Here is a 45620-nt window from a genome sequence, read left to right as displayed (position 1 = left end):
CAGTTTGTTTCTGTACATTCCTCAAAATACCGGTCTGCAATATAACCGGCAGATTCTGCCCATAGGGTGTTCTCCGTGTTCTGAAGGGCTTTGTATGTTTGGGATTCATAAAAAGCCAAAGTCGCATCCGGGAAATTTAACCCGGTTGTTTCCTGAATAATATCAATCACATCCCGAATCTGGATGAACATATTCATAGTAATATCTTTTCCATTAAAAAAATACTTTCCTTCCACCATGAGCGAACCTCCTTGCGAATTTCAAATATGGTTATCTCCATAATTGTAAATTTATTATAGCAAAAAGTTTGCGCCTATCCAATTGAAAAAGCAAATCACGGTTTTTCGGGCTTTGCTGACAGAAATGAGCCGCCCTGAAATCAAGCGGCTCAGTATATATTTGTTTTTTTGATTTATCACAGGTTGGATATTGGAAGTTCCAACTCCGTAATAGACCATTCCATCCAGTCACCTTGTATGACAGCCCTGGCACTGTATCCGCTCAGATAGGTATTCTCCTGTTCTTCTTCTGTCTGGGAAACGTGATCCCGTGTCATGCGGAAACTTTTCTCCATCTTTTCATAGAGTTCCTGATAATCTGTGGAGACATCGGGATCGTTCAATCCATCTCCATAACTGCATAATACATATAGCTTCATACATCATGCCTCCTCGTCTGTCAGTCATTCAGGGAATAAGGATCTTCAAAGCAGTGAACCTCCATTCTCGTATCTTCCAAAAGCGTCTCCAGCATTTTCAGTGTATCTGCAGGATATCCCATCTCGGCAAAGTGTTCCAGCAGAGCGGCATCCGTAGTAAACAGTTCTCCATATTCCAGTTTCTCACTCACCGGAATACCTGTTGGTGTCAGGAAAGTTTCGTCTTGTATGGATACTGCATAATGGTCTGGGAAATACTGGCCGGAATGATCGGTATTGATATAGGTCCTGCAACCCGGCTCGATGCTCTGCATGACAAAATCCACCTGATAAGCTTCGGCAATCGCATGGTATGCCCCATAAAGCGGAGACCATGCGGCAGAAGTACTGAGAAGGATATTATCCGGATTCCGTTCCATAGCGATGACCGTTCCCCGGAGGGAGAGACTTTCTGTGGGAATACCCTTTAATTCAAACAGGTTCCTGATCCCTGCCAGATCTTCATTGCGGCAGAAAACGATGGATGTCTCCAGGTCTTCCCACAATGCAGCCAGATGTTCCGGATTGGATTGTGAATAGAAATAGACGTCATCACAACAGATATTTGCCATTACTCATCCACCTCTGTTTCCATTTCCTGCTCATAACCTGGCACATGCAGTGAGTAACTGCAGTTTTGAAGGCCGGGTTCTTTTAGGGCAGCATCATAAGTAGAAGAACGAAGCTCGGAATCCGCATAATTTCGGTCCAGCTCAATAATGTCAATCTGGATATCCGGATCCGATGCCAGCACTGTACTGACAATTCCGTCCTCAATGATAATAACAACCCGTGGATTTCCGGGAGGTTCCGCAGCAGTAACAATCCGGTTATCCTGTATCCGGCGTTCAATCTCATCAATGACAAGATCAAGTGTCACATTATAGGCCGTATTAGAGTCTTCCATATTGTTATAGAGTTCATAGGCCAGGTCAAGAAGCTTTTTCTCCTCCGGAAGCGTTTGGTAAGGAAGGTTGCATAAGCCAATTTCTTCCAGTTTACGTTCCCTGCAGCGGCTGATAAAATCCATTTCCCAGTAAAAACGCTGCCGTATGCGGTAGATTTTCTCCATTTCTTTATCTGACAGGCGTGCAGTTGTTTTCCGTTCCATTTGTGTAGTCATAGTGATTTGTCTCCTTTTCTTCTTTGGGTAATTCATTGTCTGGATAAATCCTTGTATTTGGGTAAAAGATAAATTTCCATTGAAGATCTAATTCCTGATTCGCCCAGACTCCGTTTCTTAAAATTTGTCTGGTTAAAGTATTATAGGTAACAGGTTCTGTTTCCGGATTGTCCAGATCAAACACCAGGCAGGTTTTCAGGTCAATGTACGGCCATAAGGCACATTCTATTTTCCGCCGCAGTTCCAGAGCCATCTGGTAAAGCTGGTCTGAATTGTAAGTTCTGGAAATGCAGGCACTCATCTGTTTTTCCATGCCGGAGTCTGCAATCACCTGGTTGATGAGAGCCGCCTGCTCTTCTATGGAAATATCCGGATTCAGGATAAGCCGGTCAGTAAGCACTGCCTTCACAAATGCAGATGCAGTCCCGTTGATCTGCTGGATCAGAGCATAATAAGGCTGCCGGTAATGGGATCTCAGAATTTCAAGGGAAATCATTTCCCGGTTTTTCTTTAGGGTGGAAAGCAGCTTTTCAAGGCTGCTTCCCAGTTCCTGGATCTTTGTCAAGCGCACATCACCCCGCTCTCCGTAGAAATGGTTTCGTATCTGAGATGGTAAATGGTATTACAGGTCTCAAACTTTATGCCGTCCTCCGCCACTTCCATAATCTTTAAGACCATAGAAGTTGTAAAGAGCTGGTGACGGGTACGGATCCATGCATGCTCTCCGATACAGAGAGGCAGGGACGGGGTGCCGGTCATGGTGACGATTGCTTTCTTGACATTCTGTAAAGGTTCTTTTCGGTGCCTTTTCATGGTAGATATCTTCCTTTCTTTGGGTGATTGTGTTATATTTCTATGCCACAGCATAGTTTAAGCGGTAGCATCCCTAGGCTGTCCTGAGATACTGGTCCGGATGCTCGTAGATGGTTGCCCGGATGCGGTCCTCATAGTGTGGATTCTTCCGTGCTTTGGGATGATCCCGCAGCAGGTCATACAGATCCGACAATGCGGCTGTTCCGCCAATACTTTCCATGGTCATCCGGATCAGATGGTGCCAGGTGATGGTCTGAAGGTCTGTACAGCTTACCGACAGGCAGCCTTCCTGCCTGCAGGAAAAGGGAACCGTCAGGGAATCGGCTTTCTTAAGTATCAACACATATTCCGTGACGACCGGTATAAACGGTTTCTTGTACCTGCGGTTATCGGATACGCAGTTGAACTGGCCTTTTACAAGAAAAGATTCAAATTCGCCCATGCGAATAAGGTCGTTCTGCATGCTGTAGAAAAAATGTCCGTCTTTCCGGATGTCCCCCACCAGTACCGCGAGCCTGCCGTCTTTCCGTAATGCAAAGAAGAACTTCCGGATACAGTAATTTAACTTTTCCAGGAAATCCTGATAGTTCTCACATCTCGACAGGTCATCCGGGTGGGGCCTGCCCCACATATTTCCGCTGTATTTGATGATGTCGTGGTACGGCGGATGGAAAAAGATCAGGTCGGCCGAGTCCTCCACATCATTTCTTAACGCGTTCCAGTTTCCATAGTCGTAAGCAGGTGCAGAATTCAGGTCGTAAAGTAACGACCGTACCTGGAAATGATCTGCCACAGCCTGGGAAGTTCCGGAACCGCTCATAGGATCCATCAGGGTAAACTGGCTTACATCCTTGCCGTAATAACGCTTGCAGTCCAGGACATAGCGCAGGATGGAAGCAACCACTTCCGGAGAGCAGTTGCCTCTCCAGTGGCTGTTCCCGCCGTTTCCGCGTTCTGGAAATGCCATAAAGGAAGTAAGCTCTTTGCCTACCCGTTTCCGCAGTCCCTCCGTGCCGAGCATTCCGGCGATGGCCTGCCATTCTGTACCAAATTCCTTTTGCAGAAGCTCTGCTGCACGCTGTATCTGTGAATCATTCATAGCAATTCTCCCCTACATTAGTGCAAGTGCCCGCAGTCTCTGTCGCATCCGGCTGAAACGGCTTTCCACACCATAGACTGAGATCCTGCATTTTTCTGCAATCTCCTGATATGTATAGCCGTCTGCCTTTAGACGGACAACTTCCTGCTCTTTTGGAGTGATATAAGCAAGCAGTTTGACCAGCAATTTCTGGTTGTCCAGAGTTTCCGCCGCCCGCTGCATCCGGTTGGGGAGAAGTCTGTCAATAGACAGATACTCCTCATCCAAAGGGCTGGTTGCTGCTGAACGCTTCCCCCGGTTCCAGTAGGTATATTCGTTAATCAGACAGTCATTCATGTTCCGCCATGCAATGGTATTGAAGGCGTAGTTGTCGGTTAACCTGGGGTTTTCCAGATATTCCTGTACGGCTAACAGATAGCCGAAGATGACCACATCGTAAAATTCGTCCGCATCCAGTCTCTTTCTGGAGAGGAAACACTCTACGATTTGATGGTTTTGTTCTGCAAACTGCTGTTGCTTGGGGGTTAATAGATGTATTTTTTTCATAGTATTTTTATCCTTTCTTTCAGTTAGATTTTATTTCTTGTTCAAATTGTCTTTGACCGATAAATTCATGTGTAATTGTGGCTGCCACTAACCTTGCACATCCGATCTCCACCTCGGTAAGCGGCTTTGCAGAAAGTACTGCTAATGCCAGAGGCTTTTCGGCGTGGACAGGGAAAAGCGCAGCGACTGGTGTGCCTGGACAGGAGGTAAGATAGACTGGCCTGCTCATGTCCGGGAGATATTCTTTTTCAGCCTGGATGCAGGCAGAGAGTTCCTTGGAGACAGGGGTTCTGTCTGGAAGAAAACTTCCTACCGCGCTAACGACCTGTGTATCGGAACAGAGGGCAACGGTGTGCCGGCTGCTGTTGTACAGGATGGTAAGGAAAGATGCGAGCCTGTGTGTGTCTGCAGGCAGATCTCCGCATTTCCTGAGATGGATTTCCTGGCCGGAAAGCTCCGCTTCCAGAGAGTCCTGATTCACAAGGTTTAAAATCTTACGCATCTTGGTCGGGATCACGATCCGTCCTTGTGCATCCAGTGTGCAGATATCGGTATATTTCATAGATTCACCTTCTTTCTAACGGAAAGGAAGCCGCCATAGGGCCGTTTCCTTTTCCAAAAATGATCGTGCCTGAAATCTAAGCGGCATAGGTGTTTCCCTGCCCCTGATTTTGGTACTGGTTATTCTGTGTATTATTTTGCATATAGTACGGAGCCTGGTTTTGGTATTGTCCGTTCTGTGTATAATTCTGATTTTGCCCTTGGTACTGATTGTTCTGGGAATAATCCGGATTCTGCCCCTGATATTGCCCGTTCTGAGCGTACCCTTGATCCTGCCCCTGATTCTGTGCCTGCCAGTCCTGCTGCTGTTTCTCATATGCCTGCTTTCCATTTGCGATCAGTGACGGCGCCATACACGCTTCCCAGTTGGTGATATAGGAATCCGTGCGCTTTAGGAGCGTATAGAGGTCCATATCCGTCAGCTGGATAAATGCGTTTTTCTCTGAGAGAAAGCTTCCGGATTTCATATAGGAACCGCCTTTCTGGTTCTGGACTTTCACACCTTTTCCATTTACGATCTGGATCCGCCACGGGCTCTTCATCGGCCGCCCGCTGGAATCGTTCGTGTGGCGCGAAATGGAAAACTGCTGCGCCGTAGAATACCCCTGTGCATCAGGTGCGCCGTAGATCTTGCTCTGGGACCACTCAAATTCCTGGAACCCTGCAGTGATCCGGGTTAAGATAAACTGGATCTGTTCGGGAGCCAGATTGAACTGGGCGATTATATTTTTATCTCCGGTGCCGTTGGAATAGTCCTGGATGGTGAGTTTGATCAGGGAATTTGCCTTATGATCATTCTCCTTATATTCACCTTTTGCGTGGAGCTGTGCATAGTGTGTCAGCGCCGCGCATTTCAACTGGTCATAGACGGCGATTAGCTTCCGGTCGGTCTGGACTTTGCAGATCTGAGGGGAAATCCTCGTCTGATAATTCTGATTCATGAATCAATGTCCCTTCTTTCTTTGTTGAGATTCCAGTGCTGTATTACCGTTTTAGTAATGGACAGCATGGTTTATCATTCCGCTTATTATTTCAAATATTGCTTTACCAAAAGCGCCATATTTTTTGGCAGTTCTTCAAGCCGGGTGATATCAAGGAATCCATCCTGATAGATCCGTTTGATGTTCTCCTTGTCTGAGCCGATAGCTGCAGCAAAGAGGACGATCCCCTTCTTTGAATATTCCTTCTTGATCCCACGCAGGTCTGCCTCTGCTTCCGTACCGCTGTATCCGTAATCCGCAGGCTGCCCGTCGGAAATGATGATGAGCAGCTTCTGGTTTTCCGGACGTTTGCTCAGATGCTCTGCCACATAACGCAAGGCGGCGCCGTCCCGGTTCCCGTTTCTGGCGCTCATGTCCATTAAACGATAGCGGTCAGAAGAGTCTATGGAGTCAAATTCTGCATAAGAGTAAAGCGCTACTCCGGCCTCACAGTCTGGCGTGGTATGTCCGTAGATGGTGACCGGGATCTGCAGGCTCTGGCAGAAATCATAAAGGACAATCGCTGTCATCCTTGCATAAGTGATCCGGTCGGAGCTGCTCATGGAGCCGCTTTCATCAATCAGGAGACCTACCGCCAGTTTCTGTTCTTCCGAAGGGAGCCTTGTCCTTGTAAAAAATGTACCGTCCTCATGGTGCAGCGCTCTTGTATCCAGGCGTTTTCCAAACTGCAGGTTCTTTAATTTCCCGCCCTCGCTTTCTTCCCTCAGGAGAGGGGCGATGGTTTTCTGCAGTCTTTTGGAAGCCCTAAGAAGCGGCGGTGCAACGGACTGGTATGCTTTAATTAAGCTATCCGGTACACTGTACATCCGGTTTACCGTTACATGGATACCTGCATGGGCGTTTCCATAATGGATATCATTGGCCGCTTTCTGCAGTTCCTCCGTCATTTCCTGCTGGTATTGTTCCTCCGCTTTTTCCGTTGCTACACTGTTCAGGATGCGGAAAAGGTCGCTGGCGGATTTCTCATAACCGGAACCCAGATACTGGTGGTTATAAGTGATGCCCGGATTGTTTCCTTCTAAGATTGTGGAAGTCTTTGCAAGCTGGATCCGGTCGCCTTCTTCAGTCACCACATCCTGCACACCGGACATGATATTTTGGCGTGTCTGTGGAGAAAACTGCAGAGGTGGATTGGAGCTTTGTGCTTTCTTTCCGGCTTCCGCCTGCTTCGGCATAGCTCCGCCTTTTCCGGAAGGCAGAGGGGTGCCGCCCTGGATCTGGTCGCCCAGAATCCCGCTCAGCAGTTTTTTCACATCCTCCTCCGAAGCCGCTTTTAGCTTCTCCCTGGTGTCCTCCACCATTGGTTTGATATACTCCCAGAGAATCCCCAGGATATGGTTGGAGGCATGGAGCCGGTCTTTCACGTCATCCGAGTAGATAGATTCCTCCACATATGGTACGCAGTCCTCCAGGTAATCCAGATAGGGACCGGTGTAACCATGGAGATTATTAACTGTACCTGCCCTGCAGTATTGCAGGAGAAGGTTTGCCACAATGGAAAAATCAGAGTATTCATTGTCAATCTGGCTCTGAAGGGACGGCATCAGTTCATTCATCCGCAGGCAGTTCAGCTCGATCCCCTGCTTAAAAATGCCGGAATAGGCGTCACACATGCGGGCTTCGATGTAAATGTCTTCTAAAATGTTGCTGATATGGGAGGCGCATTCAGAAAGCGTCAGACATACAGCCTTGTCTTTTTCATGCACGGCTTCCAGCATTTCCACACAGCTTTCCTGGTACTGGTCATCGAAAGACGGTTCTTCTGGATAGAAGGAGCCGTTCTCCATGCTGCGCAGATATAACCCAAGGGTTGTAAAGTCCGTAAATAAGAGATGGGCCGTTTCATGCCCGTTCATCCCCACAAGGCTTTCAGAGCGCAGCATCCGGGACGGGAAACTCTGGGTAATGTGGTTGCCGGCATTGATGTGGATCTTGTAGTTATCCGTGTAAGCAAGTCCGGCACCATCGGAAGCGTCCCACTCCATCAGTGTCTGCAGTCCTTGGCGGTAGCGGCCGGTAGCCGCTTTCGCCATTGAGGACAGGTATTTCTGGTAGGCAGAGGACAGGAACAGCTCTTCATCCGTCAGGGTAAGAGTCTGGTCCTTGATCATCTGCTGTAGTTTTTTCTGGTTGCTGTTCAAAATTCATTCATCCTTTCTTTCCATTATTTTTTATTTGTAAACGCAAAGGCTTCATACAGCACATATTTAAAACAGCTGTACGGCTGTTGCGCTTAAAATACCTTCTCCGTCAGAAGTTCTTCCATGGTACAGCAAAAATACAGCGCCATACGGTAAGTGATATAGGTCGGCGGAAGGACTTTGCCGGATTCGTAATTCATGATGGCTTTTCTCGGTACGTGCAAAATTTTTGCCAGCGTTTTCTGGGAGAGCCTCCATTGTTTGGATTTCCTGAGATAAGAAAGATTGGCGGCTAACACGCCCCGCATTTCTTCCTCTGTAATCTGATAATCCCTCATAAAAAGCCCCCTTTACGCCGCAAGGATGGAATCCAGACAGCCGTTCTCCACTTCCTGACGGCTCTCCGCATCTGCCGAAACAGAGGAGAGGACCGTGTAGCGGGCGGCTTCCCGGATATCCCCGCAGACCATGAAGGACTGCACCCAGGAGATCAGCTCCCGGACTCCGCAGCATCCGTCTGTGATCAGGTTTTCCCTGCAGTATTCAGATACGGCTTTGACAATCTTTGCCATGGTTGCTACTGTTTTCTTATCTGTACAGCCGGTAATGCCAAGGACTCGTTTGACTAAGGTATCCTCGTCCGGTTCGTCCAGGTCAATGACCAGGTTCATTCTGGAGATGACAGACTGGTTCATCTGCTTACAGCCCGCATAATCATTGTTGGTAGTTACGACAATCGTGGTATCCGGGTGGCGGTTAATGACCTCTCCGTTTGGCAGGAACACGCTGTTACAGCGGTCCAGCAGGGAATTTAAGCCTACCAGCACACCGGGATTGGCAATGACCGTGGGCTCCTGTAATTCCACAAGATAGCCGTAACGGATCGCTTCTACTAGCGGAGTGTCCACATATTTAAACTTCTGGTGGGAATCCTGCTTTGCGTAGTGGTCGTGCATTTCATCGAAAATGGTATCCACCAGCTTCTGATAAACCGCGTCCTCATCCACCGTTTCATCATAGGTGCCGGTCAGCTTCTGGTAAGCCGTTGCCGGGTCCATCATGATGTCCTGGAAGGTGGGATATTCGCTCTGGAGAGCGGAAAGCTTCCCGTCTACATCAGGCAGGATCTGCCCGAGCAAATCGAATATTTCTGTGTTTGCGGAACAGGTAATACACCGGTAAGGGAGATGGAGGCCGGAGGCGATTGCTTTGGCGCCTTCGGTCTTTCCTGTCCCCGCAGGTCCTCTTAATAAGAAGTTCCGCATGGGTGACACGGTATTTGTGGTTAATTTTGCGTGTTCGCAGATCCGTTTGATCTCGGCCGGTATGATGTACCAGTCAGGGAGCTGCGGCACAGTGAGTTCTTCCTGGGGAGTCAATGTCCGGGATTCGGACAGGATGTATTTGCCTACAAAATCATGTTTGGAAACGCTTGCGGTTACTTTTCTGGTAGAAGTACCAGGCTTGATGACCTGAAAGGCTCCAAGAATGACATCCGTTGGAGAATAGGTGCCTTTCTGTATCGTAAATGCCTTTAGCTGGGGGATAGAGCCGTTGGTTGGCGTATCGCTTGGAATTCCGCCGGTTGCCAAGGAGGTTCCATAGCGGATGCGCCGGTAGAGGTTATCGCAAAGGACTGCTGCGGTCTCCACCGTATCGTCAATGTTTGGATAGCCGTTATCCCGGTCGCTTTTCAGTTTCTGGTAATATTCATTGAACTCGTCATCAGCCATAGCAGTTGGAAGGAGTGTAAAGATCAGGGCAGCGCCGCTTTTCTCGTCTTCCTTCAGCATATATTTCTCCGGACTGCTTTCCGAATCCGGCGGCGTCTGGTAACAGCCGACGGTAAACTTGCCGTTTGTCCGGTTGTAGACTGCTACGTGGAGTTCTCCGGTTTTGCTCGGATATTCCGCAATCGTAAAGTTGTTGCCCTGGCTTCCGACTGCACCCAGTTCCTCCGGCGGCTTTGCGCCTGTTGGGGATTCTAATTCCATATACGCCAGGATTGCCCGGAGCGTTGCCGCATGGAGCGTGGAGCGCTTCTGGGGCTGCGTGCAGTACTTGGAGTAGACATTTTTACATACCGGGTCGTCTGTGTAATCCTCGAACGGTTCCGGCAGCTTCCGGCGAAAAGACCAGTTGGGTAATAAATTTCCATTTGCCATAATCAATCGCTCCCTTCTATGCCCATGATAATTCCAGTGTGTCATTGGTTTCCTTTGCGTTCAGCTCATCCCGGATAAAGATATCCGTGAGCGCTGCCCAGTAATCTCTGGGCGGGAAATGCTGGAAAGTATCTTTTACTTCTGGTGTATGGTTATTCAAGATAAAAATTTCCCCGGCTTCATTGATATACAGCTTCTGGTGTCCCCTTGCCTGCAGGTCTCCGATCAGCTCCGTCAGTAACGGCTTCCCGATGAGGGAATACCAGGATTCCGGATCTACATGGACAGGAGGTTCTGCCGGATTTTCAGGATGATCAGTCTTAGTGCCATCTGGATTCTTCTGTCCCGGAAGGGGCGTGAAATCCGTAATGGTCATCATGAAGAGCTTCAGATGCCCGAACTGGTCCAGGGAAACATCCGCAAAGTTGTAATCTCCCGTATGGAAGGTTCGGATGCGGATAAGGTCGCAATTCAGCAGGGACGCTGCTTTGATAGGACGGGTATACTCCCAGGATGCCTCCGGGTAAGCCGCCTTGATCTTATCCGTGACCTGGTAACTGATCTGTCGGATCAGCAGCGTCTCCATGTCAAAGAAAGGGGCTTCCTTCTTTTGTTTCTTATGCTTATGAGTGTGAGTATTTCTTAAGGAAGACGGGACTGAGACGCGCGGCAGCATGGGGAGCAGGAGAAAAAGAAAGCTTCCTGCAATCCCGGTGATCGCGATGCCGGCAATGACAGACCGGTTCCTTTGTTCCGGAGTAAAGAGAAGCGCCAGGAATAAAATAATGGCGACTGCTTTTATCATCTTGATACTTCTGTGTTCTTCTTTTCTTGTTTTCATTGTGGATTCCTTTCATAAAAATATTTTGCAGTTCGAATTGTTTTGAAAAAAAGGAACTGCTGTGTTGAAACGTAAACACGCAATTCCTTTCCTGAAGTGATCTGCAGGAGCGGCTGCCACTGGCAGGCTCCGTAACCGGGTGATTCTGAAGTTATGCAGTGAAGGGAAGCTGTGAGGCCATACCTTCCGGGATGTTGGTAAACCCGTCTCCGGCAAAGCCGCCCTGCGGCGGTGTCTGGCCGTACTGGGCATTCCCTCTCTGCTGCTGGTACATCTGATTTCCAGCCGAACCATTCTGTGCAGGGGCGTTTGCCTGGTAAGAACCGCCTTGCGGGGGTCCTCCGTTCGCAGGCTGCGGGCTGTTGCCCATGTTGCTGCCTCCATTCGGATAGCTGGTGCCTGCAGTACCATTCCCGTTATTTGGATAGCTGGCACCTGCATTGCCGTTACCAGCATTGGAATAATTCCCATTCGCATTGCCATTGCCGCCATTGGGATAGCCACCTCCACCGGAGGGATTGCTGCTGCCCGGATAGTTCCCGTTTCCGGCAGCATTTCCATTGGCAGGATATGCGCCTCCCTGTGCAGCACCGGCAGGATTCTGATAACCGCCGTTTTGCGGACCTGAAGTTTGATATCCTCCGGCTCCCGGCGTAGCTGCGCCTCCATTGTACGGCGGTGTGCCTGCCTGATTTCCGCCTGCATCTCCTTCTGGCTTGTTGGAAAGACAGAACTGCCAGTCCCGTACATTGATCCTGGCACCGGAACCGGCCTGGCCCGCTCTCTGTCCCTGACTGTAAACAAAGGGATGGAGTTCAAGCTCTCCATAGATATACAGACAGGTTCCTTTCTTGACTCCCGCCTTCGAAAGCCGTTCTGCCAGATGCTTGTTCAGATAGCACTGATAGAAAACAGATTCATATGGATTTTCCGGGTTATTCTGTGCGTTCTGGCTTCTTTGTGAGGTGGCAAGGTCTAAAGAAATATACTCCGTTCCGTTGTTCCTCCCCTGCTGCATGACGGGATCTCTGGTGACCCTTCCCATGAGATGAATGATTGCTGACATAAAATTTCTCCTTTCTGCCCTCTTAGGCGTTGAAATAATAAAGATAGGTAAAAGAATAGGAAATCCATGTTTCAGATTTCCTAAAAAATAAAAAAAGAGCCATTAAACGACCGCAGGGTGCGGCTATCCTAATGACTCTGATTTCCAAACTTAAACTCGCGTGTGCTCTGGAGGAATGGTCCAGACTCCCGATGTGGGATAACACAAAAACTTAAATACATGATTATAATAACACAAGATATAGCGATAGTCAATGGAATAAATTCTATATATAGATTTTTGGCTAAGTGAAGAGTAAAATATGATAATTTCGAACGATTTTATTGTTGGAATCGTTCAAATAGGATATAATAAAAGTAATATGAGATGAAGGAGGGATTCACAATGTCTATTACGGCTACAGAATTAAAGCTTAATCTTGGCAAGTATCTGCTTCTTGCAGAAAAAGAAGATGTTTTTATTACAAAGAACGGGAAAATAGTTGCAAAACTGACGAATCCATTTCAGGACCGGGTCAGCATGGCACAGTCATTATTTGGCAGCGTACCTGCTGAAATGACACTTGAAGAAGCTCAGGAAGAAAGGCGAAATAAAATATGAGAGCATTGATAGATACCTGTATTGTGATTGATGCACTGCAGAGCCGGGAGCCTTTCTTTAAGGAGGTCCAGGAGATATTTCTGGGAGCGGCAAATAAGCAGTTTGAAGGATTCCTGACTGCTAAATCTGTTACTGATATTTACTATCTCACACATAGATGCACACATAGCGATCAAGAAACCAGACAAATTCTAAACAAGCTGTTTTGCCTGTTTGGATTACTGGACACGGCTGGAATGGACTGCCGTAAGGCAATATCGTCCAATCTTTCGGACTTTGAGGATGCAGTTATGACAGAATCTGCGATCCGTGAGGAAATGGACTGTATTGTTACAAGAAACCTTGGCGACTATAAAAAGGCAGCTCTAACAGTATATAGTCCTGAAGAATTTTTGTTGAACATGAAATAAGCCAGCGAAATCTCTGTTTGGCTTTGTCCTGATTGGTGCAGGTACTTCCGTTATGGTCATATGAAAAATCAATACATGAAGTAGAAGAAATTGCAAGAGTGGAACTGGAATTCAAACAGTGGTGATTATGGGAAGAAAAAATAAGGGTTCATCGAAAACGATGAGAAAAGAAATACGTTTACAAAAAGCAAGACAATGGATTCTGACTTATAATGGGACACCGAAGCATATGGCAAGGAATTACCGGAAGCGGTTCCACGTTGATATCAATACAGCGCTTTCTGACCTTCAGGCGATAGGCGTGGAATTTACACAGGAGTATCTGGAGGCTGTAAAGCGCAGCGAGGAGGAACGGATCCGGCAGAAACATGCGAAAAAAAGACAGAAGCTGATGGAAGAAGAAGCTTTTTTGTATGCAGATTCGGATGACAGGTTTGCCTTTATTGCAGGATATACAAGTGGGGGCATGCCTTATGGAACGACATGGGAAGAGCTCGGACTGGAACCGTATGCTTCATATGAGCAGCTAATGGAGGCATATGCCAGCCTGGAAGGCATAGGAGAAAAGGGTGATCATGATGATGCGGATAAGGGCGAAAAGGAATTATGTGAACTCTATTTTAAGTAATCAGGACAGGAAGGGTGGTTGAACAGATGTTAGAATTTCGGTATGATACGCAATTATTGATTGAAGGAGAAGGCCTTGATGAAGATGTGATAAGTGAATATTTTACGGAGAACTTTAAGGGGGATTGTCTGCTGGTGGTTGGGGACGAGGAATTAATAAAAATCCATTTCCATACAAATGAACCCTGGGAGGTGTTGGAATATTGTGCTTCCCTGGGAGAAATTTATGATATTGTTGTGGAAGACATGGACAGGCAGGCAAGAGGCTTGAAAGGATGACAGAATTAAAAGAACAGGCAGAGTTATTGTACAAGCATTTATCCGAAACTGATGCGAAACGGATTTTGGGAATTGCAAATGGGAAATATAAGATTCCAGATGATATCGACGAATGTAATGACGAGATAACAGAAATGTTTGAAATGAAGAAGATATGAAGATATGGGGAAATTTTATTTGGTCCTTTGAGCATAAGTTTATAAAAGAATATATTACCAGTATAATGACAAAGCGTGATATTGGTGATATAGTGAGTACAGATAAAAATAAAGCGGACGAAAATAAGTCCAGAAAGGAAAGAATCATGACAACAGTTAATTTCGTATATTGCCTGAATAGTGAACATTATGAGACGCTGCACAGTAAAGAAAAAAAGCAGGGTTTGATTTTGGTACGCTCATGTAAGGTAAGAAAACGGAAAATAACTGTGTGATTAAAAAGCTGTCTTTCTATACAGGAGACTGACAGATAAAAACATGGATATCAGATGCCACTTATCTTGTATGAGGTAGGCGGTATTTTTTGTCTTAGAAAGCAGAAAATTCCAACGGAAGGTTTTCTGTACACGCTCCATTAGCTCAGCTGGCAGAGCACTCGACTTTTAATCGAGCGGCCGTGAGTTCGAATCTCACATGGGGCAGTACCGCCTGGATATTTGTAAAATGACAGGAGGTGAATGAACATGGATCTGCCGACAATAAATATGATACGGACAGGAAAGAACATTAACAGGTTGAGGAAGCAGGCAAACTTATCAGTAAAGGATTTGCAGAATATTTTCGGATTTGCCACACCGCAAGCGATATACAAGTGGCAGCAAAGCGCAGCGTTACCATCCATAGATAATCTGGTCGTACTTGCAGCAGTGCTTCAGGTAAGCCTGGATGATATTTTGGTGGTAAATACAGTAATTCCGATGCAGATAGGTGCATGAAGAAAATAGATAAAATATGCAGGTGAAAGCCTGCAGTAGGGTCCCCTAGTTTAAAAGGTCAGGACACCGGCCTTTCAAGCCGGAGATATTGGGTTCAAGGTCTCCGCGCTGCTTCGGTCGGTGCTAAGCATGGTCCACTGGAAACGCCACATGGGGATTGATGTGGCCATAGATAACGGTAGTCCAGCAGATCGTGAATCTGTTTTAGAGCGCAAGATATCGCCGGACATCTTGCGCCCTAACCCATCCACTTTATGTTTACGTGTCTGAGTGGTCGAACGTGCAATCATGCTAAGATGGTGTGCGGCAACGTACCGAAGGTTCGAATAATTCAGCAAAAGTTATAAATAGCAAAGAGAGTAAAACATGTTAGCTTGAAAATTCGTTATAATGCTTTCTACATTTGTGAATTATATTTTTTATATAATCCTTGCAATGAAGTAAAATCTCCATTCCGTACATCATTCCAAGTGATTCCAAAAGCCGATAACTTGTCTGTATCTAATTTATATAGCCAGTCCTGTTCATCTGTATAAAGTAACTTTTCCATTAAAAGAAAGTCCAAGATTTTTCTTTTTCCCTCATTTTTATTAATAATTCTGTTATCAATAAAATCCATCTTTCTTGCCGGTGTATCTTTACTATGGGATCTTAAACAACTAAAAATACGTCTAATAATATATGAAAAATTAATAAAACCAACATCTTCAGATTCTAATACATTATCATCTTTATATTTTAGTAATTTATAATAATTTCCTAAATTACTTGCCGATATTTTTAAGTTTGTTTTATTATCCACTTTTATTTCAAACCTGGGATTAATGTTGGAAGATACCTCAAAAGTATTTCCAATTAAAATACTCTCTCCTGGTGAATATGCTTCAATCAAAATCTGTTCACTACTCCAAATCAATTTATCACAAATAATAACAGAGTTATTAATTCTTGCTTCGCCGGAAGCGTTACCAATATATACACTTCCAGCAATGTCAATATAACAATTTTGTAGTTGACTAATATAGATACCTTTTTCAATATCATTTAGCAAAAATGTCGTATTATATATATCTTTATCTTCCCTTTTTAAATTGAATTCAATATAACATTCTTTTTTATCACCACTTATATATAATGCCGTCATGTCACCTAATTGAGCGTGCGCCTTAAAAGAGTTATACATTAATGGAATATATTCTCCTAATATCAATTTTTTAGAGAAAATCTCATAAAATTCAATAAGCATCTGTGATGGACAATATTTTGAATTATTTGCCAGAAATTCATTAACAAATTCAGACATTTCATTTGAAGCAAGACCATAAGCAATTACATAATCTTTAAATGCTGGACCTGTAAATTCATAAATCGCGTTATTATCTATATTTTTTACGCGTAAAAAAGGATGTTGAGGTAACTGTGTATTAATAACCTCTAAATATTCGTCTCTATAATCTATGGGTATTGCTTCACTTATTTCGCCAAACATTGTTGTGTCTTCGAATAACATCATTCCAATAATTCGGTAAAGTTGTTCTTCTTTTTTATATAAAACATCCCATTCTATATCTTCTTCAATTTTTGAAAATTTATTTTTTAATGCCTTAATAAATTTGTTATGTTCTCTTTGCAATAAATCATCTAAGATTTTTAATATTAAATTACAACTATTTTCACCGCTTGTAATATTTTTTAACAAATTAACAGTGTTCTTTTCCTTGCTATATGACGCTGCTAACGCATCTAAAACAGGAGCATATCCCAAAAATTCATTTGCACTACCATTCTGAAAAATTCTATGGATTTCACGAAATTGCTCATCAATACATTCAGTAACAATCGTAGATATTTCAACTTTATCTCTTTCTAATTTATTTTGTATATAAAATTTAGAATTATACTCTGCAAAATATCCAATTTCATAATGTGTAAAAGAAATATTATTCTTGTACATAAAGTCTTTAATAAAAATTGCGCTTTCTGTTCGAGCTAGAAGAATAGCGCATGTTTCGTTACTTTTTTGGGTTACATCATTCAAATCCCTCAAAAAGTATTCAACACCGGACCTTCCTGAACTGGCTTCTGCTTCATCAAATGCGTCTATAACTAAAAAATTTTCTCCATCTACAATACTTTTTATAAAATCGCTCATATTTTCAAAACCCACGGATTCCGCAATAGCACCTTGAAAACTATATTCCGCAATCTTATTTTCAGGCAAATCCCAGTATATACCATTTTTTGTATAGCAAATATGTTTAGCTAATGCCGTTTTTCCAGTCGCTCCCGGTGCGGAAAACAATAGAAATCTAGACTTATCTATTCTTTTTCTAAATGATTCAATAAATTGAGGTTCTATATATTTATATACATCTTCGCGATATTCGTTTTCTTGAATATACCGTATGGTCTGATTTTTACTTTTTAATTCAAAACAATGTTCTTTTTTAGTTATATTTTTAAGTATACTTTCTAAAGTCATCAGATAGTTTTCCTTTCTTATTATCTTTTTGTTCAAAGTATACTCCCAGTTTCCAAGCATGTCAAACCTCTTTTCTGTTTACAGTTATCATAGAAACAACTTTCTAATATATTATATGTCCTATTTTTTCCTTGATGATATAAATTGTATTCCAAACATGACTAATAGCAAAGAAAAAGCCGACTGCCGCTTGGGCAATCAGCTTTGATAATAATGGTTTTGGCATAGTTCTCCTTTCAAAACTGCTGAAATGAAATCTGTTTGTTAAGGTATAGGTTCCCGATTGCCTGCAGTACCGGATACTGGACGTGGAGAAGCTGTGCCTCATCTGCCAGTGATTCGTAGGTCGCATCCGTATCTTCATAGAGCAGATCCCATACTTCCTTCGGGTTTTTTGTTTTTGCCCCCTGTTCTACACAGGCGAGCAGTTCTGCGGTGGTAAGTTCCGTCGCTTTAGCGAGTTCCAGGACAGTATCTTCCATTGGATCGCATTTCTCTTTCCTCAGATACCGCCCGAAATCACGAAACCTTATTTTCCCCTCCAGATAGAGCTGGATGCAGGTGAAGAGCCGTACCGAAAAATGGTCAGTAATCGGCTGGATATACAGTTTTCCAAGGAGCCGGTACAGGGCGTCCACGCCGGTCAGCCCGTCACCCTTTACGATCAGTCCCCGCAGAAGCAGGCGGTTTAAGTAATGGGAAAAGGAAAGTCCTTCCGGGCGGCCGGAATCTGCAAGCCGTTTGCTATACGCCTTCTCCAGTTCATAGATCTGTAGGATCTGGAAAGCAAGACAGCTCCACAGTACAAGTTCATGTTCGGATAATCCATATTCCTGCCTGTTATTGATGACTACCGGTACTGGATTTCCCATCTCATCCCTTTTGATTTTTAAGTTTCCGATTGCGGTGTATAATGTCAGCATAAAAAGTACCTCCTCTTTTCATGTGTTTTCCGTTAGAATTACGCTAAAAGCGCATATAATTCCTGATCTTCTCTCAACTGTTTCCTTGCTTTGCTCTGCCATGCCCGGACATGGTTGGAAGGGACTTTGTAGAGCTTTGCCACTTCCGCGCTGGTGTATCCGCTCTGCTGGAGACGGAGTGAGATAATCCCTTTTTTCAGGTGATTACTGCCTGCACATTCCAGTCTCTTCAGGTAAGAGTCGGATTCTTTCGACAGCACCGCCTGTTCTGGGGACAGTGCGTCTGTTTTACAGAGCATAAATTCCGGTTCATAGGTACTGCCATCTTCGGCAGTAAGGATTGCATCCAGAGAGCAGAACGCGCTTTTACGTTTTCCGCAGTCCCGCCAGTAATCATAAATGGCATTCCGGATTGCCGCCCTTGCATATGGCGGGAACGGCTGTGTGGGACTGCATTTCATGGCGGCATTGCACAGGGCAAGATATCCGGTCTGTGTCAGCTCGTCAAACTCATCCTGAGACAGATGGGAAAAGCTTCTGGTAAGTGCCCGCACCATCCGGGGAACAAGGCTTAAATGAGTGGTTACAAGCTGTTTCTGTTCATAACTCATGATTCCATCCATGGTATCCCTCCTTTATCCGGCCATACCAAGCGGTATGAGGTTATTCTGTAGAACTTTGGAAGCTTCCTGTATCAGCTGGTCGCACATATAATCGCTGAAATTCCCGATATGTGCCTGACGCGTTTGCAGACAGAATTTATCTCCAATCCACCGGTAAGCCTCTTCGCGGCTGAAGATCCCCTTTCTCCAGAGCTGGTCGAAAATCTGATGTGCCTGGATGCGTTTCTTACGGAGCGTACGGTTCGCCAGGGAGCCTTTCGGTAAGGATGTCCCCTGATGGACGCCTACATAGGAATCACAGGCCGGAAAGCGGCTGCATACATAGACCCTCCCCCCGGATGAATGATGGCCATATACATAGGAAGCATCTTTTAAGATTGCAGGACTGCCGCAGTATGGGCAGCGTATTGTCTGTTTTTTCATAAATGTTCACCTCTCTTACGTTTTGTATATGTATAAAATACTTAAAAATAACAATTCTTACGTTTTATATACGTATATTATAAGTAAATTGACAAGGGATTCCTATAAGTCAAGAGTAAAAACAGGTGCCAATTTGGGACTTTTCCCCAATTTCCTCCAGTTAACACGTTAATGTAATAAAGTAAAAGAATAAGCACTGAAAAATTGTGCTGATGCAGAACCTTCCAATGCTTATTTTGGATGCTTTCATATGCGATTTTATGTAGGAAAGGGATTTTTGTCAGATCCCAATCACCTTATGATTTTCTTATCCTTCCTTGCCTGAAAATTTAATTTGCTAAAAAAGCTTGCTGTCCGCTATCATATTTCCGGATAAAATACTGCCTGGATTAGAGGAAACAGGCCGCTGTCTGTAAATCTCGGATAGTTGATTGCGGTAAAAATAAATTTATCACAGAAATACCGGAGCAGGAACAAAATCACCAGTATGATACATACCCGGTAAAAAATGCGCATGCGTCTGCTTCTTTCTTTGGAAGGAAAGAACCTACAGTATAAAATAAAGCACATGGGTATGAAGATTAAGCTGGTAAACGTCTGGTCAATGAATTGTATGATAGTGGTAAGATTTTTCATAGGTCATCCCTCCGGTTTTTCTTTTCTCTGTACGTGACAGGCAGAAAAAGTGCAACGGATCGATGTAAAAATAAATATATCTGCTTTATTACCAGTCATAGCAGTCCTTATTCTGGATGTCTAACAGCGCCATACAGGGACAGTCCGGAGAGAGGATCTTCTGTTCTTTTAGGAATTGTGCATACATATCCAGGAAGACAGAATCTTTAAATACTGCAAGGCATTCTCCAGGTTCCGGACGGCAGGCGAAAAGTATATCTGCATCCGAAAGAGGAAGAACCAGCGGAACCGCCCGGTAATCCGGACAGAACAGGAATCCAGACTGATTGCAGGGATTCTTTACTCTGCAGTTGGCACATTCTACATAAATACAGCGATGCCAGTTCCCGTCACAGGCATCTAAGAATCGGCGGATATGTTTGGCATCCGTGAGGCAGTGTGTTATCTCCATAGTTATCTCCAGATACAGGCAGCCCGTAAAAAAGCTGCCTGTGTTGAAATTAATGCCGGTAGATGCGGCAGTCAGTGATTCATCTTGAAGCCTGCTAAATCTGTCGGCATAAAGTGAATGAGTTACCCTATCAAAATTACTTCTCATGCTTACGTCTCCAGTAGAAAACAAGCCCGCTGATAATGATAAGAAGCAGGGAGCCTGCAGCAATACAGATGTATAGCAGGATCGACGCATCATCCCCGGTCTTGACAGGAGAGGAGATGTCCGGTTCCTTTGGCTCGGTCGGTACTTCCGTCAGCTTCACGGTCTGGCTTTTGGACTTGATGTCTTCATGGCTGGTCACTTCTACCTCTTTCTCTTTGTCCTCTTCCTTCATCGTAACAAAGAGTTTCTCAAAGACAACCACATCATGCCCTTTCAGTTCTGTCGCGTCAAAGGTAAATGTGACATCCACGGAGCCGCTGGATTCTTCTGGCTTAAAAGTGGTTTCCGCAGTAACCGGCTTGCCGTCCATCAGGACTTCCTTGCCGGTTTCCTTATCCATTAAGGTTCCCACCAGACAGTAGGAAGGGCCTCCGTCAACCAGATCCTTATATTTTACGGTATCTATGATCTGTGTCTCCTTCTCCGCCAGGGCTTCCTGATCTCCCTCCTTACCATCCTTGGCAGTAGTGCCGATTTCCGGGATATAGATGCTCTGCGGCTCGGACTCGATATCTGCATGGACAGCGACTTCTTTTTCCTGATAGGAAAGGGACTCAAAAGCAACGATAGTTTTGCCTTTCAGGGCCCTGGAATCAAAAGTAAAGGAAAGCTCCACGCTTCCTTCCGCTGCTTCTGGTGTAAAGACAAGCTCCGAGGTAATTATTTTCCCATCAACCAACAGGAATTCGCCATTTTCCTGATCCATGAGGGTGCCGGTCAGTTTGTATTCCTTCCCCGGAACCAGACGCTGGTAGGTAACGGTATCTACAATCGTCAATTCCTTCTTAGCAGGCGCCATCTGGCTTCCGGTTTCCGGGCAGGAGGCTTTTGTGCCAATCTCCGGGAAATAGATGGTTTGCGGTTCGGATTCGATATCAGCATGAACCGTAAGTTCCTTCCCCTTGTAAGAAAGAGATTCAAAAGCAACAATCGTTTTACCTTCCAGTGCGCTTGCGTCGAACGTGAAGGATAATTCCACCGTTCCATCTGCTGTCTCCGGTGTAAATACCAGCTCAGATGTAACAGGCTTCTTATCAACCAGCAGGGGCTCGCCGCTCTCTTTATCCATAAGGGTGCCGGTCAGTTTATACTCTTTTCCCGGAACCAGATGCTTGTAGGAAACGGTATCTGCAATCGTTACTTCCTTTTTCGCAGGCGCCATCTGGGAATCTGTCTCAGGGCAAGAGGCTTTCGTGCCGATTTCCGGGAAATAGATGCTCTGGGGAGTGGATTCAATGTCTGTATGGACAGCGATCTCTTTCTCCTGATAGGATACGGATTCAAACGCGACAATGGTTTTGCCCTTCAGGGCGCTTGCGTCGAATGTGAAGGATAATTCCACTGTGCCTTCCGCCTCTTCCGGTGTAAAGACAAGCTCGGAGGTCATCGGCTTTTCGTCAATCAGCAGAGGCTCGCCGCTTTCCTTATCCATGAGTGTTCCCGTCAGCTTATATTCCTTTCCCGGAACCAGATGATAGGAAACGGTATCTACTATCGTAAGATCCTTCTTTGGAATCGCCATCTGGGAATCTGTCTCCGGACAGCTTGCCTTTGTGCCGATTTCCGGGAAAAACATCTGCTGATCTTTAAATTCCGGATCTGCATGCATCCCCACCTCTTTTTCTTCCTGGGTGACGGATTCATAGATGACCGTATTTTTCCCTTTCAGGGAGCTGCCGTTAAATTCAAATACAACGTCAACGGTGCCTTCGCTGGCTTTCGGGGTAAAGGTGGTCTGTGCCGTGATCGGAGTGTCGCCGTCTAAGAGAGGTTCTTCTGTCTCCACATCCATCAGCCTTCCGGTCGCAACATACTCCAGATTTGGAACCAGCCCTTTGAAGAAAATGGTATCGGTAAGCTGTACCTTTTCATCTGCATTAGCGATATTCTCTTCGGTATCGGAGTCCTTCGCCTTCGTGCCGATTTCTGGGAATGAGATCTGCTGGTCTGTATCCTTTAAATCTGCATGGACAGCCAGCTTCTGCCCGTCCTGATGCAGTTCCTCAAAAATGACCGTGGTTTTGCCCTCCAGAGAGGTTGCGTCAAACATGAAGGTAACCTCTACGCTTCCGGAGGACATCTTTGCCGTAAATTCCGTTTCAGCGGTCACAGGCTTTCCGTCAATCAGGATTGCTTCTCCGGATTCGGCATCCATCAGCGTGCCGATGACCTGATACTTCTGGCCCTTCTTTAACCCGGAATATTCCACAGTATCAATCAGTGTCACTTTCTTTTCCGGTTTGCTCATATGGGTTCCGGTATTCTTATCCAGGGCGGTGGTGCCGATCTCAATCTTGTCATCGGTCAGCGTCCCTAAATCCACACTGACGGAATCCTTATAAATGGTGACCTCGAACTTCAAGAGATCCATGCTCTCATTCGCCTTGCAGCGCTGTTCTTCTATGATATAGGTATCATAAGGAAGCGCGCCCTTGGAATCTTTTGGCTTAGATGTCCCGAACCAGATTCCGTCTTCGGAGGTCTTCCCCTGGTTGGTGTTGTGGGTGTGCTTATTCCATTTGGAAGCAGTGTTGGCGTAACCGTTCTTGTCGGTAACAATCGTGTGGCTTTCCCCGGTGGTAACGGAGGTGATAGAGAACGGGATATCAGAAAGCCGTTTCTGTTCTCCATCAGCGACCTTGACGAGTTCCAGATCTCCGCGGATAATCTGGTTTGATATGGCAGCCTCTTCAGAAGTCAGGTCCACGATCTCGCCGTTTTTTGTGATATCAAATTCCACAGAGAGCTTTCCTTCATTCAGATAGCCTTCCGGAGCCTTGGTTTCATCTGCCCGGTAATGCCCGAAGGGAAGCGCATCTTTCTTTGTGGAGATAGAGCCTTTGCTGTCTGTCGTCAGGCTCATAACCACCTGGTTCTTGGTATAGGATTTGCCGTCAACAATGACAGGATTTTCATTTAAGGACGTGATGGTAAATGTCGCGCCTTCCAAAGTGGCAGATCCCTGGGGTTCCGCTTTCTTTGTCTCAAAATCCCGTTTCTGGAGTTTTACACCGCCCCGATAGACCTGTTCTTCTACGGAAGAGGCGTTATAGCAGGATACAGTCTCCGCTTTGCCTCCTGCTGTAATCTTCTGTACAAACACGGTATCATTGGCAAGATATCCGGTCGGAGCCTTTGTCTCCTGTACCGTTACGGTGCCAAGGGGAAGACAGGGGGTTTTCCCGTCCTTCTGGGTATAGAACTCATCCCCAGAAACCAGATAATTTTTGGAAAATTTTGCTTTCCCTTCGGAATCTGTTTTAAAGATCCAGGTACGTGCAGGTTTTGCACCACCAGCAGCCGGATCTGTATCAGACTGTTCGGTATAAAATTTCACCGTAAACTGAGCCTCTGCCAGAAAAGCTTTGCCCTGCGGCTGTGCGGTCTTCAGTTCTTTATCAAGCTTCTGGAGCAGCAGGTCCATGGGGTCGTTCTGGGGTATTTCCGTTACATTTAAGGAAGCCGTCTTTTCTGGCTCTACCGTCACATTATGGGCAGTTACATCAATAATGTAGCCTTTGGATGCCTTCAGCTCCTTGACCGTATAGCTTCCGGATTCTAATTCACCGGATTTTGCGTAACCGTTCTGGTCAGTGGTCAGTTTTCCAACCAGTTTTTCTCCCTTATAAATGCCATACTCCGCACCTTTTAAGGAATAATTGCTATTCCCGTTAGAGACGGCAGCATTTGCGGATGCCTTGTGAAGCTCTATGTAACCGTAGGGGATCTGATACCAGCTTCCAACTAAGGTCTGGTCGTTATTGCCTGGAACGATGAAAGCCTTGAAGGTTGCCGGAGGATTAGGAAGTCCCTTGATGGCATTTGCTATTTCCACAGATTTATCAATATAATTCTGGGGCGCACCATGGAAGGCGCCGCTGTCTGAAGCATAGCCTGCATAGATGTAGGCGACCACCAGATGGCCGATGACATAGGAATTATCATCCGACCATCCGCCAAGATACTGGTTTTTGATATGTTTGTCATACCCGTATCCGCCATTCAGGTAATATAATGCTTTCCGGATGGGAGAGTCATTGCCAAGCAGTGTGTAGGCATAGGTTCCGGATGAGGGCGTAGGCTGTAACGGCTCTACGCAGTAGGCGGTGTTGCTGCCGTCAAAGGTCATTCGGGAAGTAGAATAGCTTCCGTATTTGATAGAAGCTCCGGCTTGGTACTGGATGGTGCCGTCTGCGGCATGGACAGGGACACTGCCGGAGAGGCAGGTGCCTGCGGTAACAAGGACTGCCAGCAGAAATGCAGACAGCCGCTTTGTAAGGTGTTTTGCTTTTTGTAACATAGGTTACCTCCTTGGAAATAAAATTTTGCCATCTCTACGGGATCCACCGTTGGCAGATTCCCCTCGTAAGATGGCAAAGAAAAAAGCAGCCATATCAGCTGCTTCATCTACGGATTATTTAGTTGTATTGGGCGGATGTTGGTTCTTTTAGAATTACTCAAACATCAGAAACATACCGCTTTTGTAACTGCTTAGTGCTTATACAGTTACATATAAAAACTTTGGCGGGCCACGATTCCTCCATAGCCATAAGCTCTGCACTATAAATAATATATTTTTGCGCGTATTGAAATCTTTCTCCATAGAATTAACCTGCCTTCTGTTTCTGGCGTGCCAGGATCTCTAAAAGTTCCTGACGGTCGGTGGTGATCAGTTCCTTTTCCAGTGCAGAAGCTTTAAACTCTACGGTGATGTTATTGTTGTTGGTTGAAATTAAGCCATTCCCCCGCTGAAAATGTGTGATGTTCATGACCTCTGTTTCAGAGAGATGAAGAATGTGCTTCACCCTCTGGGCTTCTTCATCCTCCATGTTCAGGATGATCTTGGTCTTACAGTTGTTGATGATTCCTTTTCCATATTTGCCGTCATCTAAAGCAAAGAAGTCATTTAAGTCCTGGGTGGCGAAGATCCCGGCTCCTGAGTATGCACGGATGATCTTGGCAATCTCCAGCACGAATTCCGCAGCCAGACGGTTGCTGGAAGCTCCGATTAACTGCCAGACCTCATCCACAAAGATTGCCTTTTCCTCCGTCCGGTTCTCCTTCGCCTTGTCCCAGACATAATCCAGCGCCACGAACATGCCGACCGTTAAGAGGTCGCTGGAACCGGTCAGCTCCGAGATATCCAGTACCGTATATTTATTGGTCAGGTCTACGTTGGTCTGCTGGTTGAAAGAGGAAGCAGAGCCATGCACCAGGCGGTTCAGGATGTGCGCCAGCCGTTTCGTATCCCGGCTTTCCATCAGGATATCATAGACATCCTCCAGGATTGGCATTTCCTTATATTGGCCAGGATGTTCCGGGTCAAGCAGGGATTCGTTCTTATGGGTGATCCCTTTTCTGGCATAGGTTTTGATCAGAGCCTCATCCAATAATTGTTTCTCCTCGTGGTTCATATCTGGAATCAGCAGGCTGAAGAAAATATGCAGCTTCTGGATCTTGGAAGCTAATGCCGAGGCATCCAGCGTCGGGCCGTCCAGCAGTTCATTGACGGAATTATCGACCTTCCGGATCTCCATGATGTTGATGCAGCTCCGGCTGGCCGGAGAGATCTGGATAAATTCTCCGCCTACATTTTTACAGGCGCGGTAGAACTCATGCCCCTTTAAAGGCGCGATGATGAATACCTGAATGCTTTTGCGGCGCATCCGGAGCGCCATGGTCTGCATGGTAAAGGTCTTTCCGGCTCCGGAGCAACCCAGGATGCAGATATTGGAGTTCTTATACTGCTTGGAATCGAAGATATCCGCAATGACCAGCGAATTATTATGCTTATTGACTCCGAACAGGATGCCATTATCATCGCAGATACTATAGCTGGTAAATGGATAACAGCTTGCGGCTCCAGTAGTCAGCACGTTCCGCTTGGACAGCTCATAAAGCTTTTTATCCAGAGAAGCCAGCGGCAGGGAAGAAAGGAATCCCTGTTCCTGTAGAAAATAACAGGAACGTAAGTCCATATCCTGAGAGATCAATAATTTCTTCATCTCCTGAATCCTCCACTGCAGTTCCTCCAGGTCTGACGCCGTAATGGTAATGAGTAGGTTCATGTAGTAGAAATCCTCATTATTGGCAAGCCCTGCTTTTAAGAAATAGCCGGAACGGATCGCAGAATCCAGATCGTCAAAGTCTGAGTTGGTATCCGAGGCATCCTTGATCTTGGAGCGGTTGATACGGATCTGCTGTCCCAGACGCTGCTGGATCTTGTCCTTCGGCTGTTTATGCAGGTAGAAGTCAATATCAATCCCTTCCCCCGCATTGATGAGGAGGGAGAGCCAGCCGGGAGTGACTTTATTCTTATAGCCGTCTGACGGAACCATGAGGTAAGTATGGTAAAGCCCGTTAATCCGTACATAATTGCTGTGCTTCAGATCCAAAGATTCCGGTGCGGTAAATGCATTGCAGTGGATGGTATCCACATCTTTACCCTCCGCCATGCGCTGTCCCAATACTTCGGTAATCCGTTCCGGAAGAGGCTTGTCGGTACATAATGTCCGGTTCAATAGCGTATAGAGTACATCCGTAGTAAACTCATCTTCATTTTCATGTGCGACCACATTGTTGCCGCACTGATAGAGAAAAGTCTTTGCCGTCTGCGCCGCCGTCTCCAGCGCCGCCAGGATTTCCTTTTCCTCCGTCTTCCGGTTTACATTGAACGGCTCGTACTCAAAGATAAGAAAAAAACGGCGGGATACCGCTTCCCTGGAGCTTAAATGCCGGACAAACTGGATATAATCCCGTTGAAGTTCCCGACATCTGGAATCTGATTCCCGTTCCAGCTCTCTTGCAGACTGCTCTAAGTGCCGGTTGATATCCGCTTTCTTGGAGATCATCTTAATTTGGAGCTTCACAGGGCTGATCTTTAAATAAGAAATAAAGCTGTAAATGATGCTCTGCTGTTCTCTGGCGCTTCTTAACAGGAAGTTGATCGGTTCAATCTCCAGGATCTTGACGTAACGGTGGTCGGTCGTATAGACAATCCCGTTGGCAATCTTTTCGATGGGAAGATAGTCCTTCAATGTCTGATATTTCCGCTTCTTCTTTTTCGCCGGGGAGGAAGGCGGGCTGTCCGGATGTTTCTTCCGGTAGGCAGCCTCCCTCTTTGCTTCCTTTTCAAGCCGTGCGGCTTCCTGTTTTTCGTATTTCTCCCGCCGAAGGGCTTCTTTCTTCTCATACTTGGCTGTGCGGACGGCTTCTTTTTTATCCTCCTTTCTCTGCCGTTCGCGTGCGGCCTTTTCTCTTTTGGCATCTTTTAGTGCCTGAGCCTGTGCTTTCTTCGTCAGCTTCCGTTCTACTTTCAGGATCCGTATGTCTTCCTTTGCCTGCTTTTTAATGCCGCTGCTGGTAGAAGTATCGAAGATCCGGCGTTCCCGTTTCTTTTCTATTTTCTTACGGACAGCCTCTTTTTTTCTGGCTTTCCGGCTGGAACGACCAGCTTCCTGAACTCCTCCAAAGTTTGATTGAGAATCCTGATCGGTATTTTCTTCTGAGATATCGTTATCATGACTCTTTTGCTTATCAGCGCTTTGCTTTGTGTTTCCTTTATTCTTTTTCCGCTTCTGGCTCTTTGGCTCCCGATCCCTTGCATGCCGTCTCCGTTTCCAGTAATCCGGCATAACATCAGAACGGTAGATGATCCTCCTATTCTTCACAAACCGGAGGGCATTCATTAAAAATGCAGTCAGGCTTTCCCCGCCAATCCCGATGAGGGCAACCATGGCGGCCGGGAGGGAAGTCATGCACAGGATGATAATGCGTGTGGTCAGGGACAAGGGCAGGTGGACAACCGGAATCCCGATTCCGCCTGCAAGCACAGCCCCTTCAATGGCATTTCGGATCTTGAACATCCCACCCATAAAAGTATCGCGTTCCATAAAATTGCGGGGGATCAAAGCGACCTGCTGTTCTTCCGTGCTGCTCATGGCGTCACCCCCTCTGTGTTATTTCCTGAATGGTTTATAGTGCCATCATTTTGATTACCGCTTACGGTGGAATCTGAAGCAGTATTACTATCCATATTTTCCGTATCTGCATAACCGCCTTCCTGCATGGCTTCAATCTCCTCCGTTGTTACGGCAGGGAGAGTATCATCTGTCTGACGTGTGTAGATACGTGTATATGCAGTATCGGATGTGGATGTCTGCTGGTTTTCCTCACCAAATGTAAATGTCCCGTCTGCAGTAAGGCAGGTTACAGGAAGCTTGCTGCCGTCTGATAGGGAGAACTGAAACAGGGTTTCTCCATTGGAGGGATAAGTGGTCTCATCTGCAAGAAAGGTTACGGATGCGATATTTATATATCCCGTCTCCTGTAAATAAGAAGCCAATTGTGTTTTTAAATCCTCTATCTGGATAAGGGGGAGAAAGGTCTCCAGATTTTCAAACCCCAGGTACTGTAATCCGGACAGAGAAGATTCTTCTTTGATAGGTGCTGGTTTCGTTGTTTTCCCGGCAGCCGGAAGAGATTTCTTTCTTGCCGGCTGTCCTTCCGTCTGATTCCGGTGCATGGCCGGCAGTATAATGCCGACTGATACGAGTGCAGCCATCAGAAAGATGGATAAAATAAATTTTTTTCTGCTCATAGGTTCTCCTTTCTATTTCTTGTCAAAAATCCAGTATGCGTTAGAGGTAGCATGGACTTCGGACATCATGTCAAATTCCCGGTTGATATAGTTCTTGGAAGCGCTGTCATTGGGATCGTTCACCAGAACCTTTCCATTAACAGTGACTCCCCGGAGGACGATGAAATGCCCGCCGCTTGTAAATAGCCCCGCCCGTTGTGAACTGATGACGGGATGTCCCTCGGATAATGCCTTTAAAACAGCATTTGCATCCGTAGTCTGGATAACGGAACCGCATCCGAAATGGGATGCCGCCGCCCCGAAATAAGACCAGTAGGTTCCCACGCCTGGTTTATAATAGGAATTCCCGCACCAGGAAACCGCGTCTACAGGGGTAATCGTTGTTCCTGTCAGGTAACTTGCGATCATGGCAAAACTGGTAGGGCCGCATCCGCTGGAAGCAATGGAGCCTCCGCCGTAAGGGATATTCCCGTAATCCGTCTGCAGGTAATGGGGAATCTGCATTCCGTTTGCCGGATAGGTGCCGCCTGTAGAAGTGACGATATAATAGCGAAGGACGTGTTCCACATACTCCTTGTCGCCATAGACAGAATAATGCCATCCCGGACGGGCGCACATCATATCGGAGTATGCAATGGCATTTTCCTTGGTGTACCCGCCGTCCCTTGCCATCGCCCAGTCAATATAGCCGGAGCCGTAATTATACCCCTGAAGCGCCAGCTTGATCCGGTCCAGGTCTGTCGGCCCGGTACATCCGGCTTTGGTGAGGACGTGTTTCAATGCCTGAATCCCGCACTCAATGCTGTATTCCGGATCCGTAATGCTGCCCGGCGAATGGGAATACTTCTGGTTATAACCGCTTTCCGATGCCTGCATGACATCGGTTCCCCGGCCTCCGGATTCCTGCATCATGACTGCCAGGATCAATTCCACATACTGGCTCATGCCATATTTAGCGGCAATCCGTTCTACCGTTGCCCGGTAAGCCAGTACCTCTTCGGATACATTGGCAGTGGCAACCCCGGAAGCAGATGAGCCGAAAAAGAGTTCAAGGTTTTCCGCATAGGCTTCAGCCAGCTCTTTCTGTTTGTCCGTCAGATGGAAGACGTGGTCTGCAAAATAGGTATCACCGGCATATTTCACAACATAATTGTGGCGCGTAAACGTGACTGTTTTGGTCTGGGGTGCTGCATTAGTGTTTCCTGCGGTTGCACCATCTCCGGTACTTCCATTCCCGGACTCGCCTTCTGCACCTGCGTCAACTTTAACTTCCATGGTGACAGTCTCCGTTGAGACATCATAAGAAAAAAGATCATCCTTATTTTCCCGGATGACCTTCTGAAGCTCTTTTATATTTATTTCTTTGTAACTTTCCCTGCTGGCACAGAACTGCGCGATCAGCAGGTTGGAATTGACGGAAATGGAAGCGGCATAAGGATCGGTGATGGATATGGTATCTCCTTCCGGAACTTTGGATGCTTCCTTTTGGATTTCCGCCAGCACCTCATCGTGGCATTCCATTAAAACCTCCACGATTGCCTGGTTTGCTTTCTGCAGGTTCTCATGGATCAGGGTGCCGCTGTTTAATACGCCGGAGTTCTCCGATAAGTCCCCGAAGGTAAGTCCGGGGAGCATGGTCAGGAACAATACCGGCAGCATCAGTGCTGCAGTAATGGCGATGGCAGATTTTTTGATTTCTTCCTTATACGAAAGAGCCATGCCGATTGCAGCACCTGCAGCGCCGCCGACTCCGCCTTTTACAGCCTTTGCAAATGGAGCCGCCTGTTTCAATCTTAGCAGATCAGAGACAGCCGTGCCTACACCGGCTGCTTCAGACAAACTGCTCTGCCGTTCTGCCAATTAGATGCGCTCCTTTCTCTGAGGAGCCTGCGGAAGTTTCTGGACAATGGATTCGTGGTAGGCAACTTTTCCATCCTCCGTTTCATAAGGCGTTTTATTGACGGCTGGTTGGGCGTACTGCTTGTACCAGGTAGCGCCGTCAACCGACTGCACGGTATCGAATGTCCCCGGTGAGGGAGCCATATACTGGTCAGCGTGGTAGAGTGCAAAATCCCGGCTCCCGGAATCTGCGTTTGTTTCTGTCCCGGTGATCCGTCCGCCGCCAATCTCGATGTTGGTGTATGATGGGATTGGCTGGATGGGATCAGCCGGGTTCGTACCGCCACAATCGAAACCAGTCTGGTTTGTTCCATTATGGCCGGTATTTGTCTGATTTGTATTAGGCTGGATTGTACCCGCATTGATGCCCATATAGGAAATGAACGCTTTCTCTGCCTCTTCCCCTTTGATGGAGCCGACCTGGCTGTAATCTCCCTGGGCGATGTTGCTGATGACGTTGTTAGCGAAGTCCCCGCCCTTATTTAAGGAAGAATGGTACATGGCGCTTCCGATACTGGAGTGTTCCGTATATCCAGTCACATGATTGACAGCGCTCCGTTCGGTCTGCCTTCCCACAGACCCGGCGAGCCCGCCAGACAGGAAATTCCCCCCTACGGCTGCATCACCCGGAGAAACGGATTTCCGGTATCCGCTGCCTCCGCTGCTTCCGCCGCCCTTTAAGTGCATGGCCCCGGTCAGACTCCGACCGGCAATCAGAAGCTCCGCCATCATGTTTCCGCCTGTATTCCCCACATTGATGCCGAGGCTTGCCATGAAGGAGTCAATCTTTTGGCTGACCTTTAGAAAGGCAATGGCGCACAGGAACCAGATGAAGACATTTCCGGTCACGGCTTCCTTTCCCTGGTCTGCTACCGCCTGCTCGACATCAGCTTCCGTCAGCTCTGAGGCAAAGACTGGCATGGAGAAAAGCAGTACCATACAGGCGACCAGCAGGATTATATACAATAGTTGTTTCTTATGTTTCATCATCTTCTCCTTTCATCAGATGGACAGCGGGTTCGCAAGGAAGGTGCCGACCATGGAGGTGAACAGCCTCAAACACCAGGCGTTCATTAATAATAGGAAGAACTGTCCTCCGAGCATCCGGCACCAGCTCTTGAAAATGTTTCCGGTGGACTGGGAAGCACCTGTGGCAAAGGCAACCGGAGCCGTAAAAACCAGAACCCCTAAAAGGATGTACCGTTCCGCCGCTTCAAAGAGGAGTTTGATGTAATTCCACGCCAGGATCAGCACCAGGATTAAAGCAATCAGAGCCACCGCCCCGTTTGCACAGACTCCTAAGATAACGGTAATGACTGAGTTAAAGTCTGCAAACTTTAAGGAGGGCAGGTCGTCAGTCAAGATCCAGCTGTAAGGCGTTCCCGCGATATTCAAAAGCAGGTCCACAATATCCTTTGCATAAAAAGTCAGGAACAGGAAGAGGAAGGTCCGCATGGATAATTTCAGCGGATCCTCCGCCTCCACCCCTGCCCCTGCAAAATAATTTTTAAAGAGCTGCCAGACCCAGTTTAAGAGGATGAGTCCGATGGCCAGGGCCAGAAAGATCTGGTACATGCTCTCGGCTGCCGGGAAGTAGCGGAGGAAGGTATCCATGGAACAGCCCAGTGCGCCCAATACTGAAGTGGTGATGAGATCCAGGATGTTCATAACCTGCTCTGCGATCCATTCCACGATTCCGTCTAAGATCTTCATGCGGATGCCTCCCTTCTTATCCTAGCCATTCCACTGGCCGCCCGCGAAGAACGGGGTGATGTAGGCCATGATGAATCCAAGCCCGTTTAGGATTGCCCAGGTGATGATGATCCGTTTGAGCCATGCGCGGGACTCATCCACGGTCTTGCCGGATTTAGAGAAGTTCATCATCAGCAAAGCGACAGATGCAGTCACTACGGCGGCAATGGTGGAGATCAGGACGATCTGGTTGTAAACATCCTTCATGATCTCCTTCGCCTTATCCCACACGTTTGCCGCCATGACCGGCTGTACGCTGCAGGCTAAGAGCGTAAATAAAAGGGCCGCCGTATAGAGGTATTTCATGTAGTCGATATGGCGTTTTTCACCATGCGGACGATGAAAGCGTTTCATGAATGATTTTGGATTCGGCGGTGTTTCCTTGACTTTGTGTTGTCTCATATCAGTGTTGTCTCCTTATTCTGAATCAGGCAGGGAGACTTTGTGTCTGCCCTGCCTATGGTTAATACCTGAAATCAGGATTCCTGCAATCTGCCGTTCGATCAGGAACGGAAAAACTGCATCCTTTATTAAAAGGATGTTATTCCTGTTTCAGGAAGGTTTCCTGCCTCTGGCCGGATTTCCCGGCAATGCAGAGAATGCGTCACTGGCGTATTCTCCTGCATATAATAATGTAAAAAGCAGCCCGGTCAATACAGGCTGCTTCTTATGGTTCCATATGAAGTTGTAAGTCTATTTTCACCTCCCTGCAGCAAAAAACGCAGCCAATATCCAGGGATGAGGCAATGCCCCCGATACTGCTGCGCTGTTTCTGCACATAATTTTGACAATATCAATTTTAACATATGACTTTTACGGTGTAAATCGCACAACCGTGCCAGTTTAAGAAATTATTGTGCCATTTTTATAGCATGTTCCAAAAGCGTTGGTACAAACTCTGTTGGATACTGTTTGCGGATTCCGGGAACAAATATACTGATAGAAATGGTATACACGCTTTTAGCGTTGGCTGAAAATGGAGGTCGAACAGATGCAGGGATTAGGGAAACGGATCCAAAAATGCCGGGAGAAGGCAGGAATGACGCAGGAAGCGCTGGCAGAGCGCGTGGGGATCAGCTGGAACTATCTTGGGGCGATTGAACGGGAAGTGAAAACACCGAAGCTTGCTACCCTTGTCAAAATCATCAATGCCCTGGAGGTATCAGCGGATGATGTAATGCTGGACGTGCTGCGTGTCGGGCGGAAGGCGCGGTGCACAAAGTTGGAGGAAAAGCTTCAGAGTCTTCCAAAAGAGAAACAGGATAAGATCCTGCGGATTCTGGACTTTCTAATTGAGGAAGAGAGAAAATAGCCTGTGCAAGTGTACGGGTTATTTTTTTGAATATTTAATTGATGCGCAGTATAATACTGGAAAAATATAGAAATCAAGTAGTATATGATGAAAATACGGTCTATGTTTGCTATACTGATTCTAATAGCGTTGGGACTATATCTATTAGAATCAAGGAGGGAGTATGAGCAGAAACAAGACAGTATTTGGAATCGGCATCCTGTGTTTTACTGCAGGGATGTATTTTGGAGGAGTTTTAGCAGGGTTTAAGAGGCAGGAATTCCTGGCTGAAGAACAGGAAACAAGGAGGACATGGGAAAGGCAGGAACAGTCTCCGGCAGACAGTACGCTGGCTGATCCGGCAGAGTGTTATCTATGCGGGAACCATAACCGGAGTCTGATGAGCATGTTCCGGGGAAGGGACGACCTGGGAGTGATCTGTGTCAATGACTGGTATGTGATGGATATGCAGATCCGGGATCTGGACGGGATGGGCGGAGGCGGTTCCGGCTGGACTGTTGGTGCCAAAGGAGCCTGCAGCTTCCGGACGGACCGGAATCCGGAACGGGGTATCTCAGAAGTAACGGTAGAATATGGCGAGAACAGCATCTTTGACGTGAAGAAGGTGCAAAGCCATTTGTGCCAGACCTGTCTGGATAAGCTGCTGGAGGTCATGGATAGTTATAGCGAGGAGGGGAAGGAATCGGGGGCAAAGGATGTATGCCTGGTGGATTTTCAGACGCTGGAGCTTTACTCCCTGCAGGAACATTATATTTCCCATTACATAAGGGATTATTATGTACAGATTGATGGACGGGACGGAGACGAACTGGAAGTCATCGGAATCTATGCACCGGTACTGGAGAATGGGGAACGGGTGGAGGAATGATTGCGCGGGATAAAAAAGAAGGATATAATATAAGAAGAAAGATGCAGGAGGGAAAGATACAGTGGAAAACAATAAGAGGATCTGCCCAAATTGCGGAAGAATGATGAAACAGCAGTTTATTGGACTGAAGCATTGCAAATGCGGAATGAGCTGGAAACTGGATATCGGTTATTTTGAACGCACAGGAGATATGGTTTTTGCATTGGAAAGAAGAGAATGCGGGAAAAAGTGGAAACAGGTGCCTGTAATCAGATATAAATAATGGAGTTACAAAGTGAACAGGAAAGGATTAGCATGAAAAATATGAGATGGAAGAAAAGAGTAATTATTCCGATAATAGGTTTTCTCTTAATCGCAATCATTGGTATCTGGTATGTAAATGACTACTATCATACAGATGAGAATGTACAGGAATATTTGCAGAAAAAAGACTCCGTATTGATGACGGAGATTTCAGACGGATTATATCTGGATGGATCGGGAAACGATACGGCATTGATTTTCTATCCAGGAGCGAAGGTGGAATATACCGCATATCTTCCATTATTGAATGACTTGGCAGAGCGGGGAATCGACTGTTTTCTTATCAAGATGCCGTGTAAACTTGCGTTTTTCGGGCAGAATAAAGCTGAAAAGATTATGGATTCTTATGAGTACGATCACTGGTATCTCTCCGGGCATTCTCTGGGCGGGGCAATGGCGGCATCCTATGCGTCCGGACATCTGGAGAGTCTTAATGGTCTGGTGCTTTTGGCAGCATATCCAACGAAAAGCCTGAAGTCAGATTCTTTTTCTGTTCTGTCGCTCTATGGAAGTGAGGATGGTGTCCTGAATATGGAGAAGGTGGAAGAAGGAAATTCGTATATGCCTGCAGATTATACAGAAATCTGTATAGAAGGCGGAAACCATGCACAGTTTGGAAATTATGGGGAGCAAAAGGGCGACTATACTGCAGAGATCAGCCGGGAGAAACAGCAAGCGCAGACCGTGGAGGCAATTTTGGATATGATGGAAGCTCATAAGGATCAGAAGCAGGAGGAAGCAATGATGACTTATGAGCAGATTAGCCCACAGGAGGCAAAAGAGAGAATGGATAAAGAGGCGGATGTGATTATTCTGGATGTCCGGACGCAGGAGGAATATGATTCCGGACATATCAAAAACGCCGTATGCCTGCCGAACGAAGATATTTTAAGTGAACCGGATATACTGCCGGATAAAGGTCAGCACATTCTGGTATACTGCCGGAGTGGGAACCGAAGCAAACAGGCGGCACAAAAGCTTGTAGATATGGGATACGAAAATGTTCTGGAGTTCGGCGGGATTCTGGACTGGCCTTATCCGGAGTTGGTAGAATAAATTAATTTATGAGGGGAGACCAAAATGATCAATAGGGAAGATATGCTGGAACTGACCAGGCGGATGACGCCGGCCCGGACATCCATGACGAGGATTGCCGGGTGCTACATAGACCGGGACGGGGAGTTTGACGGAAGCTTTAATACTAATTTCCTGAAGCTGTCCGGTTCCGACAGAGCGAAGAATCTGAAACTGGCAAAAACAGCGCCGTTTTCTGATACGAATAAGAATCTGAAAAAATATGAGTTCGCACCGAAAGCGCAGAAGCCGGGAAGCATGTGGCAGTTACTTATGGCCATGAAGGAATGCGGGCTGAAAAATGATACATTGATGGATACCTTTTACGATGTGGTGATGGAGCGTTACCACGCAGATTCCGAATATGCCATCCTGATATTTCATGATCGCTACGATATTCCGGCGAAAGCGTCGGATAAAGAACGGCTGGGAGAATCGGAGGAAGTGTTTGAATATCTGATCTGCGTAATCTGTCCGCTTTCCGGTGAATATGAGCCGGGAGAACCAGATTGTGGATTCCTGTTTCCGGCATTTACAGACCGGTGCGGGGATCTGAACCATGTAAATGTCTATCAGAAGAATCCTGACAGACCGCATATGGAACTAATAGAGAAAATTTTGCTACTTTAATTTAGAAGTTCGTTGGTGAAATAAATGCTTATGAAAAATTTAATAGATGTTCAGGAATGACTGCGATAAATAGTATTAAAGAATATTGAAAAGAAGTGTAAAATATAGTAGACTAAATATTAACGCGTGGTTAGATTATGGACTTGTGTTTCGCAAGTATTGATAGAAATGGTGGGAGGATATGCACACTCTTAATCTCTTTTGACCTTGATTATAATATATTATGGTCTATGCATCGCATAATGAGTAATCACGCGTTATTTGGGTGAATAATATGCAAATGATAAACGAAATAAAGAATAGGAACGAATTGGCAGATTTTTTGGCTGTTCCACGAAAAAAATTGACATATATTTTATATGTGAAAAAAATTGATAATTATTATACTTCATTTGATATATCTAAAAAAAATGGTGGAGTTCGACATATTTATGCACCGTATCGTGATCTGAAAAATATTCAACGTAAAATTGGAGATGCTCTTTGGAAATATCAAAAAGAGATTTGGAAAAAGAACAACATAAATCCCATCATTTCACATGGTTTTGAAAAAGGAAAAAGTATTTTAACTAATGCAAAAGTACATAGAGATAAAAAGTATGTAATGAATATCGACTTGGAAAATTTTTTTGATTGTTTTCATTTTGATCGAGTAAGAGGTTTTTTTCAAAAAAATATAAATTTTCAGTTATCCAAAGAAGTGTCAACGGTTTTGGCACAATTAGTTTGTTATAATGGGAAATTACCACAAGGGGCGCCTAGTTCTCCAATAATAACTAATATGATTTGTAATATATTCGATATAAGGATAGCTAAATTAGCAAAAAAGTACAAATTAAATTATACACGGTATGCTGATGATTTAACCTTTTCAACAAATGATAAGAAATTCATTGAAAGGTATAAAGAGTTTTATCAGGAGTTATTACAGGAAATCGAGAAAGCAGGCTTTATAATAAATACAAAAAAGACAAGATTATTTTATAAAGATTCTCGTCAAGAAGTAACAGGTCTTGTAGTCAATAAAAGAATTAATGTGAATAGGGACTATTATAAAGAAACAAGAGCAATGGCACATGAATTATATAAAAAAGGTGTTTTTCAAATTAATGGAGATGAAGGGACGATACATCAGTTAGAAGGACGATTTTCTTTTATTAATCAAGCAGTACGTTATAATAATATTCTAGATTCAGAAAATCATAGTTTCTATAAGCTTAATGGAAGAGAAAAACAGTATAAACAATTTTTGTTTTATAAATATTTCTTTTCAAATCCTAAGCCGCTTATTGTAACAGAGGGCAAAACAGATATTGTCTATATAAAGGCAGCATTGAAAAATTTATACAAAGAGTATCCCCAATTGAAATCAAAAATGAAAAAGGGCAGTTTGAATATAAAATTTCCTTTTTGAGAAAAACAAAACGTTTGGAATATTTTCTAAATATTAGAACAGATGGCGCAGATACAATGAAAAACATATACCAGTACTATTTAGATAAAGGAGATAAAAATTATCCCAATTATTTGAAAGTATTTAAACAACTGAGGGAAGGGGGTGGGAAGCCTAGTAATGCTGTAATTTTGTTATTTGACAATGAATTGAATTCTAAAGAAAGACCTGTATATAAATTTATAAATGATAAATTAGTTAAATTGAATGATTCTCAGAAAAAGGAATTGGCTAAAGAAGAAAGAATTATTTTAACTGATAATTTGTTCCTTTTGGTTACTCCTGCTGTCCCTCAAAAAGAAATAAGTGATATTGAAGATTTATTTGATGAAGCGACTCTGAATACAGAGATCAATGGAAAACATTTTTCGAAAGATGATAAATATGATATAAATTTATACTACGGTAAAGATACGTTTTCGAAATACATAATGAAAAATTATGAAAATATAGATTTTTGCTCTTTTAAAAGATTGTTAGACAATATCAAAATGATAATATCTACGTATGGTGAGAGGGTTAAAAATTCGTCATGAATAAATAGATAATTTAATAAAAGGGGGTTGTCGGGAAATGACTGTATCTCTACAATAAATTGCTGGTTCATTATATCGTATAGCAATATATTGTAGACAAACCACATTTCCCGACAACCCCTTATTTTGATATCAAAGATTCTGTCGGATAATCCGGGAAATCAATCCTACTGCCACATTCCGCTCTTCATCAATATGAGTCACGACAAAGGAAACTTCATCCTTCTTTCCCACCGTCCGGCTGTCATAGCAGGAATGAGCAATGGCATTGACTCCAATAGAGAGCCGGACAAATACTGTCCCCTTGTGGATATCTTCCACAGTTCCGGCATATTTCCCCTGAATCTTGCATTTCTTCATGTTCTCCTTGCTGGTATTACCTTCCACGCTCTTGACATCTGCCTTGACTGTGATCTTATCCAGGCTTTCAGCAGTCACGGACAGAATACGCACCAGGATATGCTCGCCTACATGGAAGCGTTCCCGCGCGTCCCCTAACCAGTCAAAGGACAGGTCGCGTGCCAGGATGGAAGTCTCCACGCCAAAGATCTCCGCCCGTACAACCTTTTCCGCCACAGCGACAACCCTTGCCTGCACGATACGGTCTTCATAAATCTTAGAATTGCCTGACGCATCCCGGTCGAGATAAAAGATCTGGCGTTTCTTCAGCATAGCCTCTTTCCGGCTGGCAACCACGCTCCTTGACTGGGCATCCAGTCCCTTCACAATAAAGTCGATCTCACAGCCGAGCATGTTGTTAAGGACTTTGTTTTGGCGAAGGGAAATGTCACCGTAATCGTGTGATTCATCCTGTACCAGGTTGATCATCATTTCCGTAATCGGGATAACGGTACGGAAGTCCTTATAGTAGACGATAGCAATTAAGCTGCCATTCTCCGTCTTTTCAATTCCGCCTAACATCCCGGTCAGGATCTTCTTTGTGCGGTAGGCATTCTGGATCTCGTGCCAGATGAGGTCTGCCTTTGACTGGGCCGTTTCCAGCACAGCATCGGAATCCAGGGTTAATACAGGTACGTTTGTGATTGTGTTCTGTTCGTTTTGCATAATTGATCTCCTTTTCTATGACATGATTGAATTTTTATCTAATGGAACCATTTCCGGTTTATCGGACCATGGGTTATCGGATGGCCTATCTGAAGAATCCGGATCTAGCGGTTCCTGATAAACATGCTCTTGGGTTACATGTATCGGCATTGCAGGCGACGTTGGTCCTGGTGGTTTGCGGGGAACTGAAGCTGAAGAGCTATTCCTTTGCCTGCGTGGTTTCGGAGGCGCTTTGGGAAGATAATCATATTCTTCTGTTTTTCCCTCTTCTTGCCATTTCGGGATATGTTCTGCCGCCTTTCTCGTCACCAGCTTTTTGGCATCTGGATGCAGTGTGTAGTCGTATTTCTGTACCTTGAGCACTTTCTGTCCCCTGAGAATAATAAGTGCAGTATCCAGCGGGAGCCGCAGGATCTCATCCGGCGTCAGGAGCTTCCGCTTGCCGATGGACTGGGTTTTCCGGTACTCCGGAGAGTAGTCAGACACCCGCCAGGTATTGAGCTGCTTCGCTTCCGAACTGACACCCACCGTTACGTCTCCGGAACGAGAACTGATAAATTCAGCCGTTACTTCGTCCGTGCATCCTAAGAATAACTGAGTGTCGCAATTCCCTATGATTTCCTGCCACTGGTTAAAGGGATAGCGGTTCTGCATCTGAGGCAGGTTTTGGAAAATGCACGAAATACTTAAGCCTCTGGACCGACAGACCGAGATCTTCTTATTTAATTCCAAGATTGCCCCGGTATTTGCCAGCTCATCTGCAAGGATATGTACCGGAACCGGCAGATGCCCGTCTATCCCCTGCTTATCTGCAAACCGCACCAGTTTAATAAACACAAAGGTCATAAACAGCGATGACAGGAAGTCGAAAGTGCTGTCCTGGTCGGAAGTGATGCAGAAGTACGCGCATTTCTGTTTCCCCGGCAGTGTTAGGTCAATCTCATCATAGGAAGTAATCTGCCGGATCAGTTTATTCTGGAACACTTGAAGCCTGGCTCCAAGCCCGATAATTACCCCGGACCGCACGGTATCACTTGCCTGCTTGTAGATGCAGTAAGGAACTTTTGCCGGGTGGCTCACCGGAAGCAGGTCAAAGAGGCTGTTCAGTTCCTTCTCCGAACTGAGTGTCAGTAATTTGTATACCTGCCCGATGTTCTTGGACTCTGGCGGGAATCCCTGCTCGACATAGAGAACCAGCGCCTTTAGCAGGTTTAATTCCGCATTATCCCAGAAGTGATCCCCTTTGGCAGAACCCGTATTTTGGATGATAACATCGGAGAAAACCTGTGCCATAGTCTCCTGACCATCAATCTCCATCAGACAGTTCCATGCGTCGGAGTTCTCCGGGTTTACAAGGTTAAAGCATCTCACAGTGTAGCCCTCATTTTCCAGATAACCAGCCATGCTTTCGTACAATTCACTTTTGGGATCGGTGATAATCAAGCTTTCCCCGACTCCGCCATTTTTCCCGCGTGCGACACACTGGAAGATCATATTACGGGCAAATGCCCTGGATTTCATAGAGCCGCTGGCACCATAGACGGCAATATTACGGTTCATACGTGTTTCATAAGGAAGGCAGACCGCCTTCCCGTTCAGCTTTCCAAGGATCGTCCCTTTGGTTTTCTTTACATGATCTGTCAGCTCCAGCACTTTGTACATTTCATCCGGCGTCATAAATCCGGATGTTCCATAGGTTCCTTTCAGGGAATAATTCAAGTTCCGCTCCTTATCAAAGACCTCTCCGTTCCGGTCAACGCCCATCCGCATCAGCAGAAAGACTAAGAGTCCGAGCGCAAGAAGGCAGAGAAAAATCCCATACAGGTTATATGGGAACTGAGCCAGTGCTGATAGGCATGCTATCGGGTGCAAGGAGGGAGCTTTCGGGTAGGAACCGTTACCGGCGAAGTTGCCGGCACTGGTCCAGATCTTGTAGTTACAGATAAATTGTGCGATATAGCCTCCAGCATATAAAATGCAGAGGAAGATCGGAAGCACGAAAATGAGTTTCCACCATTTATAATTCATGTAAAAACTCCCTTCTGAACTTGGACAGGTCAATACTGGAGAATTGCACCTTATCGCCCATATATTTCTCCAGAACTGGAATCTGAAAATCAAAACAGATCACGTTCCCGGACAATTTTAATACATTTAATCCCGTATTGAACCGGTTGATTCTCTGCATATCAAAGTCATAAGCGAGCAGTGTCGGGCAGCCATCCGGCGAAATCGCATCGTGTTCCATGGGAATGTCTCCCCGGCGTTTCTCTTGGTCAGATAATAAAAGCTGGTTTAACTTTGTAAGCAGCTCTGGATTTGCCAGCAGCTTCAGGATAGGTTCGCCCTCCTCGCTGTTTGGGAGAAAATGAAAGAAATCAAAAGCTTTATCCAGCATAAACAAGTCTCGACGAGACCCTCCGGTACTGGTCATAAGCTGTAGGGCGACATCCATCGTATCTCCAAACATAATAGCCCGGATTGGGGGATGCCCGGTATACGGATAGCCTTTGAGGTAATGCTGCAAGAAAGCAGTCAGCCGCACTTCTGTCCGGTATTCCCATTTCATAACAGCGGAACCTGTATTGTAAATACAGTAGACACAATGTCCGGCCAGCAGACTCCCAACACTTCGGGAATTCCTGATCTTTGTAGTTGCGTCACCAAGCTCCTTGATCTCCCTGGAAGAATAAAAACAGGGGAGACTTGATAAGATGGTATCCGCATTTTGTCGGTCTCCACAAAAGACAGGCGGTTTCTCATCAGGAAGAAACGGGATTGCTGTATGGGAGAGCGTTAAATAGGTCTGCGCTTTCTGATGAAGTCGGATCCTTCGCTGTGGTTCACTGCGGATACTGTTTGTTTCCACATTACCATCCAGATAGCAATGAAACCGGGTAGGGTTGTAGTACAGCAACATTTCCTTGGCACGCTTTGTCAGCCGGTAGCCTCTCAGCCCATCCTTATAATGGCACCGGATAAAATGGTTTGCCTTCAAATCTGTGATCATCTTCTCTGTATAAGCCGGGGTATCAAACAGCCTGGATAATTGGCTGGCAGGAAATTCCCCGCTTATCCCGATCATTTCTAACAGTTTATATTTCTGGGTATTTGGTTTTAGCAAAATAGCATCTCCTTTAAAATGTTTTTAGTAGTATTTTTACCTTTAGAGAGCCTGCTTCGGTATTTTGGAAATTTCCTCTTGGAAGCAAATTGCAGGAAAAATGCAGGCTTTCTGGTAAATTTACCGTTATCGGCACAAAATTTGCAAAAATCACATGTTTTCGGATAAGGTATTTTTCGTTTTCATGTGGTTCCCAAGCCAGTCGGGAAACTTATCTTTTTCCATGATATAGATGATTGTCTGGTCGGTTTCACCCAGTTCTGTAGTATGGTGGTCGTCGCAATATAATCCGCTGTCATCAAACAGCGCATAAGATGAGATAACATCCAAAATCAGTTTGAGTTCCATGTTGTCGTAATCCTTGATCCGGCGTTGGGGCAGTTTCTGGTCGTAGACCAGACAGAAGCAGATGACACATTCTTTAAAAGGAGCCACATCATGATTTGTAAAAAATTCCTTTAATGCATAGTGCAGCGGATCATGTAAAAATGCCGTACTGCTCCGGATTCTCCTTTTGGGAAATAGTCCTGGCAATGTGACAGAAAGGATGCCATCTTCATAGGAAGCCTGTATTCCCAGGGCGTTTACAGCTTCCTTCATATAAGCGGATTTTCCGGTAAGATCCGTAATCCGTATGAGATTCCTTAACCGGCAGGCGATCCGCTCTGCACAAAGGGCGGCATCTGTGCTTAGTTTCTCATAATTTGCCCCATGTTTTTCCATGTCGGTGTTTTTTAGGGCAAAGATAGTGTTACTGAGTTTGTCAACTTCATTTTCGATACTATGAAGTCTCTGATAGATTGTTATAGAGTCCATACAATACCTCATTTCTGTTGTTTTTGATAATAGTTTACAGTTCCATCTGGGTTTACCAGGCAGTAAGCGGTTACCCCGTCAAGAGAGAGACGGGATGCCTGCTGTTCAGATTCCAGTATAACCAGCCGGTTTGTATCATCTGCAGGAAGACTATTCAGGACATGATTGATCAGAATTTCCTGCTCTAAGCCGACATAGATGACCTCATAGGCTTCATTTTGCGAGAAAAAATGGAGTTTTACCGGAAATTCTCCGCTGGTGTGATAGACAACTGCCTCTTTGAAGTCCAGAAGAACCCAGACGGCGGCAATTGTGCCGTAATCCGGGGAATCAGAAGCTTCCAAACTGTCACATAGGAGGTCTCTATCCTGGTCATAGTAGATACGCCCCTGCTTGATCAGGCTTGTAATCAGGGATTTCATGGAGTCCCTGTTACGAATAAAAAACTGCAGTACCTGTTCGTACTGCAGCGCATGGTAGGTAGTAATGAGTTTTAGAAGACGCTCACCTTCCCCTCTGTAAATTTGGTTTCTTGATTTCATGACGTTCTCCTTTGTTACGTGGATTGGCAGGTCTTTACATAAGCTGTACGTCTATGTACGCATCATATACATATGATGTATGTACAGTATACGGGTTGTGCTCGTATTGTACTGATTTTTAATAATGGTATGCATAGTGTACGTACAGCCTATGTATCAGCCTGCGGTCAATCATCGGTTTACGGGGTACAAAAAAAGCACCGGCGAGGGTGCTGTAAAAAAGTATAACTTTAACCAATATCAATTATAACACGCATGGATATACGCTTCAATCGCAGAACTGTGCCAATGAATGTCAATTCTGTGCCAATTCTAAATATTACATAAAATCAGCCTGCAATCTGCATTAAAAACAGCATAAAAGCGTGTTTTATCTTGAAACACGGCTTCGTGCAAATGCTGCCAGAACCTTCGGTGCATAGCGCTGGCTCATGTGAAGCTGGATATGATTGGTTAAATGAATGGTATCGTTGCAAATACTATGGATCTTCTCCAAAGAGACAAGGCAGTTTTGCCGGCATCTGATAAATCCATATGGTGCCAAGAATTTCAATTCATCTGCCAGGGAACCATATTTTTGATATGTTCCATGTCCTGTGTGGATTGTGATGGTATGTGTCTGTATTTCCAAGTAGTAGATGTTATCCATTTTTATTTTGGTAACGGTAGCCTTTGTTTTGCAGATGTATTCTGCCTGTGTGTTTGAATAAAGCTGCAGGGCCTTTTCTAACCCGGAAAGCCCATGCTGGTCTAAGAAAGCATTCAGAGAACAGCATAAGGATTCATTATATGTTAATTCCTGTATCCAGTCCATGTTTACACATCCTTTTTTGCATCGTTCTATATATAAAGACAATTGAGTTGTCAAAAACTGACGGCATTTGAGAAAATTTAAGATATTTTTTATGATGTGATGTGAAAAGATACGGATATGATGTAGAAAATTTGCCAAATTATGGAAATAATTGTATGATTAGTGTAAAATAAGGGGTAGAGTAC

The 45620-nt window shown here is 45.4% G+C and carries 47 protein-coding genes and 1 tRNA gene; 14 read left to right on the top strand and 34 right to left on the bottom strand.

Features of this window, described 5'->3' with window-relative positions; all coding sequences use genetic code 11:
• The 15 genes from VSQ62_RS32075 to VSQ62_RS32005 form a co-directional block, all read right to left on the bottom strand.
• The coding region (locus VSQ62_RS32075; protein ID WP_334638749.1) for a hypothetical protein at positions 1-239 on the bottom strand (239 nt) is incomplete at its 3' end.
• Between the two features lie 176 nt (positions 240-415).
• Positions 416-658, bottom strand: a complete 243-nt coding sequence (locus tag VSQ62_RS32070; RefSeq protein ID WP_125129217.1) for a hypothetical protein — start codon at positions 656-658, stop codon at positions 416-418.
• 20 nt (positions 659-678) lie between these two features.
• Positions 679-1269 carry a hypothetical protein gene (locus VSQ62_RS32065; RefSeq protein WP_125129216.1) on the bottom strand — a complete coding sequence of 197 codons (591 nt, stop codon included), beginning with the start codon at positions 1267-1269 and terminating at the stop codon, positions 679-681.
• Positions 1269-1820 (bottom strand): hypothetical protein, encoded by a 552-nt coding sequence (locus VSQ62_RS32060; RefSeq protein ID WP_285825885.1) that lies wholly within the window; start codon positions 1818-1820, stop codon positions 1269-1271. The genes VSQ62_RS32065 and VSQ62_RS32060 overlap by 1 nt, the downstream gene beginning before the upstream one ends.
• The gene (locus VSQ62_RS32055) at positions 1774-2391 is read right to left on the bottom strand and encodes a hypothetical protein (RefSeq protein WP_334638748.1); all 618 of its coding nucleotides are present in this window, start codon (positions 2389-2391) and stop codon (positions 1774-1776) included. The genes VSQ62_RS32060 and VSQ62_RS32055 overlap by 47 nt, the downstream gene beginning before the upstream one ends.
• On the bottom strand, positions 2382-2633 hold the full coding sequence (locus tag VSQ62_RS32050) for a hypothetical protein (RefSeq protein ID WP_285825887.1): 252 nt from the start codon (positions 2631-2633) through the stop codon (positions 2382-2384). Before VSQ62_RS32050 ends, VSQ62_RS32055 begins: the two co-directional genes overlap by 10 nt.
• A gap of 73 nt (positions 2634-2706) precedes the next feature.
• Positions 2707-3732, bottom strand: coding sequence for an SAM-dependent methyltransferase (locus VSQ62_RS32045; RefSeq protein WP_285825888.1), 1026 nt, complete (start codon positions 3730-3732; stop codon positions 2707-2709).
• A gap of 12 nt (positions 3733-3744) precedes the next feature.
• Entirely contained in the window at positions 3745-4278 is a 534-nt protein-coding gene (locus tag VSQ62_RS32040; protein ID WP_285825889.1) for an RNA polymerase sigma factor, read from the bottom strand.
• A 19-nt stretch (positions 4279-4297) separates the two neighbouring features.
• The gene (locus VSQ62_RS32035) at positions 4298-4840 is read right to left on the bottom strand and encodes an AbrB/MazE/SpoVT family DNA-binding domain-containing protein (RefSeq protein WP_334638747.1); all 543 of its coding nucleotides are present in this window, start codon (positions 4838-4840) and stop codon (positions 4298-4300) included.
• 76 nt (positions 4841-4916) lie between these two features.
• Positions 4917-5780, bottom strand: coding sequence for a hypothetical protein (locus tag VSQ62_RS32030; protein WP_285825154.1), 864 nt, complete (start codon positions 5778-5780; stop codon positions 4917-4919).
• An 86-nt stretch (positions 5781-5866) separates the two neighbouring features.
• Positions 5867-7981, bottom strand: a complete 2115-nt coding sequence (locus VSQ62_RS32025) for a vWA domain-containing protein (RefSeq protein ID WP_285825155.1) — start codon at positions 7979-7981, stop codon at positions 5867-5869.
• A gap of 92 nt (positions 7982-8073) precedes the next feature.
• The gene (locus VSQ62_RS32020; protein WP_285825156.1) at positions 8074-8319 is read right to left on the bottom strand and encodes a helix-turn-helix transcriptional regulator; all 246 of its coding nucleotides are present in this window, start codon (positions 8317-8319) and stop codon (positions 8074-8076) included.
• Between the two features lie 12 nt (positions 8320-8331).
• Entirely contained in the window at positions 8332-10146 is a 1815-nt protein-coding gene (locus VSQ62_RS32015) for a P-loop NTPase family protein (protein ID WP_334638746.1), read from the bottom strand.
• A 16-nt stretch (positions 10147-10162) separates the two neighbouring features.
• On the bottom strand, positions 10163-10987 hold the full coding sequence (locus VSQ62_RS32010; RefSeq protein WP_285825158.1) for a hypothetical protein: 825 nt from the start codon (positions 10985-10987) through the stop codon (positions 10163-10165).
• A gap of 151 nt (positions 10988-11138) precedes the next feature.
• Positions 11139-12053, bottom strand: a complete 915-nt coding sequence (locus VSQ62_RS32005; RefSeq protein WP_334638745.1) for a single-stranded DNA-binding protein — start codon at positions 12051-12053, stop codon at positions 11139-11141.
• A gap of 384 nt (positions 12054-12437) precedes the next feature.
• Between VSQ62_RS32005 and VSQ62_RS32000 the strand changes: the two genes are divergently transcribed.
• The 7 genes from VSQ62_RS32000 (at position 12438) to VSQ62_RS31970 (ending at position 14903) form a co-directional block, all read left to right on the top strand.
• Positions 12438-12653 (top strand): type II toxin-antitoxin system Phd/YefM family antitoxin, encoded by a 216-nt coding sequence (locus VSQ62_RS32000; protein WP_125129195.1) that lies wholly within the window; start codon positions 12438-12440, stop codon positions 12651-12653.
• Positions 12650-13063 carry a PIN domain-containing protein gene (locus VSQ62_RS31995; protein ID WP_285825160.1) on the top strand — a complete coding sequence of 138 codons (414 nt, stop codon included), beginning with the start codon at positions 12650-12652 and terminating at the stop codon, positions 13061-13063. The genes VSQ62_RS32000 and VSQ62_RS31995 overlap by 4 nt, the downstream gene beginning before the upstream one ends.
• A gap of 127 nt (positions 13064-13190) precedes the next feature.
• Complete coding sequence (locus tag VSQ62_RS31990; protein ID WP_125129193.1) at positions 13191-13691, top strand: hypothetical protein; 501 nt, start codon at positions 13191-13193, stop codon at positions 13689-13691.
• Between the two features lie 26 nt (positions 13692-13717).
• Positions 13718-13969 carry a fatty acid kinase subunit FakA-related protein gene (locus VSQ62_RS31985; protein WP_285825179.1) on the top strand — a complete coding sequence of 84 codons (252 nt, stop codon included), beginning with the start codon at positions 13718-13720 and terminating at the stop codon, positions 13967-13969.
• Positions 13966-14127 carry a hypothetical protein gene (locus tag VSQ62_RS31980; RefSeq protein WP_170178105.1) on the top strand — a complete coding sequence of 54 codons (162 nt, stop codon included), beginning with the start codon at positions 13966-13968 and terminating at the stop codon, positions 14125-14127. Before VSQ62_RS31985 ends, VSQ62_RS31980 begins: the two co-directional genes overlap by 4 nt.
• A 409-nt stretch (positions 14128-14536) precedes the next feature.
• Positions 14537-14609 (top strand) — tRNA-Lys (locus tag VSQ62_RS31975).
• Between the two features lie 42 nt (positions 14610-14651).
• Positions 14652-14903, top strand: a complete 252-nt coding sequence (locus tag VSQ62_RS31970) for a helix-turn-helix domain-containing protein (RefSeq protein ID WP_243127784.1) — start codon at positions 14652-14654, stop codon at positions 14901-14903.
• A gap of 397 nt (positions 14904-15300) precedes the next feature.
• On the opposite strand, the gene VSQ62_RS31965 is transcribed toward VSQ62_RS31970, so the two are convergent.
• The 13 genes from VSQ62_RS31965 to VSQ62_RS31905 form a co-directional block, all read right to left on the bottom strand.
• Entirely contained in the window at positions 15301-17445 is a 2145-nt protein-coding gene (locus VSQ62_RS31965) for a hypothetical protein (RefSeq protein WP_285825161.1), read from the bottom strand.
• Positions 17446-17488: 43 nt separating this feature from the next.
• Positions 17489-17611 carry a hypothetical protein gene (locus VSQ62_RS31960; protein WP_279229980.1) on the bottom strand — a complete coding sequence of 41 codons (123 nt, stop codon included), beginning with the start codon at positions 17609-17611 and terminating at the stop codon, positions 17489-17491.
• 10 nt (positions 17612-17621) lie between these two features.
• Positions 17622-18308, bottom strand: coding sequence for a cell division protein (locus VSQ62_RS31955; RefSeq protein WP_285825162.1), 687 nt, complete (start codon positions 18306-18308; stop codon positions 17622-17624).
• 38 nt (positions 18309-18346) lie between these two features.
• Entirely contained in the window at positions 18347-18931 is a 585-nt protein-coding gene (locus tag VSQ62_RS31950) for a sigma-70 family RNA polymerase sigma factor (protein ID WP_125129189.1), read from the bottom strand.
• 12 nt (positions 18932-18943) lie between these two features.
• Entirely contained in the window at positions 18944-19354 is a 411-nt protein-coding gene (locus VSQ62_RS31945) for a zinc-finger-containing protein (protein ID WP_285825163.1), read from the bottom strand.
• A 724-nt stretch (positions 19355-20078) separates the two neighbouring features.
• A complete protein-coding gene (locus VSQ62_RS31940; RefSeq protein WP_334638744.1) occupies positions 20079-20588 on the bottom strand; it encodes a hypothetical protein in 510 nt (169 codons plus the stop codon).
• Positions 20578-24948, bottom strand: coding sequence for a VaFE repeat-containing surface-anchored protein (locus tag VSQ62_RS31935; protein WP_334638743.1), 4371 nt, complete (start codon positions 24946-24948; stop codon positions 20578-20580). The genes VSQ62_RS31940 and VSQ62_RS31935 overlap by 11 nt, the downstream gene beginning before the upstream one ends.
• 307 nt (positions 24949-25255) lie before the next feature.
• The gene (locus VSQ62_RS31930) at positions 25256-28588 is read right to left on the bottom strand and encodes a TraG/VirB4 family ATPase (RefSeq protein WP_334638742.1); all 3333 of its coding nucleotides are present in this window, start codon (positions 28586-28588) and stop codon (positions 25256-25258) included.
• Positions 28585-29247 carry a DUF5038 domain-containing protein gene (locus VSQ62_RS31925; RefSeq protein WP_125129183.1) on the bottom strand — a complete coding sequence of 221 codons (663 nt, stop codon included), beginning with the start codon at positions 29245-29247 and terminating at the stop codon, positions 28585-28587. The genes VSQ62_RS31930 and VSQ62_RS31925 overlap by 4 nt, the downstream gene beginning before the upstream one ends.
• A 12-nt stretch (positions 29248-29259) precedes the next feature.
• The gene (locus VSQ62_RS31920; protein ID WP_334638741.1) at positions 29260-31107 is read right to left on the bottom strand and encodes a lysozyme family protein; all 1848 of its coding nucleotides are present in this window, start codon (positions 31105-31107) and stop codon (positions 29260-29262) included.
• On the bottom strand, positions 31108-32133 hold the full coding sequence (locus tag VSQ62_RS31915) for a hypothetical protein (protein WP_285825180.1): 1026 nt from the start codon (positions 32131-32133) through the stop codon (positions 31108-31110).
• 15 nt (positions 32134-32148) lie between these two features.
• Complete coding sequence (locus VSQ62_RS31910) at positions 32149-32859, bottom strand: hypothetical protein (protein WP_125129181.1); 711 nt, start codon at positions 32857-32859, stop codon at positions 32149-32151.
• Positions 32860-32880: 21 nt separating this feature from the next.
• A complete protein-coding gene (locus tag VSQ62_RS31905; protein WP_285825167.1) occupies positions 32881-33300 on the bottom strand; it encodes a fimbrial protein in 420 nt (139 codons plus the stop codon).
• 589 nt (positions 33301-33889) lie between these two features.
• On the opposite strand from VSQ62_RS31905, the gene VSQ62_RS31900 reads away from it, so the two are divergent.
• The 7 genes from VSQ62_RS31900 to VSQ62_RS31870 all read left to right on the top strand — a co-directional run bounded on the left by VSQ62_RS31900 (position 33890) and on the right by VSQ62_RS31870 (position 39074).
• Positions 33890-34210, top strand: a complete 321-nt coding sequence (locus tag VSQ62_RS31900) for a helix-turn-helix domain-containing protein (protein ID WP_285825168.1) — start codon at positions 33890-33892, stop codon at positions 34208-34210.
• A gap of 163 nt (positions 34211-34373) precedes the next feature.
• The gene (locus VSQ62_RS31895) at positions 34374-35078 is read left to right on the top strand and encodes a hypothetical protein (protein ID WP_285825169.1); all 705 of its coding nucleotides are present in this window, start codon (positions 34374-34376) and stop codon (positions 35076-35078) included.
• A 61-nt stretch (positions 35079-35139) separates the two neighbouring features.
• Entirely contained in the window at positions 35140-35340 is a 201-nt protein-coding gene (locus VSQ62_RS31890; protein WP_334638740.1) for a hypothetical protein, read from the top strand.
• Between the two features lie 32 nt (positions 35341-35372).
• Positions 35373-36437, top strand: a complete 1065-nt coding sequence (locus tag VSQ62_RS31885) for an alpha/beta fold hydrolase (RefSeq protein ID WP_285825170.1) — start codon at positions 35373-35375, stop codon at positions 36435-36437.
• Between the two features lie 24 nt (positions 36438-36461).
• Positions 36462-37085 carry a DUF4317 family protein gene (locus VSQ62_RS31880; protein ID WP_285825171.1) on the top strand — a complete coding sequence of 208 codons (624 nt, stop codon included), beginning with the start codon at positions 36462-36464 and terminating at the stop codon, positions 37083-37085.
• Between the two features lie 274 nt (positions 37086-37359).
• Positions 37360-38499: a retron Ec67 family RNA-directed DNA polymerase/endonuclease gene (locus tag VSQ62_RS31875; protein ID WP_334638739.1), complete on the top strand. Its 1140-nt coding sequence runs from the start codon at positions 37360-37362 to the stop codon at positions 38497-38499.
• A 14-nt stretch (positions 38500-38513) separates the two neighbouring features.
• Positions 38514-39074, top strand: coding sequence for a hypothetical protein (locus VSQ62_RS31870; protein WP_334638738.1), 561 nt, complete (start codon positions 38514-38516; stop codon positions 39072-39074).
• Positions 39075-39206: 132 nt separating this feature from the next.
• Here VSQ62_RS31870 and VSQ62_RS31865 read toward each other — a convergent pair whose 3' ends face one another.
• The 6 genes from VSQ62_RS31865 to VSQ62_RS31840 form a co-directional block, all read right to left on the bottom strand.
• Positions 39207-40139, bottom strand: coding sequence for an RNA-binding protein (locus VSQ62_RS31865; RefSeq protein ID WP_285825173.1), 933 nt, complete (start codon positions 40137-40139; stop codon positions 39207-39209).
• A gap of 15 nt (positions 40140-40154) precedes the next feature.
• The gene (locus VSQ62_RS31860; protein WP_285825174.1) at positions 40155-42167 is read right to left on the bottom strand and encodes a VirD4-like conjugal transfer protein, CD1115 family; all 2013 of its coding nucleotides are present in this window, start codon (positions 42165-42167) and stop codon (positions 40155-40157) included.
• Positions 42157-43263 (bottom strand): hypothetical protein, encoded by a 1107-nt coding sequence (locus tag VSQ62_RS31855; protein ID WP_285825175.1) that lies wholly within the window; start codon positions 43261-43263, stop codon positions 42157-42159. The genes VSQ62_RS31860 and VSQ62_RS31855 overlap by 11 nt, the downstream gene beginning before the upstream one ends.
• Before the next feature lie 150 nt (positions 43264-43413).
• Positions 43414-44079, bottom strand: a complete 666-nt coding sequence (locus tag VSQ62_RS31850; protein ID WP_285825176.1) for a DUF6100 family protein — start codon at positions 44077-44079, stop codon at positions 43414-43416.
• Positions 44080-44087: 8 nt separating this feature from the next.
• A complete protein-coding gene (locus VSQ62_RS31845; protein ID WP_285825177.1) occupies positions 44088-44621 on the bottom strand; it encodes a DUF5697 family protein in 534 nt (177 codons plus the stop codon).
• A 370-nt stretch (positions 44622-44991) separates the two neighbouring features.
• Positions 44992-45435: a LytR/AlgR family response regulator transcription factor gene (locus tag VSQ62_RS31840; RefSeq protein ID WP_285825178.1), complete on the bottom strand. Its 444-nt coding sequence runs from the start codon at positions 45433-45435 to the stop codon at positions 44992-44994.
• Between the last annotated feature and the right edge of the window lie 185 nt (positions 45436-45620).

Source organism: Sporofaciens sp. JLR.KK001 (assembly GCF_036941055.1).
Lineage (GTDB): Bacteria > Bacillota > Clostridia > Lachnospirales > Lachnospiraceae > Sporofaciens.
Note: the sequence above shows the minus strand (reverse complement) of the source record. Positions and strands in the feature narration are given on the sequence as shown.

Bases quoted from the DNA above. Each gene is read 5' to 3' on its own strand.
- VSQ62_RS32070 (WP_125129217.1), bottom strand. From the start codon at position 658: ATGAAGCTATATGTATTATGCAGTTATGGAGATGGATTGAACGATCCC.
- VSQ62_RS32065 (WP_125129216.1), bottom strand. From the start codon at position 1,269: ATGGCAAATATCTGTTGTGATGACGTCTATTTCTATTCACAATCCAAT.
- VSQ62_RS32060 (WP_285825885.1), bottom strand. From the start codon at position 1,820: ATGACTACACAAATGGAACGGAAAACAACTGCACGCCTGTCAGATAAA.
- VSQ62_RS32050 (WP_285825887.1), bottom strand. From the start codon at position 2,633: ATGAAAAGGCACCGAAAAGAACCTTTACAGAATGTCAAGAAAGCAATC.
- VSQ62_RS32045 (WP_285825888.1), bottom strand. From the start codon at position 3,732: ATGAATGATTCACAGATACAGCGTGCAGCAGAGCTTCTGCAAAAGGAA.
- VSQ62_RS32040 (WP_285825889.1), bottom strand. From the start codon at position 4,278: ATGAAAAAAATACATCTATTAACCCCCAAGCAACAGCAGTTTGCAGAA.
- VSQ62_RS32035 (WP_334638747.1), bottom strand. From the start codon at position 4,840: ATGAAATATACCGATATCTGCACACTGGATGCACAAGGACGGATCGTG.
- VSQ62_RS32030 (WP_285825154.1), bottom strand. From the start codon at position 5,780: ATGAATCAGAATTATCAGACGAGGATTTCCCCTCAGATCTGCAAAGTC.
- VSQ62_RS32020 (WP_285825156.1), bottom strand. From the start codon at position 8,319: ATGAGGGATTATCAGATTACAGAGGAAGAAATGCGGGGCGTGTTAGCC.
- VSQ62_RS32015 (WP_334638746.1), bottom strand. From the start codon at position 10,146: ATGGCAAATGGAAATTTATTACCCAACTGGTCTTTTCGCCGGAAGCTG.
- VSQ62_RS32010 (WP_285825158.1), bottom strand. From the start codon at position 10,987: ATGAAAACAAGAAAAGAAGAACACAGAAGTATCAAGATGATAAAAGCA.
- VSQ62_RS32005 (WP_334638745.1), bottom strand. From the start codon at position 12,053: ATGTCAGCAATCATTCATCTCATGGGAAGGGTCACCAGAGATCCCGTC.
- VSQ62_RS32000 (WP_125129195.1), top strand. From the start codon at position 12,438: ATGTCTATTACGGCTACAGAATTAAAGCTTAATCTTGGCAAGTATCTG.
- VSQ62_RS31995 (WP_285825160.1), top strand. From the start codon at position 12,650: ATGAGAGCATTGATAGATACCTGTATTGTGATTGATGCACTGCAGAGC.
- VSQ62_RS31990 (WP_125129193.1), top strand. From the start codon at position 13,191: ATGGGAAGAAAAAATAAGGGTTCATCGAAAACGATGAGAAAAGAAATA.
- VSQ62_RS31985 (WP_285825179.1), top strand. From the start codon at position 13,718: ATGTTAGAATTTCGGTATGATACGCAATTATTGATTGAAGGAGAAGGC.
- VSQ62_RS31980 (WP_170178105.1), top strand. From the start codon at position 13,966: ATGACAGAATTAAAAGAACAGGCAGAGTTATTGTACAAGCATTTATCC.
- VSQ62_RS31970 (WP_243127784.1), top strand. From the start codon at position 14,652: ATGGATCTGCCGACAATAAATATGATACGGACAGGAAAGAACATTAAC.
- VSQ62_RS31965 (WP_285825161.1), bottom strand. From the start codon at position 17,445: ATGCTTGGAAACTGGGAGTATACTTTGAACAAAAAGATAATAAGAAAG.
- VSQ62_RS31960 (WP_279229980.1), bottom strand. From the start codon at position 17,611: ATGCCAAAACCATTATTATCAAAGCTGATTGCCCAAGCGGCAGTCGGC.
- VSQ62_RS31955 (WP_285825162.1), bottom strand. From the start codon at position 18,308: ATGCTGACATTATACACCGCAATCGGAAACTTAAAAATCAAAAGGGAT.
- VSQ62_RS31950 (WP_125129189.1), bottom strand. From the start codon at position 18,931: ATGGATGGAATCATGAGTTATGAACAGAAACAGCTTGTAACCACTCAT.
- VSQ62_RS31945 (WP_285825163.1), bottom strand. From the start codon at position 19,354: ATGAAAAAACAGACAATACGCTGCCCATACTGCGGCAGTCCTGCAATC.
- VSQ62_RS31940 (WP_334638744.1), bottom strand. From the start codon at position 20,588: ATGAGAAGTAATTTTGATAGGGTAACTCATTCACTTTATGCCGACAGA.
- VSQ62_RS31935 (WP_334638743.1), bottom strand. From the start codon at position 24,948: ATGTTACAAAAAGCAAAACACCTTACAAAGCGGCTGTCTGCATTTCTG.
- VSQ62_RS31930 (WP_334638742.1), bottom strand. From the start codon at position 28,588: ATGAGCAGCACGGAAGAACAGCAGGTCGCTTTGATCCCCCGCAATTTT.
- VSQ62_RS31925 (WP_125129183.1), bottom strand. From the start codon at position 29,247: ATGAGCAGAAAAAAATTTATTTTATCCATCTTTCTGATGGCTGCACTC.
- VSQ62_RS31915 (WP_285825180.1), bottom strand. From the start codon at position 32,133: ATGAAACATAAGAAACAACTATTGTATATAATCCTGCTGGTCGCCTGT.
- VSQ62_RS31910 (WP_125129181.1), bottom strand. From the start codon at position 32,859: ATGAAGATCTTAGACGGAATCGTGGAATGGATCGCAGAGCAGGTTATG.
- VSQ62_RS31905 (WP_285825167.1), bottom strand. From the start codon at position 33,300: ATGAGACAACACAAAGTCAAGGAAACACCGCCGAATCCAAAATCATTC.
- VSQ62_RS31900 (WP_285825168.1), top strand. From the start codon at position 33,890: ATGCAGGGATTAGGGAAACGGATCCAAAAATGCCGGGAGAAGGCAGGA.
- VSQ62_RS31895 (WP_285825169.1), top strand. From the start codon at position 34,374: ATGAGCAGAAACAAGACAGTATTTGGAATCGGCATCCTGTGTTTTACT.
- VSQ62_RS31885 (WP_285825170.1), top strand. From the start codon at position 35,373: ATGAAAAATATGAGATGGAAGAAAAGAGTAATTATTCCGATAATAGGT.
- VSQ62_RS31880 (WP_285825171.1), top strand. From the start codon at position 36,462: ATGATCAATAGGGAAGATATGCTGGAACTGACCAGGCGGATGACGCCG.
- VSQ62_RS31875 (WP_334638739.1), top strand. From the start codon at position 37,360: ATGCAAATGATAAACGAAATAAAGAATAGGAACGAATTGGCAGATTTT.
- VSQ62_RS31865 (WP_285825173.1), bottom strand. From the start codon at position 40,139: ATGCAAAACGAACAGAACACAATCACAAACGTACCTGTATTAACCCTG.
- VSQ62_RS31860 (WP_285825174.1), bottom strand. From the start codon at position 42,167: ATGAATTATAAATGGTGGAAACTCATTTTCGTGCTTCCGATCTTCCTC.
- VSQ62_RS31850 (WP_285825176.1), bottom strand. From the start codon at position 44,079: ATGGACTCTATAACAATCTATCAGAGACTTCATAGTATCGAAAATGAA.
- VSQ62_RS31845 (WP_285825177.1), bottom strand. From the start codon at position 44,621: ATGAAATCAAGAAACCAAATTTACAGAGGGGAAGGTGAGCGTCTTCTA.
- VSQ62_RS31840 (WP_285825178.1), bottom strand. From the start codon at position 45,435: ATGGACTGGATACAGGAATTAACATATAATGAATCCTTATGCTGTTCT.